Source organism: Acinetobacter sp. YH12098 (assembly GCF_013419235.1).
Taxonomy (GTDB): domain Bacteria; phylum Pseudomonadota; class Gammaproteobacteria; order Pseudomonadales; family Moraxellaceae; genus Acinetobacter; species Acinetobacter amyesii.
The window spans coordinates 1-57,671 of record NZ_VPAO01000020.1; the positions used below are offsets into that span (position 1 = coordinate 1).

The 57,671-nt window shown below is 39.8% G+C and carries 52 protein-coding genes and 2 pseudogenes; 26 read left to right on the forward strand and 28 right to left on the reverse strand.

The genetic code is table 11. The annotated features are described in order from the left end of the window. Window positions 1–143: pseudogene (locus FTU38_RS08070) on the forward strand (IS5/IS1182 family transposase); the annotation flags it as partial. 81 nt (window positions 144–224) lie between these two features. On the opposite strand, the gene prpC reads toward FTU38_RS08070, so the two are convergent. Further along, window positions 225–1,361: a 2-methylcitrate synthase gene (prpC, locus tag FTU38_RS08075; RefSeq protein ID WP_180007804.1), complete on the reverse strand. Its 1,137-nt coding sequence runs from the start codon at window positions 1,359–1,361 to the stop codon at window positions 225–227. Between the two features lie 3 nt (window positions 1,362–1,364). After that, entirely contained in the window at window positions 1,365–2,249 is an 885-nt protein-coding gene (prpB, locus tag FTU38_RS08080; RefSeq protein WP_078188636.1) for a methylisocitrate lyase, read from the reverse strand. Between the two features lie 239 nt (window positions 2,250–2,488). Between prpB and FTU38_RS08085 the strand changes: the two genes are divergently transcribed. The 3 genes from FTU38_RS08085 (at window position 2,489) to FTU38_RS08095 (ending at window position 4,742) form a co-directional block, all read left to right on the forward strand. Then, window positions 2,489–3,142 carry a TetR/AcrR family transcriptional regulator gene (locus FTU38_RS08085; RefSeq protein WP_180110948.1) on the forward strand — a complete coding sequence of 218 codons (654 nt, stop codon included), beginning with the start codon at window positions 2,489–2,491 and terminating at the stop codon, window positions 3,140–3,142. Between the two features lie 112 nt (window positions 3,143–3,254). Beyond that, on the forward strand, window positions 3,255–4,175 hold the full coding sequence (argF, locus tag FTU38_RS08090; protein ID WP_078193464.1) for an ornithine carbamoyltransferase: 921 nt from the start codon (window positions 3,255–3,257) through the stop codon (window positions 4,173–4,175). A gap of 90 nt (window positions 4,176–4,265) precedes the next feature. Beyond that, window positions 4,266–4,742 carry a hypothetical protein gene (locus tag FTU38_RS08095; RefSeq protein WP_180005563.1) on the forward strand — a complete coding sequence of 159 codons (477 nt, stop codon included), beginning with the start codon at window positions 4,266–4,268 and terminating at the stop codon, window positions 4,740–4,742. Window positions 4,743–4,787: 45 nt separating this feature from the next. Here the strand turns inward: FTU38_RS08095 and FTU38_RS08100 are convergent, their stop codons facing one another. From FTU38_RS08100 to rpiA, 8 genes are all read right to left on the reverse strand, one after another. Further along, window positions 4,788–5,141, reverse strand: a complete 354-nt coding sequence (locus FTU38_RS08100; RefSeq protein ID WP_180110966.1) for a YnfA family protein — start codon at window positions 5,139–5,141, stop codon at window positions 4,788–4,790. A 77-nt stretch (window positions 5,142–5,218) separates the two neighbouring features. After that, window positions 5,219–7,495, reverse strand: coding sequence for an ATP-dependent Clp protease ATP-binding subunit ClpA (clpA, locus tag FTU38_RS08105; protein ID WP_180005564.1), 2,277 nt, complete (start codon window positions 7,493–7,495; stop codon window positions 5,219–5,221). A gap of 12 nt (window positions 7,496–7,507) precedes the next feature. Beyond that, window positions 7,508–7,921, reverse strand: a complete 414-nt coding sequence (gene clpS, locus FTU38_RS08110) for an ATP-dependent Clp protease adapter ClpS (protein ID WP_180051274.1) — start codon at window positions 7,919–7,921, stop codon at window positions 7,508–7,510. Between the two features lie 18 nt (window positions 7,922–7,939). Continuing rightward, the gene (locus FTU38_RS08115) at window positions 7,940–8,689 is read right to left on the reverse strand and encodes a hypothetical protein (protein ID WP_180110949.1); all 750 of its coding nucleotides are present in this window, start codon (window positions 8,687–8,689) and stop codon (window positions 7,940–7,942) included. A gap of 79 nt (window positions 8,690–8,768) precedes the next feature. Continuing rightward, on the reverse strand, window positions 8,769–9,815 hold the full coding sequence (argC, locus tag FTU38_RS08120) for an N-acetyl-gamma-glutamyl-phosphate reductase (RefSeq protein WP_180110950.1): 1,047 nt from the start codon (window positions 9,813–9,815) through the stop codon (window positions 8,769–8,771). A gap of 192 nt (window positions 9,816–10,007) precedes the next feature. Beyond that, on the reverse strand, window positions 10,008–10,637 hold the full coding sequence (locus FTU38_RS08125) for a PDZ domain-containing protein (protein ID WP_180110951.1): 630 nt from the start codon (window positions 10,635–10,637) through the stop codon (window positions 10,008–10,010). A 144-nt stretch (window positions 10,638–10,781) separates the two neighbouring features. Beyond that, the gene (locus FTU38_RS08130; protein WP_180004664.1) at window positions 10,782–11,456 is read right to left on the reverse strand and encodes a SprT family zinc-dependent metalloprotease; all 675 of its coding nucleotides are present in this window, start codon (window positions 11,454–11,456) and stop codon (window positions 10,782–10,784) included. Window positions 11,457–11,668: 212 nt separating this feature from the next. Beyond that, the gene (gene rpiA / locus FTU38_RS08135; protein WP_078188646.1) at window positions 11,669–12,340 is read right to left on the reverse strand and encodes a ribose-5-phosphate isomerase RpiA; all 672 of its coding nucleotides are present in this window, start codon (window positions 12,338–12,340) and stop codon (window positions 11,669–11,671) included. A gap of 107 nt (window positions 12,341–12,447) precedes the next feature. Between rpiA and ilvA the strand changes: the two genes are divergently transcribed. The 4 genes from ilvA to FTU38_RS08155 all read left to right on the forward strand — a co-directional run bounded on the left by ilvA (window position 12,448) and on the right by FTU38_RS08155 (window position 16,801). Next, window positions 12,448–13,986 (forward strand): threonine ammonia-lyase, biosynthetic, encoded by a 1,539-nt coding sequence (ilvA, locus tag FTU38_RS08140; protein WP_180004662.1) that lies wholly within the window; start codon window positions 12,448–12,450, stop codon window positions 13,984–13,986. 194 nt (window positions 13,987–14,180) lie between these two features. Continuing rightward, entirely contained in the window at window positions 14,181–14,648 is a 468-nt protein-coding gene (locus tag FTU38_RS08145; RefSeq protein WP_180110952.1) for a hypothetical protein, read from the forward strand. Between the two features lie 104 nt (window positions 14,649–14,752). Then, complete coding sequence (locus FTU38_RS08150; RefSeq protein WP_180065508.1) at window positions 14,753–15,412, forward strand: TrkA family potassium uptake protein; 660 nt, start codon at window positions 14,753–14,755, stop codon at window positions 15,410–15,412. 51 nt (window positions 15,413–15,463) lie between these two features. Further along, a complete protein-coding gene (locus tag FTU38_RS08155) occupies window positions 15,464–16,801 on the forward strand; it encodes a TrkH family potassium uptake protein (protein WP_168378596.1) in 1,338 nt (445 codons plus the stop codon). Window positions 16,802–17,178: 377 nt separating this feature from the next. Here the strand turns inward: FTU38_RS08155 and FTU38_RS08160 are convergent, their stop codons facing one another. From FTU38_RS08160 to FTU38_RS08175, 4 genes are all read right to left on the reverse strand, one after another. Then, window positions 17,179–18,336 carry a phospholipase A gene (locus FTU38_RS08160; protein WP_180106681.1) on the reverse strand — a complete coding sequence of 386 codons (1,158 nt, stop codon included), beginning with the start codon at window positions 18,334–18,336 and terminating at the stop codon, window positions 17,179–17,181. 18 nt (window positions 18,337–18,354) lie between these two features. Next, on the reverse strand, window positions 18,355–21,294 hold the full coding sequence (locus FTU38_RS08165; protein ID WP_180110953.1) for an insulinase family protein: 2,940 nt from the start codon (window positions 21,292–21,294) through the stop codon (window positions 18,355–18,357). Window positions 21,295–21,435: 141 nt separating this feature from the next. Beyond that, the gene (locus FTU38_RS08170) at window positions 21,436–22,209 is read right to left on the reverse strand and encodes a hypothetical protein (RefSeq protein WP_180110954.1); all 774 of its coding nucleotides are present in this window, start codon (window positions 22,207–22,209) and stop codon (window positions 21,436–21,438) included. Between the two features lie 163 nt (window positions 22,210–22,372). After that, the gene (locus FTU38_RS08175; protein WP_078188654.1) at window positions 22,373–22,822 is read right to left on the reverse strand and encodes a GNAT family N-acetyltransferase; all 450 of its coding nucleotides are present in this window, start codon (window positions 22,820–22,822) and stop codon (window positions 22,373–22,375) included. A gap of 277 nt (window positions 22,823–23,099) precedes the next feature. Between FTU38_RS08175 and FTU38_RS08180 the strand changes: the two genes are divergently transcribed. Genes FTU38_RS08180 through FTU38_RS08190 form a run of 3 tightly spaced genes read left to right on the forward strand, consistent with a single transcriptional unit; the run spans window position 23,100 to window position 25,055 of the window. Further along, window positions 23,100–24,104 carry an adenosine kinase gene (locus FTU38_RS08180; protein WP_180110955.1) on the forward strand — a complete coding sequence of 335 codons (1,005 nt, stop codon included), beginning with the start codon at window positions 23,100–23,102 and terminating at the stop codon, window positions 24,102–24,104. Further along, window positions 24,104–24,430: a Rieske (2Fe-2S) protein gene (locus FTU38_RS08185; protein ID WP_180004656.1), complete on the forward strand. Its 327-nt coding sequence runs from the start codon at window positions 24,104–24,106 to the stop codon at window positions 24,428–24,430. The genes FTU38_RS08180 and FTU38_RS08185 overlap by 1 nt, the downstream gene beginning before the upstream one ends. A gap of 16 nt (window positions 24,431–24,446) precedes the next feature. Beyond that, on the forward strand, window positions 24,447–25,055 hold the full coding sequence (locus tag FTU38_RS08190) for an OB-fold-containig protein (protein WP_168378601.1): 609 nt from the start codon (window positions 24,447–24,449) through the stop codon (window positions 25,053–25,055). Between the two features lie 96 nt (window positions 25,056–25,151). Here the strand turns inward: FTU38_RS08190 and FTU38_RS08195 are convergent, their stop codons facing one another. Next, window positions 25,152–25,778: a YidB family protein gene (locus FTU38_RS08195; RefSeq protein WP_180110956.1), complete on the reverse strand. Its 627-nt coding sequence runs from the start codon at window positions 25,776–25,778 to the stop codon at window positions 25,152–25,154. Window positions 25,779–25,890: 112 nt separating this feature from the next. Further along, window positions 25,891–26,361, reverse strand: a complete 471-nt coding sequence (locus FTU38_RS08200; RefSeq protein ID WP_078188659.1) for a DUF6231 family protein — start codon at window positions 26,359–26,361, stop codon at window positions 25,891–25,893. 34 nt (window positions 26,362–26,395) lie between these two features. Between FTU38_RS08200 and FTU38_RS08205 the strand changes: the two genes are divergently transcribed. Further along, on the forward strand, window positions 26,396–27,265 hold the full coding sequence (locus FTU38_RS08205; RefSeq protein WP_078189198.1) for a DUF2797 domain-containing protein: 870 nt from the start codon (window positions 26,396–26,398) through the stop codon (window positions 27,263–27,265). A 77-nt stretch (window positions 27,266–27,342) separates the two neighbouring features. Here FTU38_RS08205 and FTU38_RS08210 read toward each other — a convergent pair. The 5 genes and pseudogenes from FTU38_RS08210 to FTU38_RS08230 form a co-directional block, all read right to left on the reverse strand. Further along, window positions 27,343–28,259 (reverse strand): annotated as a pseudogene (locus FTU38_RS08210) (alpha/beta fold hydrolase). Window positions 28,260–28,509: 250 nt separating this feature from the next. Further along, the gene (locus tag FTU38_RS08215; RefSeq protein WP_180004654.1) at window positions 28,510–29,859 is read right to left on the reverse strand and encodes an Ig-like domain-containing protein; all 1,350 of its coding nucleotides are present in this window, start codon (window positions 29,857–29,859) and stop codon (window positions 28,510–28,512) included. 185 nt (window positions 29,860–30,044) lie between these two features. Continuing rightward, window positions 30,045–31,910, reverse strand: a complete 1,866-nt coding sequence (locus tag FTU38_RS08220) for a SurA N-terminal domain-containing protein (RefSeq protein WP_180004653.1) — start codon at window positions 31,908–31,910, stop codon at window positions 30,045–30,047. 132 nt (window positions 31,911–32,042) lie between these two features. Beyond that, window positions 32,043–32,315, reverse strand: a complete 273-nt coding sequence (locus FTU38_RS08225) for an HU family DNA-binding protein (protein WP_078188662.1) — start codon at window positions 32,313–32,315, stop codon at window positions 32,043–32,045. A gap of 166 nt (window positions 32,316–32,481) precedes the next feature. After that, window positions 32,482–32,952 carry a phasin family protein gene (locus tag FTU38_RS08230; protein ID WP_180110957.1) on the reverse strand — a complete coding sequence of 157 codons (471 nt, stop codon included), beginning with the start codon at window positions 32,950–32,952 and terminating at the stop codon, window positions 32,482–32,484. Between the two features lie 207 nt (window positions 32,953–33,159). Here FTU38_RS08230 and FTU38_RS08235 point away from each other — a divergent pair, with 207 nt between their 5' ends. The 8 genes from FTU38_RS08235 (at window position 33,160) to fdx (ending at window position 39,335) form a co-directional block, all read left to right on the forward strand. Beyond that, window positions 33,160–33,807: a hypothetical protein gene (locus FTU38_RS08235; protein ID WP_168378693.1), complete on the forward strand. Its 648-nt coding sequence runs from the start codon at window positions 33,160–33,162 to the stop codon at window positions 33,805–33,807. 112 nt (window positions 33,808–33,919) lie between these two features. Then, complete coding sequence (locus FTU38_RS08240) at window positions 33,920–34,393, forward strand: Rrf2 family transcriptional regulator (protein WP_078188665.1); 474 nt, start codon at window positions 33,920–33,922, stop codon at window positions 34,391–34,393. 1 nt (window position 34,394) lies between these two features. After that, complete coding sequence (locus FTU38_RS08245) at window positions 34,395–35,612, forward strand: IscS subfamily cysteine desulfurase (RefSeq protein ID WP_078193480.1); 1,218 nt, start codon at window positions 34,395–34,397, stop codon at window positions 35,610–35,612. A 104-nt stretch (window positions 35,613–35,716) separates the two neighbouring features. Next, window positions 35,717–36,103 carry a Fe-S cluster assembly scaffold IscU gene (gene iscU, locus FTU38_RS08250; RefSeq protein ID WP_078188667.1) on the forward strand — a complete coding sequence of 129 codons (387 nt, stop codon included), beginning with the start codon at window positions 35,717–35,719 and terminating at the stop codon, window positions 36,101–36,103. A gap of 37 nt (window positions 36,104–36,140) precedes the next feature. Beyond that, on the forward strand, window positions 36,141–36,461 hold the full coding sequence (iscA, locus tag FTU38_RS08255) for an iron-sulfur cluster assembly protein IscA (protein ID WP_180023773.1): 321 nt from the start codon (window positions 36,141–36,143) through the stop codon (window positions 36,459–36,461). Window positions 36,462–36,565: 104 nt separating this feature from the next. Next, the gene (hscB, locus tag FTU38_RS08260) at window positions 36,566–37,081 is read left to right on the forward strand and encodes a Fe-S protein assembly co-chaperone HscB (RefSeq protein WP_078188669.1); all 516 of its coding nucleotides are present in this window, start codon (window positions 36,566–36,568) and stop codon (window positions 37,079–37,081) included. Window positions 37,082–37,120: 39 nt separating this feature from the next. Beyond that, window positions 37,121–38,980: a Fe-S protein assembly chaperone HscA gene (gene hscA / locus FTU38_RS08265; protein ID WP_180110958.1), complete on the forward strand. Its 1,860-nt coding sequence runs from the start codon at window positions 37,121–37,123 to the stop codon at window positions 38,978–38,980. Window positions 38,981–38,996: 16 nt separating this feature from the next. Continuing rightward, window positions 38,997–39,335, forward strand: coding sequence for an ISC system 2Fe-2S type ferredoxin (gene fdx, locus FTU38_RS08270; RefSeq protein ID WP_078188671.1), 339 nt, complete (start codon window positions 38,997–38,999; stop codon window positions 39,333–39,335). Between the two features lie 176 nt (window positions 39,336–39,511). Here the strand turns inward: fdx and FTU38_RS08275 are convergent, their stop codons facing one another. The 5 genes from FTU38_RS08275 to aspA form a co-directional block, all read right to left on the reverse strand. Then, on the reverse strand, window positions 39,512–40,978 hold the full coding sequence (locus FTU38_RS08275; protein WP_180110959.1) for an adenylate/guanylate cyclase domain-containing protein: 1,467 nt from the start codon (window positions 40,976–40,978) through the stop codon (window positions 39,512–39,514). A 61-nt stretch (window positions 40,979–41,039) separates the two neighbouring features. Continuing rightward, complete coding sequence (locus FTU38_RS08280; protein ID WP_067762788.1) at window positions 41,040–41,474, reverse strand: HIT domain-containing protein; 435 nt, start codon at window positions 41,472–41,474, stop codon at window positions 41,040–41,042. A 223-nt stretch (window positions 41,475–41,697) separates the two neighbouring features. After that, window positions 41,698–45,165 carry a transcription-repair coupling factor gene (gene mfd, locus FTU38_RS08285; RefSeq protein ID WP_180110967.1) on the reverse strand — a complete coding sequence of 1,156 codons (3,468 nt, stop codon included), beginning with the start codon at window positions 45,163–45,165 and terminating at the stop codon, window positions 41,698–41,700. Window positions 45,166–45,344: 179 nt separating this feature from the next. Next, window positions 45,345–45,701 carry a hypothetical protein gene (locus FTU38_RS08290; RefSeq protein ID WP_180007827.1) on the reverse strand — a complete coding sequence of 119 codons (357 nt, stop codon included), beginning with the start codon at window positions 45,699–45,701 and terminating at the stop codon, window positions 45,345–45,347. Window positions 45,702–46,036: 335 nt separating this feature from the next. Further along, complete coding sequence (aspA, locus tag FTU38_RS08295; protein ID WP_373683978.1) at window positions 46,037–47,485, reverse strand: aspartate ammonia-lyase; 1,449 nt, start codon at window positions 47,483–47,485, stop codon at window positions 46,037–46,039. A gap of 424 nt (window positions 47,486–47,909) precedes the next feature. Between aspA and putP the strand changes: the two genes are divergently transcribed. Continuing rightward, complete coding sequence (gene putP, locus FTU38_RS08300) at window positions 47,910–49,412, forward strand: sodium/proline symporter PutP (protein WP_180110960.1); 1,503 nt, start codon at window positions 47,910–47,912, stop codon at window positions 49,410–49,412. Between the two features lie 61 nt (window positions 49,413–49,473). Here the strand turns inward: putP and FTU38_RS08305 are convergent, their stop codons facing one another. Then, window positions 49,474–49,968 carry an Lrp/AsnC ligand binding domain-containing protein gene (locus tag FTU38_RS08305; RefSeq protein WP_180063832.1) on the reverse strand — a complete coding sequence of 165 codons (495 nt, stop codon included), beginning with the start codon at window positions 49,966–49,968 and terminating at the stop codon, window positions 49,474–49,476. A 133-nt stretch (window positions 49,969–50,101) separates the two neighbouring features. On the opposite strand from FTU38_RS08305, the gene putA reads away from it, so the two are divergent. The 4 genes from putA (at window position 50,102) to FTU38_RS08325 (ending at window position 56,132) form a co-directional block, all read left to right on the forward strand. Next, entirely contained in the window at window positions 50,102–53,833 is a 3,732-nt protein-coding gene (gene putA, locus FTU38_RS08310; RefSeq protein ID WP_180110961.1) for a trifunctional transcriptional regulator/proline dehydrogenase/L-glutamate gamma-semialdehyde dehydrogenase, read from the forward strand. A gap of 229 nt (window positions 53,834–54,062) precedes the next feature. Continuing rightward, on the forward strand, window positions 54,063–55,145 hold the full coding sequence (gene trmA, locus FTU38_RS08315) for a tRNA (uridine(54)-C5)-methyltransferase TrmA (RefSeq protein ID WP_168378612.1): 1,083 nt from the start codon (window positions 54,063–54,065) through the stop codon (window positions 55,143–55,145). A gap of 252 nt (window positions 55,146–55,397) precedes the next feature. Then, window positions 55,398–55,622 (forward strand): hypothetical protein, encoded by a 225-nt coding sequence (locus FTU38_RS08320; RefSeq protein ID WP_168378613.1) that lies wholly within the window; start codon window positions 55,398–55,400, stop codon window positions 55,620–55,622. A gap of 261 nt (window positions 55,623–55,883) precedes the next feature. Further along, entirely contained in the window at window positions 55,884–56,132 is a 249-nt protein-coding gene (locus tag FTU38_RS08325) for a hypothetical protein (protein WP_180041590.1), read from the forward strand. A 56-nt stretch (window positions 56,133–56,188) separates the two neighbouring features. Here the strand turns inward: FTU38_RS08325 and FTU38_RS08330 are convergent, their stop codons facing one another. After that, window positions 56,189–56,965, reverse strand: coding sequence for a phosphodiester glycosidase family protein (locus FTU38_RS08330; RefSeq protein WP_257225697.1), 777 nt, complete (start codon window positions 56,963–56,965; stop codon window positions 56,189–56,191). Between the two features lie 135 nt (window positions 56,966–57,100). Between FTU38_RS08330 and FTU38_RS08335 the strand changes: the two genes are divergently transcribed. Further along, entirely contained in the window at window positions 57,101–57,637 is a 537-nt protein-coding gene (locus FTU38_RS08335; RefSeq protein WP_078193494.1) for a lecithin retinol acyltransferase family protein, read from the forward strand. Window positions 57,638–57,671: the final 34 nt, after the last annotated feature.

Consider the following 57,671-nt stretch of genomic DNA (forward strand, 5'->3'; position numbering starts at 1 on the left):
GAAGAATTGGAATTGAGCATGTATTTGGCAGTTTGAAAACCTTCAAAATTCTTGCTGAGCGATATCGCAATCGAGGCAAAAGACTAGCATTAAGATTCAATCTAATTGCTGGAATTTATAACTTGGAACTGAGTGAAAAATGACTTATGAAAGAAATCTATTGTTAACTCAAATAACAAATAATAAAAAAGCCTCTTTTGAGGCTTTTTTATTTCACTTTAAAATTATGCCGCAGAACGTTCTGCAATCGGCACCACTTTACGAAGCTCAGGGCCTGTATAATCCGCACTTGGACGAATAATACGGTTGTCTGCACGTTGTTCCATCACGTGTGCTGCCCAGCCTGTTACACGCGACATCACAAAGATTGGCGTGAACAATTTGGTTGCAATATCCATAAAGTGATATGCCGATGCATGGAAGAAGTCTGCATTACAGAACAATTTCTTCTCACGCCACATCACTTCTTCACAGCGTACTGATACAGGGTAAAGTACGGTATCACCCACGTCTTTAGCTAGGCGCTCAGACCAAATTTTGATGATGCCATTACGTGGATCATTGTCTTTATAGATCGCATGACCAAAGCCCATGATCTTTTCTTTACGCTCAAGTTTGCCGAGCATTTCACGTTCAGCTTCTTCTGGAGACGTCCAGTTTTCAATCATTTCCATCGCAGCTTCGTTCGCACCGCCATGTAATGGGCCACGTAGTGAACCAATTGCACCTGTGATGCATGAATGCATATCTGAAAGCGTCGAAGCACATACACGTGCTGTGAATGTAGATGCGTTAAACTCATGCTCTGCATACAAAATCAGTGATACGTTCATCACTTGCTCATGCAATTCATTTGGTTTTTCACCACGAAGTAAATGCAAGAATTGAGCGCCAATTGAATCATCATCGGTATTTTCTTCTACACGTACGCCGTCATGGCTAAAACGATACCAGTAGCAGATGATTGCCGGTAGTGTTGCCAAAATACGGTCTGCAACATCTTGTTGTTGTTCAAACGATTGTTCAGTTTCAAGGTTGCCTAACATTGAAACGCCTGTACGCATCACATCCATTGGATGTGAGTCCGCAGGAATACGTTCTAATACTTCTTTCAACGCTTGTGGCAATTGACGCAATGATTTGAGTTTAGCTTTGTATGCTGCTAATTGTTCTGTTGTTGGCAATTCACCAAAGAAAATCAGGTACGCAACTTCTTCAAACTGGCAGTTTTCTGCCAAGTCTTGAACGTCATAACCACGATAGGTTAAGCCCGCACCGCTTTTGCCTACAGTTGAAAGTGCAGTTTTACCCGCTACTTGTCCGCGCAGTCCTGCGCCCGTGAGTACTTTTCCTTCAGCCATTTTTTATTTTCCTTCAGTGAACAATTTATCTAAGGTGTTTTCAAAAGTGTGATAATCGAGGAATTGATAGAGTTCTTTTCGTTGTTGCATTTTATCCAGTACATTGACTTGTGTACCGTCATTGCGGATTGCATGCATCACTTCGAGTGCCGCTTTTTGCATTGCACGTGTCGGAGACAATGGATAAAGCACCATTGAAATGCCTTGCTCGCCTAATTCTTCTTTGGTGTAGTAAGGGGTATCACCAAACTCTGTGATATTTGCCAATACTGGTACACCCACAGCATCGCAGACTGTTTTGTACATGGTGATGTCTGTCATTGCTTCAGCAAAGATCGCATCTGCTCCTGCTTCTACACATGCACATGCGCGGTCGATCACTGCCTGCAAACCTTCTTTTTGTAATGCATCTGTACGTGCCATCACCACAAAATTTGAATCGGTTTTTGCATCGACTGCCGCTTTAATACGGTCAACCATTTCTTGTTGTGACACAATTTCTTTGTTTGGACGGTGACCACAACGTTTTTGTGCCACTTGGTCTTCGATATGCACCGCTGCTGCACCCGCAGCAATCATTTGTTTCACTGTACGAGCAATGTTAAATGCACCGCCCCAACCTGTATCGATATCGACAAGTAATGGCGTATCTACACGTTCAGTAATACGACGAACATCTTCCAAAACATTGTCTAAACTGGTCATGCCTAAGTCAGGTAAACCATATGAATAGTTCGCAACACCTGCACCAGATAAATATATGGCTTTATAGCCAACTTCTTTTGCCATCATTGCTGCATAGGCATTTACTGTGCCAATGATTTGTAATGGTTTTTCTACTTCCAATGCTTGTCTAAATCTTAAGCCTGCAGACGTTTGTTGTGTCATATTCCTTTCCACGGCATTTACTTTAATTTTCGAAGTTTGAGTATATCCATATTTTTTTCCAACTCTATGGCTTTGTAGAATATTAACTCTAAAACTTTAGTCAAATATTTCACTTGTCACCTATCTGTTGTTATTCTTTAGTCAAAGATCTCTTATTTATGAGCAAAGCAGAAAAGTACTAATTTTTTTGCTATAATTATCGTCAAACTAGCTCTTTTTTTGTTAAAAATTATCACTTTATGCAAGATTTAATACACATTGAACCTCTAACGTATGACCAGCCACAAACGCGGCGCGGACATGAACGATGTGTTGCACTTTTAGAAAGTGCTACGGAGCTTTTTTTAAAACGTGGTTTTGATGCAGTTTCATTAGACGATATTGTGAATCATGCCGGTGGGTCAAAAGCATCGATCTATAAATATTTTGGTAATAAAGACGGATTATTTAAGGCGATTTGTGACTATCGTCGCTGCTTATTTTTCAAAGATATTTGCCTACCGTTTACTGTCAGCCCGAATACCGATATTCGTGCTTATCTCATCAACACCTTAAGTAATTTTCATCAACATATCGTCATGCCTGAAAATGCGGCATTTATGCGGTTAGTCTTAGAACAAACAGGACGTAATCCTGAAATAGCACGTTATATTCATGAGCAAGGCCCGAAACAAATTCAGAACACCGTTGCCGAAATTTTATATCAAGCACATCAACACGGTTTGCTGTATTGCGAAAACCCGCTGTTTTCGGCTCAGTTTTATTTTGGGATTCTGCGTAATTTAGAATGGCGCGTTCTCATGGGCATCAGCATTGATGAAAATGATCAAGAAACCATCAATTACATCAGTTATTGCGTCGATCGTTTCCTAGACGGTCACCAAAAGCGCTAGATTTTTTGCAATTTACCTCTCTTATAGTATATTAATCGATTCCTTTTTCTCTAACCAACCAACAACTAATTGTTGTTTTGTTTTTTGATTCAGCAATTATTGTGGAGTAACAATGGCTCTACGTCACTTTCTAACTTTACGCGATTTATCGACTTTAGAACTTAACCAAATTGTACAGCGCGGTATCGAACTCAAGCGCAAACAGCATAACAATGAAGTTTTCCAACCTTTCGTTGGTAAAGTCATGGGCATGATTTTTGAGAAATCGAGCACCCGTACACGTGTATCGTTTGAAGCAGGAATGAGCCAATTTGGTGGTAGTGCAATTTTCCTTTCATCTCGCGACTCTCAATTAGGTCGTGGCGAGCCAGTAGAAGATTCTGCACGTGTGATTTCAAGCATGCTTGATATTGTGATGATTCGTACTTTTGGTCATGACATTGTTGAACGTTTTGCTTCTTATTCAAAAGTTCCTGTCATCAATGCATTAACAGATGATCACCACCCTTGCCAATTACTTGCCGATGTTCAAACATTTGTTGAACACCGTGGTTCTATTGAAGGTAAAACGGTTGCTTGGATTGGTGATGGCAACAATATGTGTAACTCATATATTGAAGCGGCTCATATGTGGGGCTTTAAATTAAAAATCGCTGCACCTAAGGGCTATGAACCTAAAGCAGAATTTTTATCTGAATTTGCACACTGTGTGGAACTTGTTGATTCTGCCGAAGATGCTGCAGTTAATGCAGATTTAATCGTGACAGATGTTTGGGCAAGTATGGGGCAAGAAGAAGAACAAAAAATTCGTGAAAAAGCTTTTGCTGATTATCAAGTGAATGAACGCCTGATGGATCTTGCTCACGCTGATTGCCTATTTATGCACTGCTTACCTGCGCATCGTGGCGAAGAAATTTCTGAAAATATGCTTGACCACAAAAATGCTGTGGTTTGGGATGAAGCTGAAAATCGCTTACATGCACAAAAAGCACTTGTTGAATTTTTAATTAACGAAAATCTTAAAAAAGACTAAGGTTTTACTTAGATAAAAAAGCACCTTCGGGTGCTTTTTTTGTTTTTGCATGCTTTAATAAAACCATAACTTTTATAAGTGATTAAGATTATGCGTTTAAGAAATATTTGCTTATTGGCTCTTGGATTGAGCTTATCTACTTTTAGCTTTGCTGGTGAACCAAGTGAATTAGATCAATACTTGGTGAAAAATCAGATTTTAGATAGCAATTTTAAAATTAAAAATAAAACAGGTTTAAACGAAATACTGGCTGCCATTAGTGATGAAGATTCACGCACTCTTCCCTATCAAGTTGATCAGAATATGTTGATGGAAAAAATGGAAATTGAAGCGGATAAGATTGAAATTGATGGTATTATCACCACCCCTGATTTTGCGCAATTTGAACAATCAGTCGGTGAACATAAGGTGAAGCAACTCATCAAGCATAATTCACTCCAAAACTGTGAATTACTATTCGAGCATCAATTTCAACGTGTTAATCCATATAAAATTGAAATGGATCTAAGCTCGGGTAGCAATCAATACGAAATTATCATTAAAAATACAGAGTGCAAATTTAAATAAATATCTAATTTCTTACAGCTCTTGGTTTAACTTCTGCAACGTTACTTAACGAATTAAACCTTGAGGCTGTAATGCAATCACAGCTGCACCCACCAATACAATGATGCCACCTAGCATATCCCAACGCGTTAGAGTTACGTGATCGACAAAACGCAACCACAGTAATGCAGAGAAAATATAGATTCCGCCATAGGCTGCATAGATACGACCCGAAGCTGCTGGATGCAACGTCAATAACCAAACAAATGCAGCCAATGCAAGGGCTGTAGGAATCCATAACCACTGCGATTTTTGCTGATTTAAAATCAAATATGGGAAGTAACAGCCTAAAATTTCCATCAGTGCTGTCAGTGCAAATAAACCAAATGTGGTCAGCACTTTTGTTAATGGTATGTCCATCATTGAGAAACCCAAATCTAGCGTCGAATAAATATAAAAAACCCGTGCAAGCACGGGTTTTTCGTTAATTAAATTACTTAAGCAGGTTCAGCGGTTTGGTCTTCAAACACTTCGAGTTTTAAGCCCACAGCTTTGCCATTTTCTTTCTTCACTGAAACACCAACATTACCGCCATGTTCCGCAAGCTCGCCAAACAAAATCATTTCAGCAAGCGGTTTCTTCAAATGCTCTTGAATTAAACGCTGCATTGGACGAGCGCCCATCAAGCGATCGTATCCTTGCTCTGCCATCCATTCGCGTGCATCTTGGTCAACCTCAAGAACCACTTTTTTGTCATCTAACTGTGCCTGAAGCTCTGTTAAAAACTTATCAACCACACTTTCAATGACAGTTGTTGGCAATGCTTTAAATTGAATAACACCATCTAAGCGGTTACGGAACTCCGGAGAGAAGGCTTTTTTCATCGCGTCTTGGTTATCATTACTGTTATCTTGATCCATGAAACCAATGCTCACACGTGAAATTGATTCTGCACCAATATTAGTCGTCAGCACTAACACGACGTTACGGAAGTCAGACTTACGACCATTGTTATCCGTTAATGAACCATGATCCATAATTTGTAATAACAAATTAAAGACATCTGGATGCGCTTTCTCAATTTCGTCTAGTAAAAGTACGCAATGCGGATTTTTATGAATCGCGTCGGTCAACAAACCACCTTGATCAAAACCTACATAACCCGGAGGCGCACCAATTAAACGAGATACGGCATGACGTTCCATGTATTCAGACATATCGAAACGTACAAGCTCGACGCCTAATAATTTCGCCAATTGCTTAGTGACTTCAGTTTTACCCACACCTGTAGGACCCGCAAAGACAAAATTACCCACTGGCTTATCTGGTGCTTTAAGACCTGCACGAGATAATTTAATCGCCGATGCAAGCGCTTCAATCGCTTCATCTTGACCAAACACCACACGTTTCAGATCACGCTCAAGATTTTCAAGAACGCTCTTGTCATCTTTAGAGACTGTTTTCGGTGGAATACGTGCAATTTTCGATACGATATCTTCAATGTTTTCAACTGAAATGACCGTATCATCTTGCTCAGCTTTTAAACGACGCTGCGCACCAGCTTCATCAATCACATCAATGGCTTTATCAGGCAAGAAACGATCATTGATAAATTTCGCTGAAAGCTCAACCGCAGAAACCAATGCTTGATCTTCGTATTTCACATGATGGAATTCTTCAAATTTGCCTTTTAAGCCACGCAGAATATCAATCGTTTCTGAAATAGATGGTTCATTGACATCAATTTTTTGGAAACGACGAGATAATGCATGATCCTTTTCAAAGACTTGACGGTATTCTTGGAAAGTCGTTGAACCGATACAACGCAAAGTACCATTCGCCAAAGCTGGCTTGATGAGATTCGATGCATCCATCGTGCTACCCATACTTGAGCCTGCGCCGATGATCATGTGAATTTCATCAATAAATAAAATAGCTTCGGGCTTTTTCTTCAAGGCATTTAGCAGTTGTTTTAAACGCTTTTCAAAATCACCACGGTATTTAGTTCCAGCGACTAAAGCACCAATATCTAAACTAAATACTTCTGCATTTTCAAGCGGTTTAGGAGCTTTACCATTTACAATGAGCCAAGCCAAACCTTCAGCAATAGAAGTTTTACCTACACCTGGGTCACCTACCAAAAGCGGGTTGTTTTTACGACGGCGGCATAGAATTTGAGCTGTACGTTCAATCTCTTTTTCACGACCAATTAGTGGATCTGTTTTGCCTTTTTGAGCTTCAACATTCAGATTGGTCGTATATAGCTCTAATGGGCCAGAATTTGAAGACGTGGTGTTTTCACCATCGAGCTCTTCAATTTCCTCTTCAGCTTGGACTTCATCTTTACGTGTGCCATGAGACAAGTACTGCGTTAATGTCAAACGGTTGATTTGATGGCGTTTAAGTAAATACACCGCAAATGAATCACGCTCTGAATACATCGCAACTAAAATGTCTGCACCTTCTACAGTGCGGTCATTACCACTCGATTGCACATGGAAAATTGCACGCTGCAAAATACGATCAAAACTTTCTGTAGGATGTGGTGCTTGATCGCTATTTTCGCCAAGCTTAGGGGTATGTTGTTCTACGTATTCTTCAAGTTCTTTGCGAAGCACAATAATGTCTGCGCCACATGCTTTCAATGCATTAACAGCGGAATCATTATCCAGTAAAGCCAATAATAAATGTTCTACCGTCAAAAATTCATGTCTCTTTTGACGAGCCATGCTGACAGCCAAACGTAGTGATACTTCTAATTGACGACTGAGCATGTAATCCCCTTATTAATCTTTTGGCTCAATCTGACAAAGTAATGGATGACTTTGCGACCGAGCGTAATTATTGACCTGATTTGCTTTAGTCTCTGCGATGTCTCGCGGATAAACCCCTGCAACACCCTTTCCTTCATAATGTACAGTTAGCATTACTTGAGTGGCTTGGTCAAGATTCAAAGCAAAGTATTGTTGTAAAATTTCAATTACAAAGTCCATTGGAGTGTAATCATCGTTCATTAAAACGACAGCATACATAGGAGGACGCTTTAACTCAGGTGGCGCAGTCAATACTTGAATGTCTGAATCACCATCATCCTGCATACCTTGGCTGAGAGTCGGGTTTAGATGCCAGTCCACTAAACCAGATTGGTAAAATGAATTTTTAATGTCAGATAAACACGTTTGACGCTTATTGGTTCGCATAGGATTTAGGTTTCACACTTAGTTTGCACTTGCTTCAGTTTGAGGAATTTCTGAAAGGAAAGCAGATTGATTTTCAACAGGCTGACCTTTCGACCAGCTAAAACGGCGAATAACGGGTTTAGAACCGCTTAAACGCACTTCAATAAAGTCTGGACTAAAGCCTTTTGGCATGGTCCAACGTCCAGTGAGTCGCTCACTTTCGCTAAAGTTAAAGTTTTTGTCTTCTAAAGGCACTGCAAGTACTTCTGTACCCTTAATTAGACGCAGCTCAACACTTCCAGACACATTACTTTTTGACGGACTTACTTGAACGAGATCAAGTTGGTATTCATACGCATTTTCAGGTAACGGTTTAATCGCTAAATGTTGTACTGCAAGCGGCATACCACCACGTTGGCGCAATACTTCACGATACAAAACACCCAAATTACCGGTTAATTCTTGATCATCACGTGCTTTTTTAACAGCCAAATATAAATCATTTGAATTACTTACAGCGACATCACGCTCTTGAATTGCCGCATTCAAACTTTTATTCAGGCCTGCTAATTCATTTTTTTGCTTTTGCACCACATCAACCAGTTGCTCTGCATCTGCATCATATCCGACCACAGTTAAGCCCTGACGATGACCGATACTATATCCGAGCAAACCGCTGCTCAATGCAAGTACAACTGCACCAATCGCCAGTGGCATATTCGTCTTCATAAAAGGCGTTTTTTCACTGTTTTCTGGTTCTGACTTGAAATTAGATTCTGTATTCGACATCGTCATCTCTTATTTTTAGTTCACTTAAGGCACACATTTAAATCCAGTTTTAAATGTGTGTGAAGTTTTAAATCGTTTCTTATGGTAATAAACCAATGCCTTGAAGTCCTGCATTTTCAGCAAAACTAAACATCAAGTTCATATTTTGTACGGCTTGACCTGCAGCACCTTTCACCAAGTTGTCTTGAGCCACCAAAATCACTAATTTTTTCGGTTGAGGTTTGCAAATCGCAATACGTAATTGGTTCGCACCACGCACAGTACGTGTTTCAGGTGAGCTACCTGCCGGCATAACATCTACAAACTGCTCATTGGCATAGAACTGTTCATATATGCTTTGTAAATCCGCAGAAGCACCTGCGTCTGTCAAATCAATATAGATAGTGCTGAGCATGCCACGAATCATTGGTACCAAATGCGGTACGAATAAAATTTCGTTAAACACACCTTTTTGACCTGAAATATTTTCTAAGGCTTCTACAATTTCAGGATGATGACGGTGACCTGCAACTCCATATGCCTTAAAGTTATCTGCATTTTCAGAATAGATCATACCTAGGCTGGCTTTACGACCTGCACCAGACACACCTGATTTTGCATCAATAATAATGCTTTCAGGTTTCACTAATCCTTCAGCTTTTAATACTGGCGCTAAACCGAGCTGAACAGTTGTTGGGTAACAACCTGGGTTACCAATCACTGAAGCCTTTTGAATTTTTTCACGGTTTAATTCAGACAAACCATAAACTGACTCTTTTAATAGCTCTGGACATGCATGGTCTAGGCCATACCATTTCTCAAATTGAGCTAAGTCTTGCAAGCGGAAGTCAGCAGCAAGGTCAATCACTTTAGTATTTGCAGCAACTAACTCTTCTGCGTGTTTCATTGCTACACCGTGAGGCGTAGCAAAGAATACAACGTCACATTGTTTTAGTTCTTCAATATTTAGATCTGAATAGCAAAGGTCTGTATGTCCACGCAAACTTGGGAACATATCATCCACACGGCGGCCATTTTCAGTACGCGAAGTTAAAACTTTCACTTCTGCATTTGGGTGTCGCAGTAAAATACGCAGTAATTCAACACCTGTGTAACCTGTACCGCCGACAATACCTACTGAAATCACGCTCTTTACCTCTATTCAAAGTATCCATTTGATGACTGCGTAGTATGACAGGAAGTTGAGGATTTCTGAACTGTTTTGCTTGGGTTTATTGCAATTCGGATCTTTTTATCAATTTAAGAAAAAACATATTTTCAGAGAGCACCAAACTTAAATTGGATGAAAAGTGCAATTGTCCCACCTTCCAGCCAAATATTATTGTTTCAAACTAATTTCTAAAGGTATTTTCTGTCCATTTCTCAGAATTTCAAACTTTACAACGTTTCCTCTTAAATAGTTTGAACTTTCAACAAATGCACTGACATCATTAATATTATCATCATTCATTTTTATAATAATATCCTGCGGTAAAATAACGCCTTTGGCTAGAGAGCCAGCTTGAACTTTTTGTACAATCACTCCGCCCTGAAGGCCATTATTAATTTTATCCTTAGAAGACAATATGGTGGGATAAATTCCTGTTACTGAATTATATTTATAAAAATATCGTGAGGAATATTCTGTCCTGTTCGCAAGACGATGAGGAACTGCCTCAATAGTTCCTACAGGATAAATATTTAAATCACTTTTTTGATTATCACCAACTAAAAACGGATATGAATCTGGCTTTGAATTTCTATACCTATAATAATTTCCACTCTCTACAGGCGTATTAGTGAAAATAACGATTTGTGCCCCCAATTGATTTCCTTTATTTTTCAGGTCCCACATGCTATCGCTGTAGCCCCTATTTGTAGATACACTTTTAAATGTTTCACTCATCACAGGAACATAGCCCTGCTCAATCAGCTCATCTGTTTTAAGATCAATATCATCAACCATCATTACTTCGGTTTTTTTTTGCCAGCTATCCCGATCTTGAAAACTATTTGCAAAATTGGTGCTGAATATGCAAGTAAAATTAATCCCAGAATTTTTCTATTTTTCATAACTATACACCCAATCAGTTTAGGTTTTATGAAAAATATACTAGCACCACCACCACGGCATCACACCACTTTTTAAAGTTTTCCGATGATCTTTATAGTTTGAATCATGCTTTTGGACTTCAGCCCAAAAGTTTGGGCTATGGTCAAAATGCTGAGTATGCGCTAACTCGTGTACAGCCACATAACGCGTAATTTCTAATGGGAGCAACACCAAGCCGCTATTCAGCATAATGTCATGCTTTGCAGAGCAACTACCCCAGCGAGTTTTGGGCTGACGAATCGAGCACTCACCATATTTTAAGCCTGTTTCACTGCTCACTTGCTTTAAATAAATTGGTAAATACTCTTTGGCATAAGCAATCACAAAGCTTTTTAAATATTGCTCAGGCTGCCGATCACTGATGAAAAGCTGATGCTTTTCTTCATCCAAGATAAATGAGTTTTTTTGCGTTTTATAAATAACCTTTAAAGGCTGTTCTAAATTGAATAGTTTTAATTCAGCTGGAAGCGTTTTATCAATCTGCCCTGTTTTTTCCTGCTGCTTCTGCCATGTCTCAATCATCCATTGTTCTGCTTGTTTCAGAAAATCTTGAACTTGGCGCTGTGTACAAAACTGGGGAACCGTTAATTTAATTTGAGTTGGTTCTACTCGCAATCTTAAGCGTGTGGCACGTAATTTTCGAGTGATTTGAATTTCAGGAAGGTTTGGTGTCATTTATTCTTCTTAAAAGCTTATTAATAATGCATAAAATTGAATTTTAAATATTTTCAAAAATATATTAGGAGTCCCTTCTCCCTTAGGGAGAAGGTTAGGATGAGGGGACTTTTAAATTGACCTCTCCCTAACCCTCTCCTCAAAGGAGAGGGAACTTCCATTAGAAATTTAATATAAATCGAAACTCAATTTACAATTAAATTTTCTATAGATTAAACCGCAGTACGCTCTTCAATACCGTTATCAGTTGCAACAACAGCAATATCCGCTTTGTTTAGAGCAAAGATACCGTTACACACTACACCTGGAATGTCATTCAAAGTCTTTTCAAGTTCCAATGCATTTAGGATATTTAAGTTGTGTACGTCTAAAATTACATTACCGTTATCTGTTACTACGCCTTCACGGTATACAGGGTCGCCGCCTAAAGAAACGATTTTACGTGCCACAGCAGAACGTGCCATTGGAATCACTTCTACAGGAAGCGGAAATTCACGTGCCAACTGATCAACCCATTTAGAATCATCTACGATACAAACGAATTTTTTCGCAATAGACGCCACGATTTTTTCACGAGTCAACGCAGCGCCGCCACCTTTAATCATGTGCATATGACGGTCGATTTCATCTGCACCATCCACATAGGCATCTAAACCGCCAACGTGGTTCATATCAACCACTTCAATGCCTAATTTTTTCAAACGTTGTGCAGTTGCTTCAGAACTTGCAACAGCAGCTTCGAGTTGAAGCTCTGGCAATAATTCGATGAGGAAGTTCACAGTACTTCCTGTACCAACACCCAAAATACCGCCCTTTGGCAAATGCTTTAACGCAGCTTTTGCGGCAGCTTGTTTCTTTTCATCTTGGGTTGCATACAGACTCATAACTTGGCTCAACTATTTTTTGACATTAGACGCTGATTTTTCAGCCCAAATGTACAGTGGTTTGTTACAATAAACCCCTATTTTAAACTGTTAGATGGAAAATTAACATGCTGTCTCGTTTGGTTCGACAAATATTACAGGCAACGGTCTATGACGTTGCAATCGAAACCCCACTCGAAGCAGCGCCACGAATTAGTGAAAAACTAAACAATAACATTCGCTTTAAACGCGAAGATTTACAACCTGTCTTTTCTTTCAAGCTACGCGGTGCCTACAACCGTATTAGTCAATTACCGAAATCTCAGTTGGAACGTGGCGTTATTACGGCTTCAGCAGGTAACCATGCACAAGGTGTGGCCCTATCTGGTAAAAAACTGGGAATTCGCGCCATTATTGTTATGCCTAAAACCACACCAGACATTAAAGTACAAGCGGTTAAACGCTTAGGTGGTGAGGTAGTTCTGCATGGTGATTCTTTTGACGTAGCCAATAAATATGCAATCCAATGTGCAAAAGATGAAGGTATGACCTTTATTCCACCTTATGACGACGAACTCGTTATGGCCGGTCAAGGAACCATTGCCAACGAAATTTTGCGTCAATGGCGCGATGTTGACTACGTATTCGTTGCTGTAGGCGGTGGCGGTCTCATTGCCGGTGTAGCCGCTTATTTAGGCGATGTGGCACCGCATGTTAAAGTCATTCCAGTTGAATATGACGAATCTGCATGTTTAAAAGCAGCCTTTGAAGCCAATGAACGTGTCATTCTTCCATCTGTAGGTTTATTTGCCGACGGTACAGCAGTTGCACAAATTGGTGAAAAACCATTTGAAGTGATTCAGCTACAAAAATCAGATAACTCAGGCCCAATTGTTGAGCGTGAAGTTGTACTGGTAAATACCGATGAAATCTGTGCAGCGATTAAAGATACCTTTGATGAATGCCGCAGCATTGTAGAACCGTCAGGTGCAATGGCGCTTGCAGGTATTAAGAAGTATGTTGCTGAGCATGGTCTAGAAGGCAAAAATATGGTATCGATTGTTTGCGGTGCAAACATGAACTTTGACCGTCTGCGCTACATTGCAGAACGTACCGAACTGGGTGAACGTAAAGAAGCGATCTTTGCTGTGACCATTCCAGAAGAAAAAGGTTCTTTCCTTAAATTCTGCCGTGCACTACAAGGCCGTAACATCACTGAGTTTAACTACCGCGCAAGCTACTCAAGTGCCGCTCAAGTGTTTGTGGGTATTAGTCTCAAAAATGGCGAAAAAGAACGTCAGGAAATTTTTGAAACTTTGAAATTCCAATACGATGTAGACGATCTTTCAGATGATGAAGTGGCTAAACTCCATATCCGTTATTTAATTGGCGGACATGCCGATATTGAAAATGAACGCCTATTCCGCGTGGAATTCCCCGAACGTCCGGGCGCATTACTGACTTTCTTAGAACGTCTAGGCCCAACGCATAACATCACCCTATTCCACTACCGTAACCACGGTGCTGCTGAAGGCCGTGTATTGGTGGGTATGGAAGCAACGGATGCGAAACAAAACCCAGATGGTTTAATTGAAACATTGGAAAATATTACCTATCCATATGTTGAGATTACCAATAACCTCGGTTATCAACGTTTCTTGAAATAAGTAAAATTTCTATATGAAAGCTGGGATCTAGGTTCCAGCTTTTTTATTTGCATCAACTATTTCCTGAATCAAAATAAATAAATTCATCAAATTAATTCATCAACGCTGTCATTGTTGTTAAATTCACCACGCCCTATAATCCATTGAAAATAAAACAAAATGGATATTTAAAATTGAAGTTTTATGCCTTATTTATGATCGTCATTGTGGGTTTAGGTGGATATTTTTATGTATATCCGGCTTATCAACTTAAGCAAGAGGAAGATAAGATTCGTCAAAGTATGAAACAAATTCCAAATCAGTCACGTACGCAAAATCTAGAAAATATTTACGGCTATACCGCGCAGGCTGAAATGTTGAATCAATATCCAAATTACATTGTATATATTCGCTTTGATGAGCTAAGTGATCAAACCGCTCCCGAATCTGTTCAAACCATTATCCGTGAATTTTCATGCGATGGCTTAAACCGTTTAAAGAACAATTCCGAGCTTGTTCGTAAAGCCACTCTTAATGTCATTAAAGAAGATCAACATCAATTTCAATATATTCTAAAAAATAAACTAGGCTATGAAATTTTTAAATACCAACAAGTTATGGATAATTGCCCCAATATTGCTGAACTTTATGCCTATCAAAATACTGAAGAAATTAAAAATTAGAGCTTTTCGGTTTAGATGGATTATGTAAATTTTCATAGCCGCTCTAGGCTGAACAAGCTAACATCAACATATTCAATAACTTTAGAATAATTTAGGAATACGGCATGGCACAATTCGCTGTGATTGGCTTAGGAAGTTTTGGCGCAACTGTAGCCACTGAACTCATGGGTTTAAAACACGATGTCATTGGAATCGATAGCAACAAAAAGTTTGTTGAAAGTATTTCGGACCAACTAACCCATGCAGTGATTGCTGATGCAACAGATGAACACGTTTTACAAGAACTCAATATTCAAAATTGTGAAGCAGTCGTAGTCGCAATTGGTGAAGATATTGAAGCCAGCATCTTATGTGTGCTCCATCTTAAAAACATGGGGATCAACAAAATTTGGGCCAAAGCCAAGTCCAAAGCGCATCACATGATTTTAACCCATTTAGGCATCAGCAAAATCATCCATCCTGAAGAAGATATGGGCGTCCGTGTTGCCCAGTCACTGAGTTATCCGATGGTGAGTCGCTACATGGTGCTCGAAGATGATCATTATTTGGTGAAAGTTGAAATTAAAGAATCACAACAAGGCACGCGTCTAAATCAAATAATGGGTCATGTCCCTGAAGTAAAGGCGATTTTGCATAAACGTGGCACCCAGCTTCAATATAGTTTAGATCCGAACCTGATTTTACAAACAGGCGATATTTTAGTGGTTGAAGGTTTACTCGAACATTTACGTCGACTGGCTAAACACTTTAAAGCAACTTTGTAATCAGCGTCGTGTCTATTTGCACACAATCGCGCAAGATGACAGTAGAAAAACATGAAACTGCACAATAAACAGCGTAATACCATTAATCTTAGCCCACCCAGTATTTTGGCATTGGGTTTTCTTGGGCTCATTATCATTGGCACCTTGCTGTTAAAGCTCCCATATTCACATCATGGCGATTTAAGTTGGATCAATGCCCTCTTTACAGCGACCTCTGCCGTAACCATTACAGGACTTTCAGTTGTAAATGTCGGCGAAGCCTATACGGTGTTTGGTAAAGTCGTGATTATGGGTTTACTACAATGCGGTGGTCTCGGTTTTATGACCTTTGCGATATTGGCCGCTATGAGTTTGTCCCCTAAAATTGGGCTAAAACAACAAATTATGGCTCAAGAAACCATTGGACAAACCAGTCTTGCCAAAGTGACCATGACTATTAAAGGCGTACTGCTTTATTCGCTATTTTTTGAAATGGTGGGAACGGTTATTTTGACCATCGCTTGGATGCAAGAATACAATTTTAACCAGGCCCTGTTCTATGCTGCCTTTTATAGTGTTTCAGCATTTAATAATGGTGGATTTTCATTATTTCCCAATAGTTTAATGAGCTTTGCTGACCGTTATTTCATTACGTTTACCATCAGTATGCTTTACATTATTGGGGGTATCGGCTTTTTGGTACTGATGGACATTAAGCGCAATAAAAGTTGGAAAAAACTCAGTACCAATAGCAAGCTGATTTTATCGACTATTGCGGGTTTAAATGTCTTTGCCTTCATCACCATTTGGTTATTAGAAGCTAATAATGCTGCTACCTTAGCTACGATGTCACTTGGTGACCAAGCCCTAAATGCTTGGTTCCATGCAACTGTTCCGCGCTCTTCGGGTTTTAACAGCTTACCCATGGAAAGCATGAGCGATGCATCATCACTCGTCACAATGTTACTGATGTTTATTGGTGGTGGTTCTCTCAGTACAGCTGGTGGCATCAAAGTCGGGACGTTTATTATTGTTGTACTCAGTGTGGTCAGTTTTTTAAGACGTGAAGATGAACTGCGTGTGTTTAACCACTCTGTTTCTGAAAAAACGACCTTTAAAGCATTAGCGGTGATTTTCATTACAGTAACGTTGATTTTCATTGGCTTTTTCAGTCTATTGCTTCTCGAACCTGATAAACGCTTTTTAGATTTGTTGTTCGAAGCGGTATCCGCTGCCTGTACAGTAGGCCTATCTCGTGGCATCACCAGTGACTTACAACCTGCTAGTTTAGTTGCCCTGATGTTATTAATGTTCGCAGGTCGACTTGGACCCTTAACACTGGCTTATCTGATTGCCACACCGAAGAAGAGTCGCTTAAAACACCCACCTTCTGAGATTCAGATTGGTTGATTTGTACATTTTCTCACAGTTATAAAAAAACCACGCCATAGCATGGTTTTTTTATTTACTGATGTTACATAGTAACATCAGAAGCGTAATTTGATTCAAATGAAAGAACGATACGCGGTAAGGTCATCCGCAAGTGTTTGAGACAGGATGACTTCTAATCAAAAATGTTTTTGCGATACTTTAAATAAATAGACGCTAGAGAGCGAGTTTTGCGGATGACAATGGTTTTGGGTACTTTTGCCGAAACAAAAGTACCTCCAGCCGAAGGCTAATCCCTTTATTCAATCCCTAGATATAAGACTCCGTCGATTAGACTTAAAAGCATCTTAAAAATGCGAAATTACTTTTACGTCCGTAAATTAATTATTGAGCAATCATTAAAACCAATTCATTAATGACACACCGACACCGACATAGGTTGCCCGATGGTTATAGTCAATCAGGCTTTCACCATAGCCATCAAACAATTGAACTGTGCCGCGTAATTTACCATTGATTGGGAAAGTCCAATCGAACTGCACCGCACCATGTGAATCATCACCACCTTTCAATGAATGACGTAACATCAAACTAAAGTCATGATCTTTATGACGATAAAACGCTGTTAAATCCCCACGTCCCACATAATCGGTAATGTCAGGGTTGTTATCATCTTTGGTATCTTCTTCGAAACGATACCAAGGACGTAACATCAGTGCAAAATTGTCACGTTCAAATCCAAGATTTAACATGACACGATTCCAACTCCGCGATAAAGGATCAGAACGCCCATTAGACTGATGGTTAAAAGTTAAGCCCAGCATACGCCAGTTCAAACCCAAGAGTTCATAGTTGGTACGAAAAACCAGACTGGCTTCAGGCTCATAGTTGGTTTCACGGAATGGTCGTGATTCGTCTTCATTGTAGACTTGCCAACGAGAAGACTGGGTATAGCCCAACCAGATATCACCATTATCACCAAATAAGTTTTCAACAGCTTTGGTTTTTAATGACAATTGGAATTTGGCTTCCATCGATTTCAGGTTTTGTTCCTGATCGGCTTGTACCGTGTTGTTTTCATTCGGGCTTGATGGACGTTCATTTTTATCCGAAGTCCAATATCCCGGCATTAAATACACAGGTTGATAGCCACGAATATTCCACGTCCCCAATTTACTTTCTGGAGAAAGCTCCCAACGACTATCCAATAGTGAAAGATTTGGATTGAGGTTCGGTGCTTCTACAGCAAATAAACGGTCCGTAAACGCATGACTGACTTTTTCTTTGAAAGTTAGTTTCTCTGTCGGTTCAGGCTTAATTTCTTGTGCGGCTTGACGCTCAGAAACCAACATTTCTTTTTCAGCAGGTTGCACTTTAAACAAAGCATCATAACACGATAATCGCTCTGCATTTGACTCAAGTGCCACACATGCTTCAGCGGTAGCTGGTTTAACAGCCACTTCCGCATTTTGTGCATTTACAGTATTGACATACATTGAACTGAGCGCAATGAGGCTCAGTTGCAATGTCGTACGCTCAAGAGATTTGAACGCCATAAAAACCCCTTTTTTGTTTTAATTCACTTGTTTTATTTCGAAACCAAGCTCAACCAAAGCATCTCGCTTAGCCACCGGTGCAACCACAGCTTTTGTCGGTTGTTGTTCAACCAAGTACGCCACAGCAACACGTTTTAGATCTTCCAAAGTCACATTCAAAAGACGTTCACGTAACATTTGACGGAAAGCTGGCGTGCGTTTATGCAATAAAGCATAACAAGCTGTAATAGCTTCACCCGCTGGTGATCCCGGTTTATCCATGCTAGCAATTAGACCCAAAATCGCTTCTTCTAGCTGATGCGGTTGTTGTTCAGCATTCAGTAGCCACTGCACACTTGCGTCAAAATCTTTAAACGTTTCAGCTAAACGTGGGTCACGGTAGCTATAGAAACGGAATGAACATGCATTACCGTCATAGCTTGCACCACCACCATAAGCACCACCTTTTTCACGAATCGCGCTATGCAAGAAGCCATTACGCAAATAAGCCGCCAAAATCATTAAAGGTGCTGCATCAGGATGTGACACTTCCACCGCAGGATATGCTGAAGCGCAGAACTGAACATTGGCTTGAATGAGCCAAGCTTCGTCATTGTTGCTATCTGCAAAATTCACTTGAGTTAAAGCATGTGGGTTATCATCAATCGCCACTTTATCCCAAATGGTTTGAACTTCCTCAACCAATCGGTCTGAATGATGTTCTTCACACACCACCAAGAATTGTTTTGGTGCTTTAAGCAAACGGTTATGAATTAACTTAAGCTCATCAATCAAGGCATTATAAGCCGTGTCGTCTTGCTCAATTTTGCTGACAAGTTCTGACAACCAGTTCAGCGCGCCTAGGCCTGTATTATGATAATCACGTAGCGCCAATGCACTATGTTGACGACCTGCAATTTGCATTGCATAACTATGACCAGAACCAGATACACGTGACTGCCAACGTGCTTTACGTTGTTGCAATAACTCTACGATACGATTTTTTTCATCAAAACGTAGCTGTTCAAAAGCCAATTTCAATAAGCGAATAGCTTCAAGATTATTCACCAATGATTTGGTGGTCAACGTTAGCCAAGCACTAATTTGACCTTTATCATCCACTTTTGAACGCAGCGATGCCCCCATACCTAAACCGCCACTCACAGCTGTTTGCAACTGTTGTAGCTCTAAGTAATCGTATTCACCTGCACCAACTTCACCCATCAAAATCGATAAGAGATTGAAATACGGCGATTGCACCACTTCATCAGGAATCTGAATCAAAACTTGTTGGTAATAAAGACCATTGGTGCCTGCGTGGTAAAGATTTAACGGCGTATCCAAGCCATTACTGATAATTTCGCGTAATTGACCTTGTACAATCTGTAATTGTGCAGGAACGTCTTCTAAACCTACTTTAGGCAATAGGTTCAAATCATCTGGGGTATCTTGACGAATGTTCAGTGCTTCAGTCTGCGCAATAATCTCTGCTTTTTGCGCTTCAGTTAAGTTCGCATCTATTTCTTTTAAACGTGCTTTTTCTGCTGCCGCTTCCAAAGCATTTTTTTCAGCATCTGGAACCAAAGTTAATTGCACACGATGTTGATTATCAAGCAAGTAAGTTTTGATTAAGTTGGATAACCACATTGGGTCTTTCAACTCTTCCTTCACTTGTTCAATGGCCGTATCCACATCCCAGACATCCACAGGGTCTGAATGGTGAATCGCACTGCTTAAACCATTCAGAATTAAGCTTAGGCCATATGGTGTACCATCACCATTAATTTCACGCTGATGCAATTCAATCTGATGCAAAATCGCTTCAACTAAAGCCGAATCAACAGGCTTAGCCGCAACGTCTTCTAATACTTTAAACACGCCATTTTTAAATTGTTCTGCATGCTCAGGGTTGGAACCTTGAATTGCACAGTAGAACGTCATTTCATAGTTTGAGTCATCTACGCCCATAAATGGACCAGTAGACTGCGCATAACCACAGGTTTCTAAATAATGACGTAATGGTGAAGCAGAATCTTCAAGCAATACACCTTCAACCAAACGCATACCTAAACGTAATTTGATATTACTTGCTTCTGGCAATAACCAAGAAAGCACATGATAGGTTTTGTCTTTGAGGTCTTCAGCATCAACTGCATACGTTTCAGTTACAGTTACAGGCGCAGTTAAGCGGCGCTCAGGTTTTGAATACAGCGTTTGACCTTTTTCAAATTTTGACAAAGCAAGCGTTTCAAACTGTTCTTGTAAGTTATAAGCAGGCTCATTACCAAAGGTCATGAACACCGCATTACTTGGGTGATAATGTGATTTGTAGAAACTTACTAGCTCTTCATAACTTAAGTCAGGAATGTCTTTCGGATCACCGCCTGAGTTGTAATGATATGTCGTTTCTGGGAATAAATGATGGGCAAGTTGGTGATACAACTGATCTGAAGGTGAACTCATGGCACCTTTCATTTCATTAAATACCACGCCTTTATATACAGCTTCTCCATTTTCTAGCTCAATACGAATCCCTTCTTGCGCAAAATCAAGCGGGTTCAAATTCGCAGCAAAAGCAGCATCCATATAAACTTCTAACAAGTTTTGGAAATCTTTTTTGTTTTGCGTTGCAAATGGATATGCCGTCCAATCCGCTGCGGTAAACGCATTCATAAACGTATTGAGTGAACGACGAATCATTAAAAAGAATGGGTCACGTACAGGGAACTTTTCTGAGCCACACAGTGCTGTATGCTCAAGAATATGCGCCTCACCTTTTGAATCCATCGGCTGTGTACGGAAGGCAACTAAAAATACGTTTTCGTCATGGTTTGTGGCTAAGTGATAATGCACCGCGCCAGTCACTTTGTGTTTATATTCAGACACTAAAATGTCTAAAGCTTCAACATGATGTTGACGAATCAACTGAAACGCAGGATGTACAGTTTGAGAAATGGTTTCAGTGACATCTACAGTCATGTGTGCTCCTAATCTATTCATTTAAATTAGGCAAAGTATACCTTAAAAAATCACAACTAGATTCACCGAAACAACATTTCCAACTGTTTTAATCAACTTGAACTTTAATTTTAAAAATCACTTGTTTTCGCACTAAAACATTTAGACAGATTTTATGGATTGCCTATCATTTCGTGTTGACCAATAGACGCAAATCACAATCGCCAATAACAATACAAAAGAAGCCATAAAGCGACTTAAATCCAATCCACCTGAACTGATGGGCTTATCTAAAAAATCGCCGACAACTGCGCCCAATGGACGTGTCAAAACAAAAGTAGCCCAAAATAAAATCGTCTTTGAGACCCGACTAAAAAAGTACAACAACGCCATCAATAGAGTTAAACCACCAAATAGCCAAATGCCACCGCTATAGCCTAATCCTGCACTATCGGAAGTCCAGTCCCCCAAAGCCGTACCTAATGTTTGAGAAAATGTAATCGTCAACCAATAAAAGATCTGTGTGCGCGGCAAATTCACTACACTTGGATTGATTGACCCTTCGACTCGATACCAACTAAAAAGCGATATGAGCACCAAACTGAGTAACAGAAAACTACCACCCAAGTAGCCAATCCCTAAAGAACGATCTACAAAATCCGCTAAAGTCGTACCGACCGTAGTACTAGCAATAATCGTGGCCCAATATAAATAAGGTTTATAGGCTTTGGACTGTATTTGAAAATACAGCAGACTGATAAATATGCCTGCGAAAATAAAGGTACTGAGTAAATAGCCCAAATTTAAGGACATGGAAAGTGCATCACCACTGGTTTCACCAAAGGTGGTCGCAAAAATTTTGGTCAACCAAAACAGCGCGGTAATCTGGGGGACTTTTTTAACGTAGTCTTGTAGTTCATGCACTTGCATATGCATATGCATCACTCAATGCAGTTATTTTGATGCTTATATCTTTGATAACTGAAATGAATTTTTGCTTAAAATAAGGCACTCTTTTTTTAGAATTGTCACAAGAAAAAAAGCACCCGATATCGGATGCTTCATTTACAGTATTTACTGTCTATTTGTGGATTTAAAACTAAACTAGATATTTAAAATAATTATAATTTGGATGACTTTCGACATAGACATAATTCTGTTTTTGATAGAATTTTGCAGCATTTTTAAGCTCAGTATTTAAGCACAGTGCAGAAAAGTGTTTTTTTGCACCCTTTTCCAATTCCACCAATAGCTGCTTACCCACGCCATGCTGACGGTACTGCGGATGCACATAGAAACGGCGAACTCGTCCAATCCGTTCTTCTACACCAGTATCACCCCATTGCTGATTTAAACCGCCACAAGCAATTAATTTATCGCCATCATAAGCAAGCAATAATTGCTCACCCGTTTGGTCAAAACGATTTTTACCACTTTGATATTCTTCAATTAAACGGTGTATAAATGTATAGCCTTCATGCTGCGCCAAAGCAGCAATATTTTCGATTTGAGCAGGAAGTTGCTCTGCTGGACGAATCGTAATTTCCATATATTCACACTTTTAATCTGTTATCTATTTATGATGACCAAATCATCTTGATTCAGTCTGAACACCCTATAGCTCTATAAAAGTAAAATTTTTCGATTTGCACAATAGCAAAGCTGATTAAAACGGCAACTAATTCAAAAAAAATGTAAAAATATAATGGATTTGCCCGATTTTTATACACACTTGTCCTTTAATTGAATTTTTTTCAACAAACTACAGCAATCCTGAGCATTCGTGTAAACTTAGCACTTTCATTTTTTTGATGTGAACATACAACATGGCAACTGTTGACCTTTTTGCAATTGGTAATGCACTTATTGACCAAGAATTTAAAGTCTCTGACGAATTCCTAATTCAACACAATCTGCAAAAAGGTACGATGCAACTGACAGATGGCGATACTCAAGCAGCCCTTTATAACAATCTAAAAGCCACTCAAGAATATAAAGGTCAAGCTTCTGGTGGTTCTGCAGCAAATACAACGGTTGCTTTTAGTGCTTTAGGCGGAACTGCATTTTATGGTTGTCGTGTCGGCAATGATGACTTAGGTCAAATTTACCTAAATGGTTTAAACGACGCTGGCATCCAAACTGCAACTCAATCAATCAGTGAAGGTGTAACTGGCACATGTATGGTATTGGTCAGCCCTGATTCTGAACGTACGATGCATACTTACCTCGGTATTACTGCGGAATTGACTGATAGCCAAATTGATTTTGGCAGCTTAAATACTGCGAAATGGTTATATATCGAAGGTTATCTTTCAACATCAGACAGCGCACGCCTTGCGGTAAAACAAGCACGCCAAATCGCCAAAGCCAATGGTGTACAAATTGCATTGACCTTATCTGATCCAGCAATGGTGCAATATGCACGTCAAGGTCTAGATGAATTACTCGATGATGGCGTGGACTTATTGTTCTGTAATGAACAAGAAGCGCTGATGTACACAGAAACAGATCATTTAGATGCTGCGCTTGCTAAATTGCAATCACTAAGCAAACACATTGTCATTACATTAAGTACCAAAGGTGCCTTAATCCATAATGAAGCCGCAACATTTACCGTGCCAGGTCGTAAAGTTACCGCAGTAGATACCAATGGTGCTGGTGATGCTTTTGCTGGTGCTTTCCTATATGCACTCAATGCAGGTCATGACTATCAAACGGCTGCTGAACTTGCCATCTTGATCTCAAGTGAGGTTGTGGCTCAGTTTGGTCCACGCCTAGCAGTTGAAGACTATGCTCAGCTTTTACAATCATTTCAGAAGGAATGTGCTTAATGTTTAAAATTTGCATGACGGATGATGTGCCTGAACGTGAAGCACGATCATTCGAAACGCCTGAAGGTGAAACGATTTTTATCACCCAACGTGATGGCATGTTTTACGCTTATCAAAATAACTGCCCACACTTGCACGTGGAACTTGAGTTTCTTGAAAATCAGTTTCTAGATCGTGACCAAGAGTTTATTGAGTGCTCAACACACGGCGCACTGTTTATGGTCGACTCTGGGGAATGTATTTCTGGCCCATGCCAAGGTCAAGCCCTTGAAAAAGTGAACATTAACGTGCATTCTGACGGTGGAATCTACCTCACAGAAGAATAAACACTGGAATACAACCATGTCCGCATTTTTAACAGACTATAACTTAATACCCTTTCATTTAAGTTTATTGGCCGTACTGTTATTGGGCATGGTTGAAACCATTGGCTATTACATCAATATTAGTCCTAGCCAAGTTTTGAAAAGAATTGCCCCACAGCGCATACAAGAATTGGCATTATTGAATGTCAAATTTTCCAAGACTCTGATTTTGTTCTTTCTACTGATGAATTTTAGCTTTGCAGGCTATGTACTTCAGTTCTGTATACATGCCAAAGAAGGTCAATTCGTTCCCGCTTATTATCTTATTTTACCTGCGTTGATTATTGCCATATTCTTTACGGTATTTATGATTCATTGTTTGGATCAGGTTGTCCCGCCCAAATATAAAAAACAAACCGTTAACCTACTGGGTCGTCTAGCCACCATTTCAAGTGGAAATGCCCGTCCCGGCTTTTCAGCTCAAGCGCGTGTGCGTGATGAGTTTGGTCAACTACATTATGTGCAAGTTGAGCCAGAATTTGGTGAGTTAGAGTTTCAGTCGAAAATCATTTTGATTCGTCAAAAAAAATCACACTATATTGGCAAAAAAATCAGTGTGTCGAACCGTCTATTTAATCCATCCTAGTGACAATCTAAGCGTCACATTGTTATCATTTTCAAATCATAAAAAAGCCAGTGTTCACTGGCTTGTATTCAATCAAATACCTAAAGCGATATTTTATTAACGCTTAAGAAAACCTGAGACCAAATTCATCACGTGTTGAATATCAGCATTAGCTTCTTGCTGATTGGTTTGTCCAGCTTGTGGCGTCAATGAGTCAATAATTTGCGGCAATACCGTTGAAATTGCACTGTACACATCTTGTTTCTGAGTTTGAGTTTCTTGTGCAACTTGCTCCACTTCGGCATCATCAAATAAATTTTGTACTTGTTGATTAGTCACAGCAGCATTATCACCAGGGCCTGTAGATACCCAATCATCAACCTGACTGCTCAAGCCCTGTCCACGTAATTTATCCAAAGCACCTTGTAGGCCACCTTGTTTTTGAATCCAAGCCAGCACCAGAGGTAACACTGCTACTAAAATGGTTGATGCATTACCACCGCTACTACGTTGCTGCGGCTGCGCTGCACCACCCAGTTGGCCCAACACAGAGCCTAGAATTCCACCCAAACCACCCGCTTGGTTTTGAGCATTGGTTTGGGTATTTTGAGTGCCTGCATTTGCGCCCAATTGACCCAGCACCGAACCTAAAATACCACCCAAACCACCTTGTTGATTTTGATTGTTTGCACCACCAAGGGCCTGCTTTGCTAAAATCTCAACAATATTATTTAAATTTGTCATTTTATTTTCCCCAGTGAAACCTAGATAAACTTAATTACAGCATACGTGGGAAAACACAGATTTATCATAAATGTTTGTTAATTTTTGCAATTTCTCGCAGGCTAAGTATTTGTTACCAACGGAATTTATCCCAGTTTTCAGGATTCGCCCAAAATTTAGAGTTAAACCAATCTGGAATATGTTTATAAGTCAAAATATTAAACTGCCATAAAGCAAAATCACTTTCATGCGTGGTTTTATCAATGAGCTGAGTAAAGCCTAAAGCACGTAATAATTGTTCATCGTGTAACTTACTCACCACCACGATGCGTTTGGCAAATAGGTCACGCAATTTTACCAACATCTGAGTTTTCTGCTGCTGATCCAAACTCAACATCGTTTCAGTATCAAGAATCACAAATCCAAGGTCAAAACGCTGGGTAAAAGGCAGATTTAAAAACTCAGTTACGTTAAAATGTTGCCATTGAATTGGATGAAATTGATTGTATTGCTCAAGATCCTGACCAATACAGATTGCGGTTGAAATTGGCTGCTCTTTTGACAAATCGTCTAGCATAGAAGTGATGACATTTTGTTCAGCCATTGACCGCATCCTTAATAATGAAGTGAGTATTCGTATGGAACTACAAGGCATTTGCCATAAAATGCATGCAGGTCTTAAAGACCTTAGTGTAACTGATCAACATACACACAAGGCAAATGTTGAGTATAAATTTATTCTAGATCGCTCAGAAGTTGATCTACCGTTTAGCCTTGGCCAAGAAATTGAAATTGAAGCCACTGGAAATATCTACTGCATTTCTTGCGGCGCAAAAACGCCTAAATCATATTCACAAGGTCATTGCTTCAAATGCATGAAGACTAAGGCATCTTGTGATATGTGCATTATGAAGCCTGAAACCTGTCATTATCATCTCGGGACTTGCCGTGAAGATGATTTTGCCCATGAAGTTTGCTTTCAACCGCATATTGTCTATTTAGCCAATTCGAGTGCCTTAAAAGTGGGGATTACCCGCTTGGGTCAAATGCCTACACGTTGGCTAGACCAAGGTGCGACGCAAGCTTTGCCTATTATGAAAGTTGGTTCACGTCGTTTATCTGGTCAGCTTGAAGTCATGTTTGGTACGCAAGTGGCCGATAAAACCGATTGGCGTAAATTGCTCAAAGGTGAAGCAGAACCGATCAACCTGATCGAAATTCGCGACCAATTGGTAGAAGAATTCGCACCAAAAATTCAGACCATTCGTGAAGAATTTAGCCAAAATTTAGAGTTTAATGAAACCGTTGAACTGCTAGAAGATGAGTTGCCACGCCAATTTATCTACCCGGTAGATGAATATCCTGAAAAAATCAAATCGCATAATTTGGACAAAACACCGATTATTCGAGGAAAATTACAAGGGATTAAAGGTCAGTATCTGATTTTGGATACCGGTGTGATTAATATTCGAAAATACACTGGCTATGAAATTAAAGTACGTACTTAAATCGACTCAAAGTATCTAATTAAGTTTAAAAAAGCGAGATATTTCTCGCTTTTTTACACCTACTCTACCAATCTGATTCATTGAACAGTTGAAAGAAACTTTAAATATGGCAACGCCATTAACTGCTCCGCTTCTAAGATTGGCATATGACCAACATGGTCTAAAATCAGAGGCTTTTCGGCTTTTTTAAATAAGCGTCTCAGTTCTTCTGCTACTTCAACATTGATAATCTAATCTTGCTTCCCCCAGATAATAAACACAGGTGCATCAATGCCTCGTGCAGCCAAAGCAAAGGACTCTGGCGTATACAAGGTGGCCATTTTTTGCAGTTGCTCCACCATTTTATTGGTTTGTTTAGACTGAACGATCATCAACTTTTCTTGCCCAATTTTTAATTCTTGTGGAATAAAAGGCGGAGATTGCATCACGATCTTCATCACGCGATCAAAATCACCAGTTTTTCTGACCACTAGCTCTGCAAGCTTTGCCGTATCTTTTAGATACGCTGTATTGCTCGACTTAAAGACACCAGCCGAATCCACCAACAATAAAGATTTCACTTCTAAGAGATACTGAGCGCTATAGAGCATGGCAATTGCACCACCCATCGAATGCCCTGCGATATGTAAATTTGGATCTAACTTTGCAGCATCAATAAATCGTCGTAATTTTTCAGTTAAATTTGGAATTGATAGATCAAATTGATCTGTGACAATAGTGCTCCATGTGCTGGCAGATCTGGAATAATGACATGATAATTGGGCGTTAAATAACGGGCAACGCGGTTCCAATTATCACGCGTGCCTGACAAACCATGTAGCAATAACAGCGTCGGTTTTCGTGGATCTCCTCCTTCACTATATGTCCACTCGATTTCATTATTTTTGACTTTTTTACTACTCAAGCCCGCCCAAGCTCTTTCCTGCTCTAAAACTTTTTGAAAGTTTAGTTCTGCAGCTTGAATACTACTGGCAACGCAAATCGTTAGTAGCATCTGTATCATGTGTTTAAAATAATGATCCATCCATCGCAATAACGGGTTCTTTAAACGTTTACATTGAGGCATATACAGAGATATCATCCGCTTAATCCTTTGTTGTGATGAGTTATTTTTTTCATATTATTTTTTGAGAACACCAATCTACGATGCTAGAGTCAATATTTCATATGCCAAATCTTTTAAATAAAAATTATATCTGTCAATTTAAACCAAAAAAAACCAGCTCGGAAGCTGGTTCATATTTCTAAGCAAGCCAATCAGACGGTGTCAGTGGAGCTTCAATGAGTAAGCTTGGATATTCAAGCGCAGGAAGTATAGCGGGCGGATTTGAAACGTCGCTGCCCAATGCGATCAAATCCTGTTCATCGGTGTGCAATACAATTGGGACTTCATTCGCATCCTGTAAAAGCGTATCTAGATTGATCACAGATTGAATCGGCTCAATTTGACTGTCATTTTGGTTTTCAGTTTGTTCATCACTCAGTTCATCACTTACCAGTAAAATCTCTGTAAGTTCAGCTGATGATTCAGGTTGTGCAAGTATCAGTTTAGCTATTGAGATTTCAGGCGATTGAACACCACGACTGTCTTCCGCCACGATTGTTGCAAAACCGCCATTTTGAATCGGGTTATCCATCGACCAGAAACCACTTTCATTGGCATACGTCACGTACTCTTGACCATTGGCTGTCACAATGATTTTAGCCTGTTGAAATACATTACCTTCGAGTTTTTCACTATTTAGCGTCACTTCTGGCGCTGGCAGTACATAGCTTGGATTTTCAGGCGGGGTCTGAATAAATGGAAATGCCAAGCCAATCGCAGGAGATTGCTGACCAAATTGATCTTCCACAACAATCATCAACATGCCACCATTTGCCACTGGATTTTCTATTGACCAATCACCATTTTCATCGACCTGAATACGATAGACCGCTTGATCCGACTCAATCACAACTGTCGTATTTGGTGCGGCAGTACCTGATATCACCGCGCCAGACTCTAAAATCGTAACAGCTTGCGGTAAAATGATTTGCGCTGTATGCAACGCCTCAGAACGATTACCGTCCTGATCAATTGCCACAACACTTATTGCACCTGTGGTCGTTAAAGGATTGAGCATCGACCAATCGCCATTTTCATCAGCAACTGTTATAAACTCTTGCTCACCATAGGTCACAACTACCGTATTTCCTGCTTCAGCTTTACCTATCAAGTATTCACCTTTTTCAAGAATTTCTGGCATCTTCGGTAGTACAATTGGCTCTGCAATTGGAGCAATCATTATTGCCTCTGAGCGTAAGCCATGATGATTTGCCGCATAAATTGTGACAACTCCGCCCTCTTTAAGTGGATTTTCAATCTGCCAATGTCCTTGTTTATCCACTTTGACCCGTGTAAAAGTTTCACCGACCGAAATGATCACCCATGTTTTTGGCTCTGCCGTGCCAGTTAAAAGGTCATTTAGTCCTGTCACTTCTGGTGTTGAGGGAATATGCTGATGCTGTGATTTCCCCTGAATCAGCAACTGCTTTATTTCAACTTGTCCCAAAATATTTTTTAAAATACTGTTTAAATCTCTCATCTTTTGCATAGCACCCTCAAATCACATCATTATATTTTTTAGGAAACTGCCTTCCCAAACTCAATTTAAGAGAATTATTTAAATAGTCAATTTTATTTAATCTTTGTTTTTAAAAGTTTTTCTTAAAGTGTGATGCATTAAACTTAAACATAAAAAAACCAGCTCGAAAGCTGGTTTTTTTAAAGCTGCCTAAATTATTTAATTTTGGCATGATCTTTTAGATAACGTGTGTAGTCATCAAATTCTTGTTGACCACGAAGCTGTTGATAAAGTTTTGTTAACTCATCTAACTGCTCACCCGTTAATGCCGCATCAGATTGTTTGTTCACTGCAGTCACAGCAACCACAACCAATTCATTTGGTAGATTAGTCGTAGTAACAGACCAATGACCTGCTTTCGGCGCTTTTACACTAAATGCAGCACGTTGAATTTCGCGTTTTAACAAACCATCCGCACGAGTGAATGTACCCGCATTTTCAAAGTTTAAACTGCCTTTCGCAACTGAAGCAGCAGGTTTTGCAGCAAACTCTTTTAATGTCGCTTGAATTTGGGCTTTTGCAGCATCAGACGCTTTCTTTTCAATCAGCTGAGTTTTCACATGCGCTTTCGCTTCAGCTAAAGTTTGAACACCCGCAGCATGATAGTTACGCACTTTCACCCAAACCACATCACCGTTTTTCAACTGAATGCTCGATGAAACATTACGTTCACCATTTTTAACATCATCGTTAAACAATTTAACTTTGACGTTTGCATCACTTAAAACTGGATGTTGCGATGCTAATGTTAAGCCATTCAATGATTGTACTTTTACGCCTTTCACTTCTTGACCCACGACATCAAGGGCATCACTGCTCACGACCATGTCATTGAGGCTGTTTACAGTGTCAGAAAAAACATTGGCTTTTTTCGAAGCAGCGACTTCTGCTTGTAGACGTGCTTTTTCTTGTTCAAATGAAGCCACTTTTACAGCTGGTGCCACTTTTTCGATCAAGTGATAACCACTGTCTGTTTTTACTGGAGCAGTCACTTGACCAGCTTGAGCACCTTCAACTGCAGCATCAAACGCATCACCAAACACACCTTTTTCATAAGCAACCAGTTCACCACCTTTTGCTTTAGATTCCGGATCTTCAGAGAATTGCGCTGCAGCTTGGTCAAAGCTTAAACCCGCTTTAATTTTAGCTTGAACACTTTCAGCCAGTTTTTTAGCTTCGGCATCTGAACGATTGTCCGCAGTGATCATGATGTGCTTAACGAGTGGTTTAACTGACTTCTGTGCATTCTCAACAAAGCTGTTATACGCTTCTTTCAATTCAGCATCAGTTGCAGCTTCTACTGGTGCAGTAATATTGGCAGGTGTTAATACGACAAAATCTGCATCAACACTGGTTGCTTGCTTAAATTTGTTTTTATGCTGCTCATAATAAGCCGCAATTTCAGCATCAGATACTTTTACATTTTTCTTGTAATTTTCAAGATTAATGCTCGCCAACTGAATACTACGTTGTTCCGTTTGTAAGTTCGCAATTTGCAAGATATCAAGCTTACTCACCAATGCATATTCCATAAATGTTGTAGACAACATTTTTAAAGCATGGTCTTTACGTAAATTATCAATGAATGTGCGGTTTGTCATACCAATCGATTCGAGGTATCTCCCAAACGCTTCATCTGAAAATTGACCATTGACTTGGAAGCTTGGCTGCTGATGAATCATTTGCACAATTTGTGCATCACTCAAGCTAATGCCTAATTTATCAGCTTGTTGCAATAACAATTGGCGTGAAACCAAAGTATCCATCGCTTTATTGCTAATGAAATTTTGATTCAATAATGTTTCATCACCCTGAGCATATGCCAGATATTGTTCTTTTAATGAGTTCGTCAGTGCTTCGAGTTCTTTTTGAGAAATTTCAGTACCGTTTACAGTCTTTGCTGCATCTTTAGATCCACCACTAAAATATCCTTCAATACCTACAAGTGCTAAAGGGGTCAAAAACAAAACGAGCAAGACCTTGCCCAGCCAACCCTTAATGACTTTACGAAACGATTCCATAAGTATTCCAATATTTTATTTGCGGTGAATTTTAACCGAAAACCCGAGATGAATGAATGCGATATATCAATTAATCACATTTACCAATAAAAAACGCGCCAAATAATGGCGCGTCTCATGTGCTTAATAAGATTAAGCTACAGAATCTTTCAAGCCTTTACCAGCTTTGAAGCTAGGAACTTTGCTTGCTTTGATTTCTAAAGTCGCACCAGTTTGTGGGTTACGACCAGTACGTGCAGCGCGTTCTTTAACGCTGAAAGTACCGAAACCAACTAAAGTAACTGTATCACCAGCTTTTAATGCATTGGTAACTGCAGCAATTGTAGCATCTAAAGCTTTACCGGCATCGGCCTTAGATAATCCCCCATTTTCGGCAATTGCATCAATTAATTCTGATTTATTCATGAAAATTACGTCCTCTTAATATCGTTTATTTAAGGTTCAAGAATTTGTATAAAACGCCATAACGCCTTTATAGCAATGCTTTAGGGTTAAACGCAATACTCATCAACCTCTTTTTATAGAATTTTTTGACGAAAAAAACCTTGAAAATTCGATAATAGTAAAAAAGTTAGTGTTTTTTTAGTATTTCGGCCCTCAGTTGGACATTTTCTTCGGCCAATTGGTCAACTTTAGTATGTAATTGAAGTATAAGCCTTTCTAAGTGCTGTAAATCCTTTACAGTCACCAATCCTAAACGGTTTAAAGAATGATTAACACCATTATCTAAAATTTTTTCTACTTTATCTTTCGTATCAGTTACAGATTCTTTGGCTTTTTCTGAAACCTTTTCTACAGTTTGATCTGCAATATCAATCGTTTTGGACTCAAGCTCCTCTCCAACTTTGACTAAAGAGTCAAAAAGCTTATTTCCTTCGCCTTCTGCACGTGAAAAAGCACCTAATCCAGCCAACCAAATCTGTTTGGTATATTTGCGAAAATCCATTTTAGAGCGGCGATCAGAATGACTACGTACCCAAGGTTTAACCTGCTTTCCTGATGTTTCTTGCACATCGTCAATTATGCTTTCTGTATTTTCCATAATCCGCACTTCTCCTGATTATTTTATGTGCACAGCAACATGTGATTCTTCATTTTAATAGCATAATAGCAAACATATGACTTGATAGATTGATTAAACTGTTCTACAAAGCTGGTGAATTACCAACTTTTTGGTATATTCTAAGTTCCTCTAGAGCAGGATGCTCAATTTCCAGTGCTTTCAGATTTTAACAAGGACATTTTTTTTATGAGTGATACGCAACAAACACAAGCTCAACCACATTTGTTGCTTACTATGACCCTGATTGTTTTAGAAACGATTTTTACTTTCATTTTAAAACATGACCGCGTTGTAGCATTACAAGCTAAAAAATTTGTTGATCAAAAAGTCGCACTTAAGATAAATAGCTATATCCCTTATTTTGATTTTTATGTTCAGTTTACTGAACACGGTATTCTTTTCGACACAAAATCCCCAGATAAAGCGATCGACCTTGATGTCCGTACGACACTAATGGATTTGGTGAAAATCTTTGTCTTTGGTAATCGTAAAAGCATCAAAACCATGCGGATCGATGGTGATGTAGTTCTAAAAGATGAATTTCGTGATTTGGTTTCATTATTTAGTGTGCCGAAAATTTTATCCGATTGGAAACACTGGCTGTCTGAACCTGTCGAAGAAAACGATATCGTTTCGTCTAAAAAACGTATTGCCCCACTTTTAGAAAAAATCGAACAGCAACGCTCAAAAATCAACACGCTGCAAGTTGAAGTTAAACAATACAAAAACCGTATTAAGCGTATCGAACGTCGTCAAAAACGGATTAATATCGCTTTTAGTCTAATATCTGTTCTTTTAATAACGTTATTAGTGTATAATGTGTGGTTCAAATAAATATATAATTTTTCAGACAAAATAAAACAAATAAACAATCTCAAAAAAACTTGACTATTTTAGTCAGGATTCATAAAATCTGCACATCTAGACTTAACATGTGTATCGAATCATGCGCTTAACAACTCGCGGTCGCTACGCAGTGACTGCTCTACTTGATCTAGCTTTGCAGCCAACTGAACAAACGATCACTCTTGCAGAAATTGCAGCTCGTCAAACCATTTCAGTGGCCTATCTTGAGCAGTTATTTGCAAAATTAAAGCGTCACGGCTTAGTTTCCAGCATCCGTGGAGCAAACGGTGGTTATCACCTTGCTCGTAGTGCTGAAGACATCACTGTTTTGGAAATTATTGAAGCTGTAAATGAAACAGTTGATGCAACCCGTTGTGACCACAAAGGCAACTGCCAAAATGGTGCAATGTGCTTGACTCACGATTTATGGCAGGAACTCTCCCACCACATTGCCGATTATCTTGCAAAAATCACCCTTGCTGACCTTGTAGCACGCGATAACGTTCAAACCGTATCTATTCGTCAAAATTCAGCAAACTTTGATTCAGCCCTTTTATCGGTTACAGGTATTTGACATGAAGCGTCCTATTTATCTTGACTATGCAGCAACTACACCTGTAGACCCTCAAGTCGCAGAACGTATGATGGAATGTCTAACGTTTGACGGTACTTTTGGTAATGCAGCTTCTCGTTCTCATGCTTACGGCTGGCAGGCAGAAGAAAAAGTAGAATATGCACGTGAACAAGTTGCTAATCTAGTAAAAGCTGATCCACGCGAAATCGTTTGGACTTCTGGTGCAACTGAATCTGACAACCTTGCGCTTAAAGGTATTGCTCAGTTCTATGCATCTAAAGGCAAGCACATTATTACAAGTAAAATTGAACATAAAGCAATTCTTGATACTTGCCGCGAGCTTGAAGAAGAAGGCTTCGAAATTACTTATCTTGAGCCAGAAGCAAAAACAGGTTTAATCACACCTGAAATGGTTCAAGCAGCCCTTCGTCCAGATACAATTCTTGTATCTTTGATGATGGTGAACAATGAAATCGGTACAACTACAGATGTAGCTGCAATCGGTGAATTGACTCGTGCAAACAAAACATATTTCCATGTAGATGCTGCGCAAGCTGCTGGTAAAGTAGAAATTGATCTTTCAACAATGAAAGTTGATTTGATGAGTTTCTCTGGCCACAAAATCTATGGTCCTAAAGGTATTGGTGCTCTTTATGTACGTCGTCAACCACGTGTACGTATTAAAGCGCAAATGCACGGTGGCGGTCATGAACGTGGTATGCGTTCAGGTACGCTAGCGACTCACCAAATCGTGGGTATGGGCGAAGCGTTCGAACTTGCTGGCAAAAACCTGCATGCTGAACAAACTCGTATTCGTGTACTTCGTGACAAACTTTGGAATGGCTTGCAAGATCTTGAACAAGTCTTCCTCAACGGTCACCCAGAATACAACGTTGCAAACTATCTAAACGTCAGCTTTAACTTTGTTGAAGGTGAATCGTTAATGATGGCACTTAAAGATTGCGCAGTATCTTCTGGTTCTGCATGTACATCAGCAACTTTAGAACCATCTTATGTACTTCGTGCATTGGGTCTTTCAGACGAATTGGCTCACAGCTCGATTCGTTTCAGCTTTGGTAAATACACCACTGAAGCCGATATTGACCACGTACTTGAAATTACCAAAGCAGCAGTTGAAAAACTACGTGATCTTTCACCGCTTTGGGACATGTACAAAGAAGGTATCGACCTTAATTCTGTAGAATGGGCTGAACACTAATTCATCCCGGTGAGATAGCTTTTATTTTAAGGCTATCTCATTGATTAACGTAATTTCACCCCCATATTAATCTTAAGGCTGACCCCGAGGTTTGGAGAAGCATCATGGCTTATAGCGAAAAAGTAATTGATCATTACGAAAACCCTCGTAATGTTGGTGTTTTAGACAAAAATGCAGAAAACGTTGGTACAGGTATGGTCGGTGCACCAGCTTGTGGCGATGTTATGCGTCTACAGATCCAAGTTGATGACAACGGCGTAATTGAAGAAGCTCGCTTCAAAACTTACGGTTGTGGTTCAGCAATTGCATCTAGCTCATTAGTAACAGAGTGGCTAAAAGGCAAAACTCTTGATGAAGCTCAAGCAATTAAGAACATTGATATTGCAACTGAACTTGCACTTCCACCAGTAAAAGTACACTGCTCTGTACTTGCTGAAGATGCAATTAAAGCTGCTGTAGAAGACTACCGTAGCAAGAAAGTAAAAGCTTAATTGTTTACGTGTTTTAAAAAAGATTAACGGAGTTTTCATGATTCATTTAACTGAAAATGCTGCAACTCATATCAGCAATTACATCAAGAATCGCGGTAAGGGTGAAGGCATTCGCGTTGGCGTGAAAACTTCTGGCTGTTCTGGTTTAGCTTATGTACTTGAGTTTGTCGATGAAATTGACACGCATGACCAAGTATTCGATCAGTTTGGCGTAAAAGTATTCGTTGACCCAAAAAGCTTAGTTTATCTTGAAGGTATGGAGATGGACTATGTGAAAAATGGTTTAAACGAAGGCTTTGAATTTAATAACCCAAATAAAAAAGGCGAATGTGGCTGCGGCGAATCGTTTACGGTTTAAGCCATTTCCACGCTCCTTTTTCGCATTAAAACAGTGTAAAATTCACTGTTTTAATTGCATTTAAAGCAACACTTTTTGCACCTCTATTGCGGACACCATCTCCCATGAATCATTTTGAGTTGTTTAACTTACCTGTAGCACTCGATATTGATTTAGCAGTTTTAAAATCTGAATTTTTAAAGTTGCAGCAACAATATCATCCAGATAAAGCCGAAGACAAAGATCTAGCCCTGATTAAATCTAGTGAGATTAATCAAGCATTTAAAGCTTTATCCAATGTTGATAGCCGCGCTGCATATCTTTTAAGTCTCAAAAAACAAGATTATCACCTTGATCAATCAATTAGTGATTTTGAGTTCCTACAAGATGCCTTAGAAATTCGTGAACAGTTAGATGAGGCAGGCTCTGCTGATGACCTCACTTCACTTAAAACTGAAGTTCAGCAATGGATAGACGGTTTGGTTCGTGAATTCAAAATTGATTATGACGACGAAGACTGGGCTGAAGCACGTGATACCGTACGTAAATTACGCTTCTTCCAAAAAGTAATGGCTGACATCGATAAAGCTGAAGATCGCTTCTTAGACGACGATAGCTTTGATTTAGACGATGATTTTTAATTTATTTTTTATATTTGACGTTCAAAGGATGTAACACACATGGCTCTCTTGCAAATTGCAGAACCTGGTCAATCAAGTGCGCCGCATGAACACCGCATCGCAATTGGTATCGATCTTGGGACTACACACTCTTTAGTAGCCACGGTACTTTCTGGTAAAGCGAAAGTGCTTAACGATGAACATGGTCGTGTGTTACTCCCTTCTATTGCACACTATGGCGAATCCACTACGCAATATGGTGACGATGCAAAGGCATTCTTAACGACTGATCCTAAAAACACCATCGTTTCTGTAAAACGCTTTATGGGTCGCTCTAAAGCAGATATCAAATTCCAACACCCGTACAACTTAGTCGGTGAAGCGAATGAAATGCCTGCTTTTGAAACTGCACAAGGTCGTAAAACACCCGTTGAAATTTCTGCTGAAATTTTAAAACAACTCAAAGACCGTGCAGAAAGCAGCTTAAATAATCCAGTAAATGGCGCTGTCATTACTGTGCCTGCCTATTTTGATGAAGCACAGCGTCAAGCAACGCGTGATGCAGCTCAGCTTGCAGGCTTAAATGTACTGCGTTTATTAAATGAACCGACTGCTGCTGCAGTGGCTTATGGCTTAGACCAAGACACCGATCTGGCACACGATCAGAACTATGTGATCTATGATTTAGGTGGCGGTACTTTTGACGTTTCAATTTTACGTTTCTCTCAAGGTGTTTTTGAAGTTCTAGCAACGGGTGGCCATACGGCGCTTGGTGGTGATGACTTAGACCGTCTGATTGTAAAATGGGCAAAAAAACAACTGAATATTGAAACTTTAGATGATGCTGAATATGCACATTTCATCGTTTCTGCTCGTAAAGCAAAAGAAGCTCTAACCGAGGCTGAATCTGTAGAGCTTAAAGTTCTTGATCAATCATTGACTTTAGACCGCCCTACTTTTGAATCCATCATCAAAGTTGCTTTGGATAAAACCATCAGCGTTTGTAAACGTGTCATGCGTGATGCCAAGCTTGAACTCAGCGATATTCAAAATGTGGTATTGGTCGGTGGTTCTACCCGCTCGTATGCTGTACAAAAAGCTGTTCAAGATGTCTTCAATCAAGAACCGCTCTGCACTATTAACCCTGATGAAGTTGTGGCCATTGGCGCCTCGATTACAGCGAACCAACTTATTGGTAACTCTAAAGATGGTTCACTGCTTTTAGACGTCACGCCGCTTTCTTTAGGTTTAGAAACCATGGGCGGTTTGGTTGAGCGTCTTATTTCGCGTAACACAGCCATTCCTGTGGCGCGTCGCCAAGAATTTACAACCTATCAAGATGGTCAAACAGCGATGTTGATTCATGTTGTACAAGGTGAACGTGATCTAGTTGAACATTGCCGTAGTCTAGGTCGTTTCGTGCTTCGTGGTATTCCACCGATGACTGCGGGTCAAGCGCGCATTGAAGTGACTTTCCAAGTTGACGCAGATGGTTTACTCACGGTGTCTGCCAAAGAAACCACTTCTGGTGTGCATGCCCAAATTGACATCAAACCTTCTTATGGTTTATCTGATGCCGACACTGAACGCTTACTGATTGATGGTTATAAGTTTGCTGAAGAAGACAAAAACTTACGTCATCTTCAAGAAACCAAGGTTGAAGCAAAACGTGAACTTGAAGCACTTGATCAAGCACTTAAAGTGGATGCTCAACTCCTCAGCCAAGAGCAACACAGTTCCCTCACTGCTGCACGCAGTGTTTTAGATGCTGCACTTGAAACGACAGATATCAAAGCTATTGAACATGCTGTAGAACAGCTTAAAATACATAGCGATGCATTTGCTGCAGCTCGTATGAATCAGCACATTGATGCCGCACTGAAAGGCACAAAACTCGATGACTGGTCAAACTCAAATTAATTTATAGGTCAAGATTATGCCACGTATTAAAGTACTGCCTCACGCAACAATCTGCCCAAACGGCGCTGAGTTTGAAGTCGAAGCAAATGCTAACCTTTGCGAAAGCATGTTAAAAAACGGCATCAAAATTGAACATGCATGCGACATGTCTAAAGCATGCACCACTTGCCATGTGGTTGTACGTAAAGGTTTTGATGGTCTAGATGAAATGGATGATGTCGAAGCAGATCTTCTCGATCGTGCTTGGGGATTAGAACCAGACTCTCGCCTGTCATGCCAAGTAAAAATTGAAGATGAAGATTTGGAAATCGAAATTCCTAAATACACCATCAACCATGCTTCAGAAAATCATTAATTTATAGATAATTTTCTATAATCAAAAAGCCAGTTCATCGTCACTGGCTTTTTTATGCATAAAACTATTCAACAATTCAAAAAAAAAGAAGACGTTTTGATAAAAGAATGAATTGAGTTATTTTTACAATTTAAGGCAATACGATTAGATCTAATTTTTATAATGTATATGTGAAATTAAGAGTGAGATTCAGTTTTTTTGACTTCTTCGATCACTTCGTCTTCTAAATTCAGTTTAACAATACCAGCAGAGTTGGTCATTTTTTGCTGAATTTGTAAGCGTTGAATCATACGCTCTAAAACATGTATTAGTTCAGGATATTCAAAGTTTTGTACTTCATCTAAGTTCAACAATAGATTAAAGCCTTTATATTCGTAGTCGAACCAACGCTGATAATCTGTTTTCTGCGAGGTGTATTTTTCCATCACTTGCCAAGTACGTACTGGGCCTTTGATGCCTTTTAAGAAGATCGGTGCTTTAGGTGCACATAAATAGTCATTTTTCACTAAATGATGCGTATCGTCTGAAATCAAAATTTCATCGACTTCAGCCGCACTTTGCAATCGTGCAGCCAAGTTCGCATCACGACCAACGATGGTATACGCCATACGGTGAGCTGCACCATAGTTCCCAACGTGGCAATACCCTGTAGAAATACCCATACGAATATGTAACGGCGGATAACCCATTTTAATCCAACGTTCACGCAGCAACTTCATTTGCTGACGCATGACCATTGCCATCTCTAAACAAGTTTTTGCATCTTGCTCTACGCCTTGGCTATGTGGATCACCAAAGAAGATTAGAATTGCATCCCCCATAAATTTATCAACAGTCGCTTCATACTGTTTGGCAATCTCAGTCATATGACTCAAATAGTCATTGAGTAGAAATGCTAAATCGTCTGGAATTAATGTTTCAGAAAGCTCAGTAAATCCTTGGATATCGGAAAAGAAAATCGTTAACTTTTTACGTTTATATTCGATTTTAGCTTCAGACTCACCTTTCATAATCGATTGCCAAAGTTGCATAGGCGCATAACGACTCAGCTGATTGGCGAATTCCATATAACGATTCATCTGATCATAATAGTGGTTCTTTTTATTACTCAGAGACTGAACTTGGGTGTGTTGATAAAAAGCCCCTACGCTGAAATATGTAATTAAGCACAGAAAGCCAAGAACGGTTAATTCACTGCTGGTCGACTCAAAATACTCTTGAAAACCAAAGACATAAATATTGCATAAATAAAATACAGTGACGCCAACAATCCCTGCCAAGGACATCATTAAGAAATTGATCTTGTTATAGATTGTTGTGTATAGCAGCGCAAAGACCGCAAGAAAGGTTAAAACAAGACTTAAATGTACCGCAGACATCAGTACAGCAATAACTATGATATCGATCAGAAACAGCACATTGCGTTTAGTTTGATTGCTATATCGATAAATTAGCCAATGGGAAAACTTGGGAACAACTAAAATCAGAAAAAATAAAAATGCAGGAATATAGATTTGATAATGCGTATCTGGTTGGGTGTAGTGATAGACAACAATCACCAAAGACAGCATGATATATCCCATCAAACGATGAAAATATTCAAACTGTTTAGGCTCTTTGCTGATTAAATTGTCTAACGGCACTCGATCGCCCCCATACGGACACTCATTCTTCTACTATCCTGATATTGTCCGTAAATCGGGATTAGTCCATACGCCAATCGAAAGGCATATCACCTTGACCACGTAGTGCAAGCATTAGTGTTTGGCGCATGTGTGCCAAGACATCATTGTTATAAGGAACTGCTGGCGTACCCCAAACTGGTTTCGGCCAAGCCACATCATTTTGATAACGAACAACATGATGAAAATGTAATTGTGGAACCATATTACCCAATGCAGCTACATTCATTTTGTCTGCACGGAATACACGTGACAATTGGCTTGATAACCAGCTTGATTCACGTAAAAACTGCTCTTGGTCTGCCTGACTTAATTCATAAAGCTCTGTAATTCCCGGAACACGTGGAATCAAAATAAGCCACGGGAATTGCATATCATTCATCAAACGACATGTTGACAGAGGAAAGTCGCCTACATAAAACGTATCTTGAGCAAGTTGTGGATGTAAACTAAACATATCTTTATAAATGATGCAAAATTAGAATGATGGCTAATACTATCACATCCTTATGGGTGTGAATATTCTGTACAGAACGTTTCATTACAAATAAACTGCATTTGAATAAAACGTTGCGTGCTTATGACTCTAATAAATTTTTCAAAAAAATCAAGCGTTTCTTCTATATAAAAAACACTCATGAAAATCTACTCATTCTAAACAAGCAATTTATACGCCAAATCTATTGATTTGGCGCCAATTCCTTCAGCAAACTGTCTAATAAGTCATTTATAAATTGAATGCGTTTGTCATATTCTTCGAGCATGACCATCACTTTTAGACGCTGTCCACCTTCCATTCGGAAGAAAGTCGGATGCTTTTGCATCATTTGAATGATCGATATGGCTTGAACTGGTGTATCTGGTGAGAACTCAATACTGCCGCCATGTGAACTGATATCAATTTTTGTGATACCCAATTGTTCCGCTTTTAAACGCAACTGATGGACAGAGAATAATTGCTTGACTGCTTGCGGCGGCAAGCCAAAACGATCGATCAACTCCATACGAATGTTATCGAGTTTCTCTTGAGTATCCGTATTACTAATGCGTTTATAGAACAATAACCGTTGATGTACATCACCTAAATAATCATCTGGAATTAAGGCTGGCATGTGCATGCTAATTTCAGCCGTTAATGACAATGGAGAGTCAAAGTTAGGCGTTTTACCTTTTTGAATGGCTTTGGTGGCTTTTTCAAGCATTTCCATATACAGGCTATAACCGATGGTTTGCATTGAGCCACTTTGCTGTTCACCCAGCAACTCACCTGCGCCACGAATTTCTAAGTCTTCTGTAGCCAACATGAAGCCCGCACCCAAAGTCGATGCACGAGAAATGGCATCTAGGCGTTTTTCAGCATCACCCTTTAAGCCTTTGAGCGAAGGTACAAGTAAATAGGCGTATGCTTGATGGTGCGATCGACCGACACGACCACGTAATTGGTGCAACTGCGCAAGTCCCAGTTTATCTGCACGCTCAATCAAAATGGTATTGGCGTTTGGCACGTCAATCCCAGTTTCAATAATGGTTGAACACACCAGTACGTTATATTCTTTGTGATAGAACTGTTGCATGATTTGCTCTAGTTCACGCTCACGCATTTGACCATGTGCTACCGCAACTCGGGCTTCAGGAACCAATTCACGTAGAGTTTCTGCCGTACGTTCAATGGTCTCCACTTCATTATGCAAGAAATACACTTGCCCACCACGTAACAGTTCACGCAAGATGGCTTCTTTGATCGAATCTCCAGTATGTTCTTGCACAAAGGTTTTCACAGCAAGACGACGTGCAGGCGGCGTTGCAATAATAGATAGATCACGCATACCACTAAAAGCCATATTCAGCGTACGTGGGATAGGCGTTGCAGTTAGCGTCAGCATATCGACATCGGCGCGTAAGGCTTTAATTCGCTCTTTATCACGCACACCAAAACGGTGCTCTTCATCCACGATCATGAGACCGAGATTTTTAAATTGCACACTTTCCTGCAAGATTTTATGTGTGCCAATCACGATATCCACTTTGCCTTCTGCGAGGTCTTCAATGGTTTTGGTATGTGATTTTGATGAACCAAAGCGTGAAAGGACTTCGATACGTACAGGCCAATCCGCGAAGCGATCTTTGAAAGACTCGTAGTGCTGCTGTGCCAACAACGTGGTTGGGACAAGTACAGCCACTTGTTTGTTATTTTGTACTGCCACAAATGCAGCACGCATGGCCACTTCTGTTTTACCAAAACCGACATCACCACAAACCAAGCGATCCATCGGCTTCGCTTGTTGCATGTCATACAGTGTCGCTTCAATAGCATTGGCTTGATCTAGGGTTTCCTCATAGGCGAAGCCACTGGCAAACTGCATATAGAGACTTTGATCCAGTTCAAATCCATAACCGGGCTTCGAATGACGACGTGCTTGAATATGTAAAAGTTCTGCCGCCACATCATGGATCTGCTCTAAAGCTTTGCGTTTGGCTTTAGACCATGCATCTGTGCCCAATTTATGTAATGGTGCTAGATCTGGGTCACCGCCACTGTATCGGCTAATTAAATGTAGGTTTGTTACAGGGACATACACCTTAGCTGCATCGGCATAGTCTAACTGCAAAAATTCATGGTCTTGCTCATCGATACTCAAGGTAATTAAACCTGCATATCGCCCCACACCATAATCAATATGAACCACAGGTGCGCCAATACTTAGCTCGGTTAAACTACGAACAAGGAACTCTTCTGATACTTCCTGTTGGCGTTTACGACGACGTTGAACCACACGGTGTTCATAAAGCTGATTTTCAGAAATTACACTGAGCTTGTCAGTTAACAATAAACCACGATCTAAGGGCGCATTGGTGATCGCAATCACATGCATAGAATGCATAAAATCATTAAAACTTTCGACCGTCGGGATATCACCCAAACTTGGACGCAATGCATCTTTTAAAGTTTCACGTCGACCAGCGCTTTCAGCCACTAAAAGTACCGGATAATTTGCCGCATCGATATACTGCTTAACCGCAGAAAATGGTTTTTCACGTTTTGGATCGACAGGTAAACGGGGTGGAATCTCAGCAGCAAGATTGATCACGCCCTTACGTTCATCAAAAGCCTCAGGTGAAGCCACAATACGACGGCAAAGATTTAATTGTTCTAAAACCTGATTTGGTTGTAGGAAAATCTGCTCCGGCGGCAAAATCGGTTGGTCAACATTATGACGGCGGTCTTCATAACGACGCACAATATCCGACCAAAACTGAATCAAAGTGTCATCTATGGCTTTATCTGTAATGACAATGCCATTCTCTGGTAAGTACGAAAATAGCGTACTTTGCTCTCGCATGGCTTGTTCAGAGAAGAATAACGGAAAATAAAACTCAATACCTGGTGAAGCTATACCGTCTTGTACATCTTGATAAATTGGATTTTTCTTTGGATTTGCCGTCGGAAAATTTTCCGCATATCGATCACGAAACAGTGAACGCGCTTCTTTTAATGGAAATTCTTTTGCAGGTAAAACCGTAAAATGATCTAAGTTTTGGGTGGTTCGCTGAGTTTCAGGATCAAAGAATTTGAGGGTATCGATTTCATCATCAAATAAGTCAATACGAATCGGTGAACTTTGCCCCGAAGCGTAAATATCCATGATGCTGCCGCGTACTGCAAATTCACCATGATCATAAACGGTGTCCACCAAGTGATAGCCCGCTTGTACTAATCTTAATTTTTGTTGTTCGATATCAAATTTTTGACCTACTTTAATATCAAAGTGTTCACCTAATACCCAAGATGCAGGCGCAACTCGCTGCGCCAAGGTTGTTGCCGAAACCAACAACACGCCTTGCTGTGGCATATTAGACAAAATCGCCAAGCGCTCAGAAACGATGTCTTGATGTGGCGATAGGCGGTCATAAGGTAAAATTTCCCAATCAGGGAAAATAGTTGGCTTGATTCCGTAAAATTCCAGCTCACTTTCTAACTGCCCGAGATGCTGATTATTACGTGCTACAATCACAAACAACTGTTTCGATTGTTTGCTAATTTCTTTAAATAATAATGCAGCAGATGAGCCTTGTAAGTTTCCGACCCACCGCTTTTCGCCAGCTTTAAGCTGTTTAAGATTGAGTTGTGAAATTTCTTGCTGGAACATGATGTAAATAGCTTTTAATGTTTTAATCACTTGGTGATCATATTAACACGATGCTTTTTACATTCCGAGATTTAAGCAACTATATACAGTGTTTTAACCAATGTGGATTTGTGATTGTATTTTCTATTGATGAGTACCCTTAACGCACACATCAAACTCAAACACTGCAGTCCATTCACTTACTTACGATCACGGATGAATTGACGATAATAATCATTCAATAGTTTGACATAATGTTTAAATTGCAACAGATTTTCTTCAGTATTGCCTAATCGTGCAACAAAGCGTTGATTTGCAATTTCCAAGTCTATTTTTTCATTGATAATCATTGCAGTCGCATAGAGCTGTTTTAAATCATCGAAATTTGTCATTTTTCTATTCGACAGATATTCCATACGTTCAGACAATGTATTTAAAACTACGCCTTCAATGATATAGCCCTGTGTTTCATCATATTGAATGTGGTGTTGTTCTAAGTAAAGTTGCTCAGGCGACTCTTTAGCGCCTTTGAATAAATCGACTAACTTATTAAACATCTGACTATCTACAACATGATAAAAAACCTATTGTACTTCGATTACGTCCTTTTTTGGGCAAGTTAAAGCTTTTCTGACTTTATCTATGCACTAAATTTTTCATCCAAACCTTCATGACTATATATAGAACAATAATTACAATCCTAAGCAAATATAGCGTTTTATTCTCAACCTAATACTTTCTTTTAGAAATTAGGTTTCTAATGGATACTTAATACATGACTGTCATTAGTTTAGTTCTCTATATTTACCACTAATTTCTTCAAATAAAAAACGAAGGATTAACCTTCGTCATTTACTCATCATGGGGCTATTTAAAAGTCTTAAATAAGCATTTAACTCACTTGAGCGAGTGGCATACTAAATGGTGTCACTTCAGAAACTAAATTTTCAATCGAGAAAATTTCATCCAATTGACTTTCAGTTAACAGCTCTTGCTCTAATACCACTTGGCGAATGGTTTTATTTTCGGCAATACATTGCTTACCGATTTCATCACATTTTGCATGACCTAAATATGGATCGAGTAAGGTCACGATTCCTACACTACGCATCACTGCATCAAAACATGCTTGCTCATTTGCCTGAATCCCTTGAATACATTTGCTGTCTAATGTTTTTACTGCATTCACCAAAAGCTCAATCGATTCATTCATGGACAATGCAATCACCGGCTCCATGACATTTAATTGTAATTGCCCTGCTTCTGCGGCTAAAGTTATGGTTAAATCATTACCCATCACTCGAAATGCAATTTGGTTGACCACTTCTGGGATCACGGGATTGACCTTTGCAGGCATGATCGACGAACCTGCTTGTAACTCAGGTAAACGAATTTCCGCTAAACCTGTTCGTGGCCCCGAACTTAAAAGACGTAAGTCATTACAGATTTTAGAAAGTTTGACAGCTAAACGTTTTAAGCAACTTGATAATAAAATAAATACGCCACAATCGCTGGTTGCTTCGACATAGTCTTCTGCACCTTGCAATTTTAGACCGGTCAAATGAGCTAGATTTTCAACGGCCTTGCCTGCATAACCCGCAGGAGAATTCACGCCAGTGCCAATTGCCGTCGCACCTAAATTAATTTCCAATAGAAGCTGTCGATTTTGCTCAATCAACTTCAAATCTTCTTTTAATAATGTTGCAAATGCTCGGAACTCTTGCCCCAAAGTCATCGGAACAGCATCTTGTAACTGTGTACGCCCCATTTTGATGACATGTTTAAACTCATCGGCTTTAATATGTAAGCTTCCAATTAGCTGATTTAAAACCACAAATAAAGCATCAAAAGCGCTAAATGTTGCTAGACGCAGCGCTGTTGGATAGACATCATTGGTGGATTGTGACTTATTAACATGATCGTTGGGATGAATCCGTTGATAACTGCCTTTAGCATCTCCGAGCAACTCAAGGGCAATATTGGCAATGACTTCATTGGCATTCATGTTAATAGAAGTGCCTGCTCCACCTTGATAAATATCAATTGGAAATGAATCTGCCCATTGTTCAGGATGATCAATCAATCCATCGCACGCCTGCTGAATCGCTTGGCGAATATCATCTTGTATTAAGTTAAATTGATAATTGGTTTCTGCTGACGCTTTTTTTACCCGAGCAATAGCGCGTACAAAGTTTAAATTTTGTCCGACATGCTGCTTTGATATTTGAAAGTTTTCGATGGCACGCAATGTATGTATACCGTAATAACATGACTGCGGGACTGCTTTATCCCCCAATAAATCATGCTCTATTCTCGTTTTTTCCATTTGAACCGTTGTCACTGCGCATTCCCTCTAATTACGCACCAAGACTGTGCATACCTCATATTCGACCTGTTCAAATCATCTCACTACAGATGATGTGATGCACATTTGCAACCAAATATTTCAAATGCACATTTCTTGTTCACCATGTAACATTGTGTAATTTTTACCTAATTTCATTAGTTCTCTTTTTGTGATGAAAAGTCTTAAGTAGATTTACATTTCAAAATTTAAATTCCCGTCTGGACAACATTTCAGCAGCACAATAAAAAATTCGATTTGTAATAAGAAAAAAATATCATTTACGCAAAACATACATAAAATATGCTTAAAGGTTACAGAGTGTAATTTTTAAATTGTGCTTGAATCTGCGACTTACGACAGAAGTACAAATTTTCATCTAGGACAGAGATGATTTGCTTTCATTAAGGATGAACCGCCTATGAGCCATTTAAACCCGACATTAGTCACCTTTATTTTTTATATTCTTGCAATGCTTGCCATTGGTTTGTATGCCTACAAAGCTACGCATAACTTTGACGAATACATTTTAGGTGGACGAAGTTTAGGAAGTGTTGTGACTGCACTTTCAGCAGGTGCATCCGACATGAGTGGTTGGCTACTCATGGGTCTCCCTGGTGCAATTTATCTATCTGGTCTTTCCGAAGCTTGGATTGCAATCGGCTTAATTATCGGTGCTTGGTTGAACTGGTTGATCGTTGCTGGTCGCTTGCGTGTTCATACCGAATATCAAAATAATGCCCTGACCCTGCCCGATTATTTCACGAGCCGTTTTGCAGACCGTAAAAAGATTTTACGTATCATTTCAGCTGTAGTGATTTTAGTGTTCTTTGCGATTTACTGTGCTTCTGGCATGGTGGCTGGCGCACGACTTTTCGAAAGTTTATTCGGTTGGAACTACACAACAGCACTGTGGATTGGTGCAATTGCAACCATCAGTTATGTCTGCATTGGTGGATTTTTAGCGATTAGTTGGACTGATACTTTCCAAGCGGGTCTGATGATCTTTGCACTGCTGCTCACACCGATTATCACCTACCTTGCTTTAGGTGATAATAGTCAAAATCTTGCTGCTATTTTGGAAACAGCTCGTCCACAAGCTTCTAATTTATTTGAAGGTTTAAGCACAGTTGCGATTTTATCCAGCATGGCGTGGGGCTTAGGCTATTTTGGTCAACCGCATATTTTGGTTCGCTTTATGGCAGCCGATTCTGTTAAATCCATTCCGAATGCACGTCGCATTGGTATGACATGGATGATCCTGTGTCTAGGCGGTGCTGTAGCTGCGGGTTATATCGGCATTGCTTACTTCCAAGTTCACCCAGAACTAGCAAACGTCGTTAATGCCAACCCTGAAACAGTATTTATGGAATTGACTAAAATTCTATTCAATCCGTGGATTGCAGGGATTATTTTAGCCGCAATTTTAGCTGCGGTGATGAGCACACTTAGCTGTCAGTTATTGGTGTGTTCAACAACCTTGACAGAAGATTTGTACAAAGGATTTATTCGTAAAAACGCATCGCAAAAAGAATTGGTTTGGATTGGACGTGCGATGGTTTTGGCAATTGCCGTATTCGCAATCACCTTTGCAATGAACCCTGCAAGTAAAGTTTTAGGCTTAGTGGCTTATGCATGGGCAGGTTTCGGTGCTGCATTTGGCCCGCTGATTATTCTTTCATTGCTGTGGAAACGCATGACGCTTAACGGAGCAATCATTGGCATGATCGTGGGTGCTGTGACTGTCATCGTGTGGAAAAACTACTTAGGCCACCTTGGTTTATACGAAATCATTCCAGGCTTTATTTTCTCTGCGATCAGTATCGTTGTGGTGAGCTTATTGGGCAAAGCACCAGAGGCGGATGTGGTTGAACGCTTTGAAAAGGCCGAAGCGCAATATCAAAAAGAAATGTCTGAAATCTAAAATTTTTGACACTAAAAAGGGGCTAAATGCCCCTTTTTTATACTCGATTATTGATGATTAGCTACTTCGGCCGAGCCGCAGGTTTCAGCTTAATTTGCATACTTTCTTTGATTACTTCCATCACAGGATAACTGCGCGTTTCCTTGATGCCGGGTAGCTGCCAAAGCACCTGCCCTGAAATTTTTCTAAATTCTTCCATATTTGCACAGCGTATTTTCACTACAAAATCAAAACCACCGCTGATCATATGACATTCTACGATTTCTGGAATTTGACGCACTGCATCCGAAAAATCTTCCAATACATTGGGCGTAGTTTTATCTAGTAAAATCTCCACAAAAACCACAAATCCATTGTTGAGTAAGACCGGATTTAAACGTGCTTCATAGCCTAAAATAAAGCCTTCTTTCGATAATTTTTGCACACGTGCCAACGCCGCAGTGGGTGATAAATTTACCATTTCTGCAAGCTTAATATTGGACAATTTTCCGTCGTCTTGCAGCAGCTCTAAAATTCGAATATCTATACGGTCTAAGCTCAAATATGGGCTAGTCATCTGAATTTTTCTCTAAATATTATTAAAACTATAGTGAGTTATTCGCTAAATATTCTGTGATGATAAATTAAATAAAGGATCAAGCTCAAGATTTATTTGCTCGTCATAGAACTTTGACACGGAAAATTGAAACATGAATGGAAAAGTATTTGAAGTCACGGGAAGCGATGACTACATCACTGAATTTAAAGACAAGAATAGCTTTGAACAATTGATTAATACAGCATGGCGTCGTGCTGAAACTGAGTGCATTGAAAACTTATTAGCACACAGTGAAATCCCTTCCCCGATCAGCGATCAAATTCAACAATTGGCTTTTGACTTAGCCCATTCATTACGTGAACGTAAAAGCGGTACAGGTAAAGCAGGCATTGTACAAGGCTTGCTACAAGAGTTTTCATTGTCTTCTCAGGAAGGCATCGCGCTCATGTGTTTAGCTGAAGCGCTACTCCGTATTCCAGACAAAGCAACACGTGATTTACTGATCAAAGATAAAATCAACCAAGGTAACTGGAAAGATCATGTTGGCCAAAGTAGCCTCATGTTCGTAAATGCTGCTGCTTGGGGATTAATGCTGACGGGAAAACTAATGGAAACCCCTCAACAAAAAAGTCTGTCTACCCTACTCACCGGTATTTTAGCACGCAGTGGACGTGGCATTATCCGTAAAGCTGTCGACGTGGCTATGCGTATGATGGGCGAACAGTTTGTTACAGGTGAAACCATCAATGAAGCGCTTAAACATGCAGAAGTATTAGAAGACAAAGGCTTCCGCTATTCATATGACATGTTAGGTGAAGCAGCATTAACTGAACCTGATGCAGAACGTTATTATCAAGACTATACCGATGCGATCCACGCGATTGGTCAAGCTTCTGAAGGAAAGGATGTTTATAACGGCGCAGGTATTTCGATCAAATTGTCTGCCCTACACCCACGCTACCAACGTTCACAGATCGACCGTGTGCATAATGAACTGTATGGCAAAGTGCTAGAACTTGCTGTATTAGCTAAGCATTACAATATTGGTTTAAACATTGATGCTGAAGAAACTGACCGTTTAGAAATTTCTTTGGAACTACTCGAACGCCTGTGTTTTGAGCCTAAATTAGCGGACTGGAAAGGTATTGGATTTGTGATTCAAGCCTACCAAAAACGCTGTTTCTATGTGGTCGACCATATTATTGACCTCGCTAAGCGTAGCCAAAAACGTTTAATGATCCGCTTAGTGAAAGGTGCATACTGGGACAGCGAAATTAAGAAAGCGCAAATTGAAGGTATGAGTGACTATCCTGTATTTACGCGCAAAGTTCATACCGACCTGTCTTATATTGCATGTGCTAAAAAGCTCTTGGCAGCACCTGAGCAAATTTATCCTCAGTTTGCAACACACAATGCGCAAACCGTAGCTACGATTTACCAACTAGCACAGCCAGAGCTTTACTATCCAGGCCAGTATGAATTTCAGTGCCTTCACGGCATGGGTGAACCCCTCTATGAACAAGTGGTGGGTTCGAAATCTGACAACAAACTGGGTGTGCCATGTCGTATTTATGCACCGGTGGGTAACCATGAAACCTTATTGGCCTATTTAGTTCGACGTTTACTGGAAAATGGTGCGAATACCTCTTTCGTCAACCGTATTGCAGATAAAAATTTAAAAATTGAAGATTTAATTGAAAATCCAAGACAGACGATATTAGCGACGGCTGAAAAAGAAGGTATCACTGGAGCTAAGCATCCCTCTATCCCATTTCCGCAAGATTTGTATGGCACAGAACGTCGGAACTCAAAAGGACTCGATTTAGCCAATGATCGCGACTTATCTCAGCTCAATACCACGGCAGTACAGTATGCACATACCCAGTGGCATGCTAGTGCAATGGGCGCTAATTTAGAAGAAATTCATACTGCAAGTATCAACATTACAAACCCTGCAAACCGTAGTGATGTGGTCGGTAGTGTCAGCGAAGCCAGTTTAGAACAAGCGGAAATCGCTCTCAATAATGCGGTAAATGCCCAAGGTTCATGGAAAACTTTAGACAAAGATCAGCGTGCAGCATGCTTAAACCGTGCGGCGGATTTGATGGAAGCACAATTGCAATCTCTGATGGTGTTGTTGTCACGTGAAAGTGGTAAAACTTATGCCAATGCTATTGCTGAAGTCCGTGAAGCTGTAGATTTCCTACGTTATTATGCAGCTCAAATAATTGATCTAGCAGAGAATACGCAAATTGAACCCCTAGGTACTGTGCTGTGCATTAGCCCATGGAACTTCCCGCTTGCTATTTTCACAGGTCAAATTGCTGCAGCCTTGGTTGCAGGTAATACCGTGATTGCCAAGCCTGCTGAACAAACGCCTCTGATTGCTGCTCAAGCTGTACATATTTTATGGGAAGCAGGTGTTCCGTTTGATGTATTGCAACTCCTTCCTGGCCGTGGCGAAATCATTGGTGCCAAACTCAGCGCGGACTCACGTGTCCAAGGCATCATGTTTACTGGCTCAACGGAAGTCGCACGTATCTTGCAAAAAACCGTGGCACAGCGCTTAAACCAATTTGGCGAAAGCGTGGTATTGATTGCTGAAACTGGCGGTCAAAATGCCATGATTGTTGACTCATCAGCATTGACAGAACAAGTGGTATTAGATGTCGTTAATTCTGCCTATGACAGTGCAGGTCAACGCTGTTCTGCCCTACGTATTCTCTGTGTACAAGAAGATAATGTGGACGTTGTCCGTACCATGTTACAAGGTGCGATGAAGCAACTTCGTGTCGGAAATCCTACACTTTTAGCAACTGACATTGGCCCAGTGATCGACCTTGAAGCACAGCAAAATATTGAAAAACATATTGAGAAGATGCGTAGCAAAGGCTATCCAGTACATCAAATCATGTTTAATGTTGATGGCAATGCCTTAAGTACGGGAACTTTCGTTGCACCAACTTTGATTGAACTGCCAAATTTAAATGATTTAGAACGCGAAGTTTTTGGGCCAGTATTGCATTTAATTACCTACAAATATGGTGAGATTGAAAACCTATTAACACAAATTAATGCCAAAGGTTATGGTTTAACCATGGGCTTGCATACACGTATTGATGACACGATTCAAAAAGTCATCGGTCATGCAGAAGTCGGCAACTTGTACATTAACCGTAATATTGTAGGTGCAGTAGTAGGTGTACAACCTTTTGGCGGCGAAGGCTTATCAGGTACAGGTCCAAAAGCTGGCGGTCCATTATATCTTTACCGTTTAATGCATCAAGTTTCTGAGAAAAAATTGGCTACACCTTATGCGGCTCAGGCAGAAACACAAGCTGCACATTTCCCTGCATATGAAGCTTTTAACACTTGGGCGAAGCAGCATTTTTCAGGCATTGCGATTCAAGCACCGCAGGCCATAGCCGCTGGACAAAGTTTTGAGCTACAAGGCCCAACCGGTGAAAACAACCAATATGCCATTTTGGCACGTAAAGGTGTGCTTTCATTGGCTAATAATGATGCAGATCAACTGAATCAAATTGCTGCGATTTTATCGGTAGGTAGTCAGCCTGTGGTACTTGCAGACAATACTTTTGTGTTGAAACACTTAAATAGTATGCCGAAAATCCTCGTGGACCAATTTAAAGTGATCACGGATATTTATCATGGCAATTTTGATGCAGTTTTACACCATGGTGAAAAAGCTGAGTTATTAAAAATTCAACAAGTCATCGCGTCTCGTGAAGGTGCAATTATTGGCATTACGCATTTAGCTTCAGGCCAATATGACATCCCTGTAGAACGTTTCGTGATTGAGCGTGCAATCAGTGTCAATACTGCGGCAGCCGGTGGTAATGCCAGCTTAATGACGATGAATTAAATGTTGGAATGAACTCCAACTAATCAGTTCCTCACTTAGCTCAATCTTTATGAATGTTCCATAAAGATTGAGCGTTTTTTTAACTTCCCCTCGATAAAAGTTCTGTTTAGCGTATTCAGATTCATCTTCTCTACAGATAAATACAGCCAAAAGTGGAATTAATTTAGTCTTATAAGGTGAATTTTGCTAACATGACTTTTTTTAATATGTTTGCGATTTTTTACTGCATATGACTTCAACTTATCAGCAACAACTTGATGCCAAAGTTGCCCGCATTACGGCTCAATTTTCAGAATACAACCCTCCCTCTTTAGAAGTTTTTCCTTCTGCTGAACAAAACTTTCGTATGCGAGCGGAATTCCGAATTTGGCATACTGAAAATGATATGTTCTATGCAATGTTTGAACGCAATGCAGACAATGAAAAACAAGTTGTAGAAATTAAAGATTTCCCTATTGCAGATAAAAGCATTAATGACTTAATGCCAATATTATTAAATGAACTCAAGGCACAAGAGATCTTATCGAGCCGTTTATTTGAGGTTCATTTCTTAGCAACCCTGAAAGGTGAAATGCTGGTTTCATTGGTTTACCGTTGCCCGCTCAATGCTGAATGGGAAATTGCTGCCAAAGCCCTGTCTGACAAGCTCAATATCAAGATTTATGGTCGTAGTCGTGGTCAGCGTGTGATTTTAACTGATGACTATGTGGTTGAAGAACTCCAAGTATTTGACCGTAAATATCAGTACAAACAAATTGAAAGTAGTTTCACTCAGCCCAATGCTGGCGTGTGTCAAAAAATGCTGGAATGGGCGTGTCAGGCTGCCGATCACTCAGACAAAGACTTACTTGAGCTCTACTGTGGTAATGGTAATTTCACACTGCCTCTTTCTACACGCTTTAATCGCGTTTTAGCAACAGAATTAGCTAAGTCTTCAGTCTATGCAGCACAGTGGAATATTGAGCAAAATGGCATTGATAATATCCAAGTAGCTCGTCTATCTGCTGAAGAGTTTACCCAAGCCTTCAATGCTGAACGTACATTCCGCCGCCTTGAAGAAGCCGAAATTGAAATTTCAAGCTATTACTTCGATACGGTATTTGTCGATCCACCGCGTGCAGGTATCGATGATGAAACACTAAAACTGTTGCAACGTTTTGAACGCATTATCTATATTTCATGCAACCCAGATACTTTGCATGACAATCTCAAACTACTTTCACAAACGCATAAAATCAGCAAATTTGCCTTGTTTGATCAGTTCCCTTATACACACCATGTAGAGTCTGGTGTGTTTCTTGAGAAGATTTAAACAAATTATTTCAAGTCATGTTGTTGTCATAAAAGGAGCTTTCTAAAAGCTCCTTTTTTATATACTAAAAAAGCTTTATATTCTCGCCACATGCGGTGTAATGGATACCTTTCTATATCAATTAAGCAAAGATTCTAAAAGTCCAATCGAAAAAATGATCATTCAACTGGCTAAAATTTCACTTTAGTAGTCTTGCTTTATTTATTGGATTGGTTATATTTCGTCCTATGTTAGGTCGCAAATGAAGGCTCTATGAGTTTTTGGCATAAGTTGTTCGCTAATGAACAGCAAAACGGGCATAAGAATCAAATTGCCTGTGTTGAAAATGATTGCTCTTGTAAAACCAATGAACAGCTTATTGCTGCTCTTACAAAGGCAACAGATGAAGATGTTATCCTCGGTATTAAAAAAGTGCTCGCTTCGCGCGGTTATAGCCGTAAGGAATTAAATGAAATCCAGCATCTACCTCTACAGTAGAGTCTGAACATTCAGTGTTCAAACAAGGCATTCTATTTACAGAGTGCCTTTTTCATTTTTAAAATAATCATAATGATGCCGCTTATTTACAGATTAGGTTTTGTGGATTGGCCACATCGCTATTTACAGCTTTTATGCTATGCTCCAAGGCAACTCAGTGATGTCTAATTTTTAAACACACGACAATAAAACCTAATATTGCATCAAATATGATGCCGAAGACCTCTAAACAGCATTGATATAAAAACTAAAGGAATGAACATGAATAAATTAACAATTTGCCTAATCGCCTGCTGCATACTTAGTCTAAGTGCTTGTAGCCAAATTCCCAAAGAATGCGAAGAATCTTGGGATAAACTCGAAGCCTTATCGAAACAAATGGGCTTAAACGAAGAGCAAATCAAAGAACAGAAAAAACAGTTTGAAGAAAGTATCAAGCAACAATCTAAAGAACAAGCCATTCAAATGTGCCAAACCCAAAGTACCTTTTTAGGTTTAGTCGGCAAATAAACAGTAGTTGCTATCAATCTAAAGACTGTATACATGAAGCCCGACCATTCGGGCTTTTATTGTTTGCATTGAAATGCTGTTGTATACGCTACAATTGGCCCTAAAGCTTTCAAACTTGAATCATGTCTATTCAATGCTTGAATATCTGCACTAGACACAGATCCATCTAAATACAAGGCATTGTTAATCGATAATTGCTGCTTAAAATATTGTGCAAATGCATAAAACGACACGCCTTCACGACTGATCACAAAATACAACTTACCGTTTTTGATCCCCACACCATTGCGGATTTTCAATGAATCTGACTGTGGGATAAAGTTTGAATTGATTTTTCCATCTACCACTAGCATCGGGCCTGACTGCGTCGCATAACGTGCATTAAAATTTGTGGAAGCATATTTTTGTGTAGTTAATATCACCGCTTGCTTGTCATTCCATGCTAGAACACCATTCGGCTGAATTAAGAAATTGCCAAAGCCTCGTGTTGCACGATTCAAGGCTTTTTTCTGCAGCCCATTTTCAACGTAAAGACCAACAGGCGCTAAATCTGCATGATACATCCCTGCATTCATTGCGAAGTTCATCGTATTACATTTACGCGCTAATGCCTGCTTTAAACGCTGTAAGTCTCGATATGGCTGCTGCTCTGCATTATATAAATAGAGCTTCAGTTGACTCAGATCCGAAATTTCAACCACATCCACGGCAATGGGCTGACTGACACGTTTCGCTTGAATATTGGCATAGGAAATAGTCGGTGAGAAAATCAGACCGAGCAGCATCATAAAGCGCATTTTTTTAAACATTGAGGTTGATTGAAGTCGAAGCATGACCCTATCCATAGCGTGCGTTAAAAATCGAACAAATTTTAGCTAAATCATCGCTAAAATAGTCGATTAATTCACAGATTAAAAGTAGACTAATCTTTAAAAATAATTCGGATTTAAAGTAGGACTGGTAAATTCATGCACGTGCAGAAAGATGGTTTTCCTCTTGGAACACATCTTATTGTTAAACACTTCGGTTATAGCCATCATGGCATATATGCCGGCCGCGGTAGAGTCATTCACTACTCTGGTTTTGCACACCTTTTCAAAAAACATCCAATTGAAATGACTTCGATCGAAAAATTCAGCCACGGCAAAAAAATTATCGTTCAGTCATATAGCAATCCAAAATTTAAAGGTCGTAAAGTGGTGCGTCGTATGCGCTCTCGCATGCATGAAAACAACTATCATCTGATTATTAATAACTGTGAACACTTATGCACATGGGCTATTACCGGCGTTGAAAGTAGTCCTCAAGTGTTCCGTATGATGAACCGACTCACCACGATTGGCTATGTCAGTTCTCTGATGAGTTTTATGAGCAGTATGATGCTGACCGTGACCACTACTTGCTTTGCACTGGTGTTCTATATCAAAAAGAAACTGCGCGAAAAAGCCAAAATGCAGATGCCGGTTTATACCTATTTAAAGCGTGAAGAACATAAAAATCGTTAATTCACTGCAGCAGCATTGAACCGTGGCTTTATCA

What these genes read in the sequence shown, in the direction of transcription:
- prpC (WP_180007804.1), bottom strand. Translation starts at nt 1,361, where the DNA reads ATGGCTGAAGGAAAAGTACTCACGGGCGCAGGACTGCGCGGACAAGTA.
- prpB (WP_078188636.1), bottom strand. Translation starts at nt 2,249, where the DNA reads ATGACACAACAAACGTCTGCAGGCTTAAGATTTAGACAAGCATTGGAA.
- FTU38_RS08085 (WP_180110948.1), top strand. Translation starts at nt 2,489, where the DNA reads ATGCAAGATTTAATACACATTGAACCTCTAACGTATGACCAGCCACAA.
- argF (WP_078193464.1), top strand. Translation starts at nt 3,255, where the DNA reads ATGGCTCTACGTCACTTTCTAACTTTACGCGATTTATCGACTTTAGAA.
- FTU38_RS08095 (WP_180005563.1), top strand. Translation starts at nt 4,266, where the DNA reads ATGCGTTTAAGAAATATTTGCTTATTGGCTCTTGGATTGAGCTTATCT.
- FTU38_RS08100 (WP_180110966.1), bottom strand. Translation starts at nt 5,141, where the DNA reads ATGGACATACCATTAACAAAAGTGCTGACCACATTTGGTTTATTTGCA.
- clpA (WP_180005564.1), bottom strand. Translation starts at nt 7,495, where the DNA reads ATGCTCAGTCGTCAATTAGAAGTATCACTACGTTTGGCTGTCAGCATG.
- clpS (WP_180051274.1), bottom strand. Translation starts at nt 7,921, where the DNA reads ATGCGAACCAATAAGCGTCAAACGTGTTTATCTGACATTAAAAATTCA.
- FTU38_RS08115 (WP_180110949.1), bottom strand. Translation starts at nt 8,689, where the DNA reads ATGTCGAATACAGAATCTAATTTCAAGTCAGAACCAGAAAACAGTGAA.
- FTU38_RS08125 (WP_180110951.1), bottom strand. Translation starts at nt 10,637, where the DNA reads ATGATGGTTGATGATATTGATCTTAAAACAGATGAGCTGATTGAGCAG.
- FTU38_RS08130 (WP_180004664.1), bottom strand. Translation starts at nt 11,456, where the DNA reads ATGACACCAAACCTTCCTGAAATTCAAATCACTCGAAAATTACGTGCC.
- rpiA (WP_078188646.1), bottom strand. Translation starts at nt 12,340, where the DNA reads ATGAGTCTGTATGCAACCCAAGATGAAAAGAAACAAGCTGCCGCAAAA.
- ilvA (WP_180004662.1), top strand. Translation starts at nt 12,448, where the DNA reads ATGCTGTCTCGTTTGGTTCGACAAATATTACAGGCAACGGTCTATGAC.
- FTU38_RS08145 (WP_180110952.1), top strand. Translation starts at nt 14,181, where the DNA reads ATGATCGTCATTGTGGGTTTAGGTGGATATTTTTATGTATATCCGGCT.
- FTU38_RS08150 (WP_180065508.1), top strand. Translation starts at nt 14,753, where the DNA reads ATGGCACAATTCGCTGTGATTGGCTTAGGAAGTTTTGGCGCAACTGTA.
- FTU38_RS08155 (WP_168378596.1), top strand. Translation starts at nt 15,464, where the DNA reads ATGAAACTGCACAATAAACAGCGTAATACCATTAATCTTAGCCCACCC.
- FTU38_RS08160 (WP_180106681.1), bottom strand. Translation starts at nt 18,336, where the DNA reads ATGGCGTTCAAATCTCTTGAGCGTACGACATTGCAACTGAGCCTCATT.
- FTU38_RS08165 (WP_180110953.1), bottom strand. Translation starts at nt 21,294, where the DNA reads ATGACTGTAGATGTCACTGAAACCATTTCTCAAACTGTACATCCTGCG.
- FTU38_RS08170 (WP_180110954.1), bottom strand. Translation starts at nt 22,209, where the DNA reads ATGCATATGCAAGTGCATGAACTACAAGACTACGTTAAAAAAGTCCCC.
- FTU38_RS08175 (WP_078188654.1), bottom strand. Translation starts at nt 22,822, where the DNA reads ATGGAAATTACGATTCGTCCAGCAGAGCAACTTCCTGCTCAAATCGAA.
- FTU38_RS08180 (WP_180110955.1), top strand. Translation starts at nt 23,100, where the DNA reads ATGGCAACTGTTGACCTTTTTGCAATTGGTAATGCACTTATTGACCAA.
- FTU38_RS08185 (WP_180004656.1), top strand. Translation starts at nt 24,104, where the DNA reads ATGTTTAAAATTTGCATGACGGATGATGTGCCTGAACGTGAAGCACGA.
- FTU38_RS08190 (WP_168378601.1), top strand. Translation starts at nt 24,447, where the DNA reads ATGTCCGCATTTTTAACAGACTATAACTTAATACCCTTTCATTTAAGT.
- FTU38_RS08195 (WP_180110956.1), bottom strand. Translation starts at nt 25,778, where the DNA reads ATGACAAATTTAAATAATATTGTTGAGATTTTAGCAAAGCAGGCCCTT.
- FTU38_RS08200 (WP_078188659.1), bottom strand. Translation starts at nt 26,361, where the DNA reads ATGGCTGAACAAAATGTCATCACTTCTATGCTAGACGATTTGTCAAAA.
- FTU38_RS08205 (WP_078189198.1), top strand. Translation starts at nt 26,396, where the DNA reads ATGGAACTACAAGGCATTTGCCATAAAATGCATGCAGGTCTTAAAGAC.
- FTU38_RS08215 (WP_180004654.1), bottom strand. Translation starts at nt 29,859, where the DNA reads ATGCAAAAGATGAGAGATTTAAACAGTATTTTAAAAAATATTTTGGGA.
- FTU38_RS08220 (WP_180004653.1), bottom strand. Translation starts at nt 31,910, where the DNA reads ATGGAATCGTTTCGTAAAGTCATTAAGGGTTGGCTGGGCAAGGTCTTG.
- FTU38_RS08225 (WP_078188662.1), bottom strand. Translation starts at nt 32,315, where the DNA reads ATGAATAAATCAGAATTAATTGATGCAATTGCCGAAAATGGGGGATTA.
- FTU38_RS08230 (WP_180110957.1), bottom strand. Translation starts at nt 32,952, where the DNA reads ATGGAAAATACAGAAAGCATAATTGACGATGTGCAAGAAACATCAGGA.
- FTU38_RS08235 (WP_168378693.1), top strand. Translation starts at nt 33,160, where the DNA reads ATGAGTGATACGCAACAAACACAAGCTCAACCACATTTGTTGCTTACT.
- FTU38_RS08240 (WP_078188665.1), top strand. Translation starts at nt 33,920, where the DNA reads ATGCGCTTAACAACTCGCGGTCGCTACGCAGTGACTGCTCTACTTGAT.
- FTU38_RS08245 (WP_078193480.1), top strand. Translation starts at nt 34,395, where the DNA reads ATGAAGCGTCCTATTTATCTTGACTATGCAGCAACTACACCTGTAGAC.
- iscU (WP_078188667.1), top strand. Translation starts at nt 35,717, where the DNA reads ATGGCTTATAGCGAAAAAGTAATTGATCATTACGAAAACCCTCGTAAT.
- iscA (WP_180023773.1), top strand. Translation starts at nt 36,141, where the DNA reads ATGATTCATTTAACTGAAAATGCTGCAACTCATATCAGCAATTACATC.
- hscB (WP_078188669.1), top strand. Translation starts at nt 36,566, where the DNA reads ATGAATCATTTTGAGTTGTTTAACTTACCTGTAGCACTCGATATTGAT.
- hscA (WP_180110958.1), top strand. Translation starts at nt 37,121, where the DNA reads ATGGCTCTCTTGCAAATTGCAGAACCTGGTCAATCAAGTGCGCCGCAT.
- fdx (WP_078188671.1), top strand. Translation starts at nt 38,997, where the DNA reads ATGCCACGTATTAAAGTACTGCCTCACGCAACAATCTGCCCAAACGGC.
- FTU38_RS08280 (WP_067762788.1), bottom strand. Translation starts at nt 41,474, where the DNA reads ATGTTTAGTTTACATCCACAACTTGCTCAAGATACGTTTTATGTAGGC.
- mfd (WP_180110967.1), bottom strand. Translation starts at nt 45,165, where the DNA reads ATGTTCCAGCAAGAAATTTCACAACTCAATCTTAAACAGCTTAAAGCT.
- FTU38_RS08290 (WP_180007827.1), bottom strand. Translation starts at nt 45,701, where the DNA reads ATGTTTAATAAGTTAGTCGATTTATTCAAAGGCGCTAAAGAGTCGCCT.
- putP (WP_180110960.1), top strand. Translation starts at nt 47,910, where the DNA reads ATGAGCCATTTAAACCCGACATTAGTCACCTTTATTTTTTATATTCTT.
- FTU38_RS08305 (WP_180063832.1), bottom strand. Translation starts at nt 49,968, where the DNA reads ATGACTAGCCCATATTTGAGCTTAGACCGTATAGATATTCGAATTTTA.
- putA (WP_180110961.1), top strand. Translation starts at nt 50,102, where the DNA reads ATGAATGGAAAAGTATTTGAAGTCACGGGAAGCGATGACTACATCACT.
- trmA (WP_168378612.1), top strand. Translation starts at nt 54,063, where the DNA reads ATGACTTCAACTTATCAGCAACAACTTGATGCCAAAGTTGCCCGCATT.
- FTU38_RS08320 (WP_168378613.1), top strand. Translation starts at nt 55,398, where the DNA reads ATGAGTTTTTGGCATAAGTTGTTCGCTAATGAACAGCAAAACGGGCAT.
- FTU38_RS08325 (WP_180041590.1), top strand. Translation starts at nt 55,884, where the DNA reads ATGAATAAATTAACAATTTGCCTAATCGCCTGCTGCATACTTAGTCTA.
- FTU38_RS08330 (WP_257225697.1), bottom strand. Translation starts at nt 56,965, where the DNA reads ATGCTTCGACTTCAATCAACCTCAATGTTTAAAAAAATGCGCTTTATG.
- FTU38_RS08335 (WP_078193494.1), top strand. Translation starts at nt 57,101, where the DNA reads ATGCACGTGCAGAAAGATGGTTTTCCTCTTGGAACACATCTTATTGTT.